The 55,392-nt window shown below is 71.3% G+C and carries 56 protein-coding genes and 1 pseudogene (2 of these 57 only partly in view); 30 read left to right on the top strand and 27 right to left on the bottom strand.

Annotated features, from left to right (window positions below; genetic code table 11):
- Together ASC77_RS10570 and ASC77_RS10575 are read left to right on the top strand one after the other, a co-directional pair.
- Nucleotides 1-60: the 3' end of a TerC family protein gene (locus ASC77_RS10570; RefSeq protein ID WP_056151956.1), read on the top strand. Its footprint begins 936 nt before the window's first position; only the last 60 of its 996 coding nucleotides appear in the window; its start codon lies off the left edge, out of view; the stop codon is at nt 58-60.
- 29 nt (nt 61-89) lie between these two features.
- Nucleotides 90-1,136, top strand: a complete 1,047-nt coding sequence (locus ASC77_RS10575) for an LLM class flavin-dependent oxidoreductase (RefSeq protein ID WP_056151959.1) — start codon at nt 90-92, stop codon at nt 1,134-1,136.
- 6 nt (nt 1,137-1,142) lie between these two features.
- Here ASC77_RS10575 and ASC77_RS10580 read toward each other — a convergent pair whose 3' ends face one another.
- Nucleotides 1,143-1,889 carry a hypothetical protein gene (locus ASC77_RS10580; protein WP_056151962.1) on the bottom strand — a complete coding sequence of 249 codons (747 nt, stop codon included), beginning with the start codon at nt 1,887-1,889 and terminating at the stop codon, nt 1,143-1,145.
- On the bottom strand, nt 1,886-2,401 hold the full coding sequence (locus tag ASC77_RS10585; RefSeq protein WP_056151967.1) for an RNA polymerase sigma factor: 516 nt from the start codon (nt 2,399-2,401) through the stop codon (nt 1,886-1,888). Before ASC77_RS10585 ends, ASC77_RS10580 begins: the two co-directional genes overlap by 4 nt.
- A 309-nt stretch (nt 2,402-2,710) precedes the next feature.
- On the opposite strand from ASC77_RS10585, the gene infA reads away from it, so the two are divergent.
- The 7 genes and pseudogenes from infA to rplQ form a co-directional block, all read left to right on the top strand.
- A complete protein-coding gene (infA, locus tag ASC77_RS10590; protein WP_026145687.1) occupies nt 2,711-2,932 on the top strand; it encodes a translation initiation factor IF-1 in 222 nt (73 codons plus the stop codon).
- 27 nt (nt 2,933-2,959) lie between these two features.
- Nucleotides 2,960-3,073, top strand: coding sequence for a 50S ribosomal protein L36 (gene rpmJ, locus ASC77_RS10595; RefSeq protein WP_028644817.1), 114 nt, complete (start codon nt 2,960-2,962; stop codon nt 3,071-3,073).
- Between the two features lie 154 nt (nt 3,074-3,227).
- A complete protein-coding gene (gene rpsM / locus ASC77_RS10600; protein WP_056151969.1) occupies nt 3,228-3,602 on the top strand; it encodes a 30S ribosomal protein S13 in 375 nt (124 codons plus the stop codon).
- Nucleotides 3,603-3,667: 65 nt separating this feature from the next.
- Nucleotides 3,668-4,075 (top strand): 30S ribosomal protein S11, encoded by a 408-nt coding sequence (rpsK, locus tag ASC77_RS10605; protein WP_028644819.1) that lies wholly within the window; start codon nt 3,668-3,670, stop codon nt 4,073-4,075.
- Between the two features lie 30 nt (nt 4,076-4,105).
- Nucleotides 4,106-4,714: a 30S ribosomal protein S4 gene (gene rpsD / locus ASC77_RS10610; RefSeq protein ID WP_056151972.1), complete on the top strand. Its 609-nt coding sequence runs from the start codon at nt 4,106-4,108 to the stop codon at nt 4,712-4,714.
- Nucleotides 4,715-4,823: 109 nt separating this feature from the next.
- Nucleotides 4,824-5,840, top strand: a complete 1,017-nt coding sequence (locus tag ASC77_RS10615) for a DNA-directed RNA polymerase subunit alpha (RefSeq protein ID WP_056151974.1) — start codon at nt 4,824-4,826, stop codon at nt 5,838-5,840.
- A gap of 74 nt (nt 5,841-5,914) precedes the next feature.
- Nucleotides 5,915-6,406 (top strand): annotated as a pseudogene (gene rplQ, locus ASC77_RS27420) (50S ribosomal protein L17); the annotation flags it as partial.
- A 351-nt stretch (nt 6,407-6,757) separates the two neighbouring features.
- On the opposite strand, the gene ASC77_RS10625 reads toward rplQ, so the two are convergent.
- Nucleotides 6,758-7,111: a GntR family transcriptional regulator gene (locus tag ASC77_RS10625; protein WP_056151980.1), complete on the bottom strand. Its 354-nt coding sequence runs from the start codon at nt 7,109-7,111 to the stop codon at nt 6,758-6,760.
- 22 nt (nt 7,112-7,133) lie between these two features.
- Between ASC77_RS10625 and ASC77_RS10630 the strand changes: the two genes are divergently transcribed.
- Nucleotides 7,134-8,012: a PfkB family carbohydrate kinase gene (locus ASC77_RS10630; protein WP_082574627.1), complete on the top strand. Its 879-nt coding sequence runs from the start codon at nt 7,134-7,136 to the stop codon at nt 8,010-8,012.
- Here ASC77_RS10630 and ASC77_RS10635 read toward each other — a convergent pair.
- Complete coding sequence (locus tag ASC77_RS10635) at nt 8,009-9,688, bottom strand: FAD-dependent oxidoreductase (RefSeq protein ID WP_235547577.1); 1,680 nt, start codon at nt 9,686-9,688, stop codon at nt 8,009-8,011. The two genes, ASC77_RS10630 and ASC77_RS10635, sit on opposite strands and share 4 nt — an antisense overlap.
- Before the next feature lie 39 nt (nt 9,689-9,727).
- Between ASC77_RS10635 and truA the strand changes: the two genes are divergently transcribed.
- The 3 genes from truA to ASC77_RS10650 are packed head-to-tail and all read left to right on the top strand — an operon-like array spanning nt 9,728 to nt 11,858.
- A complete protein-coding gene (truA, locus tag ASC77_RS10640) occupies nt 9,728-10,528 on the top strand; it encodes a tRNA pseudouridine(38-40) synthase TruA (protein WP_235547579.1) in 801 nt (266 codons plus the stop codon).
- Entirely contained in the window at nt 10,521-11,123 is a 603-nt protein-coding gene (locus ASC77_RS10645; RefSeq protein ID WP_056151989.1) for a class I SAM-dependent methyltransferase, read from the top strand. The genes truA and ASC77_RS10645 overlap by 8 nt, the downstream gene beginning before the upstream one ends.
- Before the next feature lie 15 nt (nt 11,124-11,138).
- Entirely contained in the window at nt 11,139-11,858 is a 720-nt protein-coding gene (locus ASC77_RS10650) for a hypothetical protein (RefSeq protein ID WP_056151992.1), read from the top strand.
- Here ASC77_RS10650 and ASC77_RS10655 read toward each other — a convergent pair.
- The 6 genes from ASC77_RS10655 to ASC77_RS10680 are packed head-to-tail and all read right to left on the bottom strand — an operon-like array spanning nt 11,855 to nt 17,352.
- Nucleotides 11,855-12,535, bottom strand: a complete 681-nt coding sequence (locus ASC77_RS10655; protein ID WP_156391026.1) for a maleylpyruvate isomerase family mycothiol-dependent enzyme — start codon at nt 12,533-12,535, stop codon at nt 11,855-11,857. The genes ASC77_RS10650 and ASC77_RS10655 overlap by 4 nt on opposite strands.
- A gap of 38 nt (nt 12,536-12,573) precedes the next feature.
- Nucleotides 12,574-13,929, bottom strand: a complete 1,356-nt coding sequence (locus ASC77_RS10660) for an ABC transporter substrate-binding protein (protein ID WP_056151998.1) — start codon at nt 13,927-13,929, stop codon at nt 12,574-12,576.
- Complete coding sequence (locus ASC77_RS10665; protein WP_200944950.1) at nt 13,826-14,962, bottom strand: branched-chain amino acid ABC transporter permease; 1,137 nt, start codon at nt 14,960-14,962, stop codon at nt 13,826-13,828. Before ASC77_RS10665 ends, ASC77_RS10660 begins: the two co-directional genes overlap by 104 nt.
- Before the next feature lie 2 nt (nt 14,963-14,964).
- A complete protein-coding gene (locus ASC77_RS10670; RefSeq protein WP_056152000.1) occupies nt 14,965-15,843 on the bottom strand; it encodes a branched-chain amino acid ABC transporter permease in 879 nt (292 codons plus the stop codon).
- Nucleotides 15,844-15,875: 32 nt separating this feature from the next.
- Nucleotides 15,876-16,580 (bottom strand): ABC transporter ATP-binding protein, encoded by a 705-nt coding sequence (locus ASC77_RS10675; RefSeq protein WP_056152004.1) that lies wholly within the window; start codon nt 16,578-16,580, stop codon nt 15,876-15,878.
- Nucleotides 16,573-17,352 carry an ABC transporter ATP-binding protein gene (locus ASC77_RS10680; protein ID WP_056152007.1) on the bottom strand — a complete coding sequence of 260 codons (780 nt, stop codon included), beginning with the start codon at nt 17,350-17,352 and terminating at the stop codon, nt 16,573-16,575. The genes ASC77_RS10675 and ASC77_RS10680 overlap by 8 nt, the downstream gene beginning before the upstream one ends.
- Nucleotides 17,353-17,512: 160 nt before the next feature.
- On the opposite strand from ASC77_RS10680, the gene ASC77_RS10685 reads away from it, so the two are divergent.
- Complete coding sequence (locus tag ASC77_RS10685) at nt 17,513-18,718, top strand: PucR family transcriptional regulator (RefSeq protein ID WP_056152008.1); 1,206 nt, start codon at nt 17,513-17,515, stop codon at nt 18,716-18,718.
- Between the two features lie 98 nt (nt 18,719-18,816).
- On the opposite strand, the gene ASC77_RS10690 is transcribed toward ASC77_RS10685, so the two are convergent.
- Genes ASC77_RS10690 through ASC77_RS10725 form a run of 8 tightly spaced genes read right to left on the bottom strand, consistent with a single transcriptional unit; the run spans nt 18,817 to nt 26,982 of the window.
- Nucleotides 18,817-19,755 carry an alpha/beta hydrolase gene (locus ASC77_RS10690; protein ID WP_056152011.1) on the bottom strand — a complete coding sequence of 313 codons (939 nt, stop codon included), beginning with the start codon at nt 19,753-19,755 and terminating at the stop codon, nt 18,817-18,819.
- Nucleotides 19,756-19,775: 20 nt separating this feature from the next.
- Complete coding sequence (locus ASC77_RS10695; protein ID WP_056152013.1) at nt 19,776-20,927, bottom strand: acyl-CoA dehydrogenase family protein; 1,152 nt, start codon at nt 20,925-20,927, stop codon at nt 19,776-19,778.
- A 10-nt stretch (nt 20,928-20,937) separates the two neighbouring features.
- The gene (locus ASC77_RS10700) at nt 20,938-21,978 is read right to left on the bottom strand and encodes an acyl-CoA dehydrogenase family protein (RefSeq protein WP_056152016.1); all 1,041 of its coding nucleotides are present in this window, start codon (nt 21,976-21,978) and stop codon (nt 20,938-20,940) included.
- Nucleotides 21,975-23,153 carry an acyl-CoA dehydrogenase family protein gene (locus ASC77_RS10705; protein WP_056152019.1) on the bottom strand — a complete coding sequence of 393 codons (1,179 nt, stop codon included), beginning with the start codon at nt 23,151-23,153 and terminating at the stop codon, nt 21,975-21,977. The genes ASC77_RS10700 and ASC77_RS10705 overlap by 4 nt, the downstream gene beginning before the upstream one ends.
- Nucleotides 23,146-24,387, bottom strand: coding sequence for an acyl-CoA dehydrogenase family protein (locus tag ASC77_RS10710; RefSeq protein WP_056152022.1), 1,242 nt, complete (start codon nt 24,385-24,387; stop codon nt 23,146-23,148). The genes ASC77_RS10705 and ASC77_RS10710 overlap by 8 nt, the downstream gene beginning before the upstream one ends.
- Before the next feature lie 5 nt (nt 24,388-24,392).
- Nucleotides 24,393-25,433: a phosphotransferase family protein gene (locus ASC77_RS10715; RefSeq protein WP_056152024.1), complete on the bottom strand. Its 1,041-nt coding sequence runs from the start codon at nt 25,431-25,433 to the stop codon at nt 24,393-24,395.
- Entirely contained in the window at nt 25,430-26,230 is an 801-nt protein-coding gene (locus ASC77_RS10720) for an SDR family NAD(P)-dependent oxidoreductase (RefSeq protein ID WP_056152027.1), read from the bottom strand. The genes ASC77_RS10715 and ASC77_RS10720 overlap by 4 nt, the downstream gene beginning before the upstream one ends.
- A complete protein-coding gene (locus tag ASC77_RS10725; protein WP_056152030.1) occupies nt 26,230-26,982 on the bottom strand; it encodes an SDR family oxidoreductase in 753 nt (250 codons plus the stop codon). The genes ASC77_RS10720 and ASC77_RS10725 overlap by 1 nt, the downstream gene beginning before the upstream one ends.
- A gap of 41 nt (nt 26,983-27,023) precedes the next feature.
- On the opposite strand from ASC77_RS10725, the gene ASC77_RS10730 reads away from it, so the two are divergent.
- The 4 genes from ASC77_RS10730 to ASC77_RS10745 all read left to right on the top strand — a co-directional run bounded on the left by ASC77_RS10730 (nt 27,024) and on the right by ASC77_RS10745 (nt 29,919).
- The gene (locus tag ASC77_RS10730) at nt 27,024-27,623 is read left to right on the top strand and encodes a TetR/AcrR family transcriptional regulator (RefSeq protein ID WP_056152033.1); all 600 of its coding nucleotides are present in this window, start codon (nt 27,024-27,026) and stop codon (nt 27,621-27,623) included.
- Between the two features lie 80 nt (nt 27,624-27,703).
- Nucleotides 27,704-28,744, top strand: coding sequence for an L-glyceraldehyde 3-phosphate reductase (gene mgrA, locus ASC77_RS10735; RefSeq protein ID WP_056152035.1), 1,041 nt, complete (start codon nt 27,704-27,706; stop codon nt 28,742-28,744).
- 52 nt (nt 28,745-28,796) lie between these two features.
- A complete protein-coding gene (locus ASC77_RS10740; protein ID WP_056152038.1) occupies nt 28,797-29,462 on the top strand; it encodes a GntR family transcriptional regulator in 666 nt (221 codons plus the stop codon).
- Between the two features lie 10 nt (nt 29,463-29,472).
- Nucleotides 29,473-29,919, top strand: a complete 447-nt coding sequence (locus tag ASC77_RS10745; protein ID WP_056152043.1) for a hypothetical protein — start codon at nt 29,473-29,475, stop codon at nt 29,917-29,919.
- Between the two features lie 3 nt (nt 29,920-29,922).
- On the opposite strand, the gene ASC77_RS10750 is transcribed toward ASC77_RS10745, so the two are convergent.
- The 4 genes from ASC77_RS10750 to ASC77_RS10765 form a co-directional block, all read right to left on the bottom strand.
- Nucleotides 29,923-31,761: an FG-GAP-like repeat-containing protein gene (locus tag ASC77_RS10750; RefSeq protein ID WP_056152046.1), complete on the bottom strand. Its 1,839-nt coding sequence runs from the start codon at nt 31,759-31,761 to the stop codon at nt 29,923-29,925.
- Between the two features lie 79 nt (nt 31,762-31,840).
- On the bottom strand, nt 31,841-32,827 hold the full coding sequence (locus tag ASC77_RS10755) for a phosphatase PAP2 family protein (protein ID WP_056152049.1): 987 nt from the start codon (nt 32,825-32,827) through the stop codon (nt 31,841-31,843).
- Between the two features lie 10 nt (nt 32,828-32,837).
- Nucleotides 32,838-34,250, bottom strand: coding sequence for a hypothetical protein (locus ASC77_RS10760; RefSeq protein ID WP_082574628.1), 1,413 nt, complete (start codon nt 34,248-34,250; stop codon nt 32,838-32,840).
- Nucleotides 34,251-34,323: 73 nt separating this feature from the next.
- The gene (locus tag ASC77_RS10765) at nt 34,324-35,514 is read right to left on the bottom strand and encodes an alpha/beta hydrolase family protein (protein ID WP_056152052.1); all 1,191 of its coding nucleotides are present in this window, start codon (nt 35,512-35,514) and stop codon (nt 34,324-34,326) included.
- Between the two features lie 82 nt (nt 35,515-35,596).
- Between ASC77_RS10765 and ASC77_RS10770 the strand changes: the two genes are divergently transcribed.
- A complete protein-coding gene (locus ASC77_RS10770; protein WP_056152055.1) occupies nt 35,597-37,291 on the top strand; it encodes an ABC-F family ATP-binding cassette domain-containing protein in 1,695 nt (564 codons plus the stop codon).
- Entirely contained in the window at nt 37,288-38,307 is a 1,020-nt protein-coding gene (locus ASC77_RS10775) for a GNAT family N-acetyltransferase (protein WP_056152059.1), read from the top strand. The genes ASC77_RS10770 and ASC77_RS10775 overlap by 4 nt, the downstream gene beginning before the upstream one ends.
- 110 nt (nt 38,308-38,417) lie before the next feature.
- On the opposite strand, the gene ASC77_RS10780 is transcribed toward ASC77_RS10775, so the two are convergent.
- Together ASC77_RS10780 and ASC77_RS10785 are read right to left on the bottom strand one after the other, a co-directional pair.
- Complete coding sequence (locus ASC77_RS10780) at nt 38,418-39,701, bottom strand: S1C family serine protease (protein WP_056152063.1); 1,284 nt, start codon at nt 39,699-39,701, stop codon at nt 38,418-38,420.
- A gap of 28 nt (nt 39,702-39,729) precedes the next feature.
- Nucleotides 39,730-40,290, bottom strand: coding sequence for a MarR family winged helix-turn-helix transcriptional regulator (locus ASC77_RS10785; RefSeq protein WP_056152066.1), 561 nt, complete (start codon nt 40,288-40,290; stop codon nt 39,730-39,732).
- Between the two features lie 58 nt (nt 40,291-40,348).
- Between ASC77_RS10785 and ASC77_RS10790 the strand changes: the two genes are divergently transcribed.
- Both ASC77_RS10790 and ASC77_RS10795 read left to right on the top strand, forming a co-directional pair.
- Nucleotides 40,349-41,587: an MFS transporter gene (locus ASC77_RS10790; RefSeq protein WP_056152069.1), complete on the top strand. Its 1,239-nt coding sequence runs from the start codon at nt 40,349-40,351 to the stop codon at nt 41,585-41,587.
- A 171-nt stretch (nt 41,588-41,758) separates the two neighbouring features.
- Nucleotides 41,759-44,233, top strand: a complete 2,475-nt coding sequence (locus ASC77_RS10795; RefSeq protein ID WP_056152072.1) for a choice-of-anchor A family protein — start codon at nt 41,759-41,761, stop codon at nt 44,231-44,233.
- Nucleotides 44,234-44,236: 3 nt separating this feature from the next.
- Here the strand turns inward: ASC77_RS10795 and ASC77_RS10800 are convergent, their stop codons facing one another.
- Both ASC77_RS10800 and ASC77_RS10805 read right to left on the bottom strand, forming a co-directional pair.
- Nucleotides 44,237-44,848: an HAD family hydrolase gene (locus ASC77_RS10800; RefSeq protein WP_235547581.1), complete on the bottom strand. Its 612-nt coding sequence runs from the start codon at nt 44,846-44,848 to the stop codon at nt 44,237-44,239.
- A complete protein-coding gene (locus ASC77_RS10805; RefSeq protein ID WP_056152074.1) occupies nt 44,845-46,134 on the bottom strand; it encodes a citrate synthase in 1,290 nt (429 codons plus the stop codon). The genes ASC77_RS10800 and ASC77_RS10805 overlap by 4 nt, the downstream gene beginning before the upstream one ends.
- Nucleotides 46,135-46,402: 268 nt before the next feature.
- On the opposite strand from ASC77_RS10805, the gene rplM reads away from it, so the two are divergent.
- The 4 genes from rplM to ASC77_RS10825 are packed head-to-tail and all read left to right on the top strand — an operon-like array spanning nt 46,403 to nt 49,385.
- The gene (gene rplM, locus ASC77_RS10810) at nt 46,403-46,846 is read left to right on the top strand and encodes a 50S ribosomal protein L13 (RefSeq protein WP_056152077.1); all 444 of its coding nucleotides are present in this window, start codon (nt 46,403-46,405) and stop codon (nt 46,844-46,846) included.
- Between the two features lie 51 nt (nt 46,847-46,897).
- Entirely contained in the window at nt 46,898-47,398 is a 501-nt protein-coding gene (rpsI, locus tag ASC77_RS10815; protein WP_056152080.1) for a 30S ribosomal protein S9, read from the top strand.
- Nucleotides 47,399-47,414: 16 nt separating this feature from the next.
- Nucleotides 47,415-48,761 carry a phosphoglucosamine mutase gene (gene glmM, locus ASC77_RS10820; RefSeq protein WP_056152083.1) on the top strand — a complete coding sequence of 449 codons (1,347 nt, stop codon included), beginning with the start codon at nt 47,415-47,417 and terminating at the stop codon, nt 48,759-48,761.
- Nucleotides 48,762-48,770: 9 nt separating this feature from the next.
- Nucleotides 48,771-49,385 (top strand): hypothetical protein, encoded by a 615-nt coding sequence (locus tag ASC77_RS10825; RefSeq protein WP_056152086.1) that lies wholly within the window; start codon nt 48,771-48,773, stop codon nt 49,383-49,385.
- A 93-nt stretch (nt 49,386-49,478) separates the two neighbouring features.
- On the opposite strand, the gene coaA is transcribed toward ASC77_RS10825, so the two are convergent.
- Nucleotides 49,479-50,459: a type I pantothenate kinase gene (gene coaA / locus ASC77_RS10830; RefSeq protein ID WP_056152089.1), complete on the bottom strand. Its 981-nt coding sequence runs from the start codon at nt 50,457-50,459 to the stop codon at nt 49,479-49,481.
- 66 nt (nt 50,460-50,525) lie between these two features.
- On the opposite strand from coaA, the gene glmS reads away from it, so the two are divergent.
- The 4 genes from glmS to ASC77_RS10850 all read left to right on the top strand — a co-directional run.
- On the top strand, nt 50,526-52,370 hold the full coding sequence (glmS, locus tag ASC77_RS10835; protein ID WP_056152091.1) for a glutamine--fructose-6-phosphate transaminase (isomerizing): 1,845 nt from the start codon (nt 50,526-50,528) through the stop codon (nt 52,368-52,370).
- Between the two features lie 7 nt (nt 52,371-52,377).
- Nucleotides 52,378-52,728 (top strand): holo-ACP synthase, encoded by a 351-nt coding sequence (locus ASC77_RS10840; protein ID WP_056152094.1) that lies wholly within the window; start codon nt 52,378-52,380, stop codon nt 52,726-52,728.
- Nucleotides 52,729-52,979: 251 nt separating this feature from the next.
- Nucleotides 52,980-54,797 (top strand): amidase family protein, encoded by a 1,818-nt coding sequence (locus ASC77_RS10845; RefSeq protein ID WP_056152096.1) that lies wholly within the window; start codon nt 52,980-52,982, stop codon nt 54,795-54,797.
- Between the two features lie 50 nt (nt 54,798-54,847).
- Nucleotides 54,848-55,392, top strand: partial view of a cohesin domain-containing protein gene (locus ASC77_RS10850; RefSeq protein WP_162249816.1) — the beginning only. Its footprint extends 562 nt past the window's final position; only the first 545 of its 1,107 coding nucleotides appear in the window; the start codon lies at nt 54,848-54,850; its stop codon lies off the right edge, out of view.

Raw genomic sequence — 55,392 nt, forward strand, 5'->3', positions numbered from 1 at the left:
GTGGCCAGCCTGATCAAGGACAAGAAGGACAACGAGCAGCAGGCGGCCGCCGCGGAATAGGTACCCGGGCGGAGGGGGTTGTCCTAGGGATGAGCGAACGACGTACGACCCTCTCCGTCCTGGACCTGGTGCCGGTCCGCAACGACCAGGCGACCGCCGACGCGCTGGCCTCGACACTGTCGCTGGCCCGCGTCGCCGACGACCTCGGCTACCAGCGCTACTGGCTGGCGGAGCACCACAACATGCCCGCCGTCGCGGCGACGAACCCACCGGTGCTGATCGGTCTCGTGGCCGGGGCCACCTCGCGGATCCGGGTCGGGTCGGGCGGCGTGATGCTCCCCAACCACGCGCCGCTGGTCGTCGCCGAGCAGTTCGCGCTCCTGGAGGCCGCGTTCCCGGGCCGGATCGACCTCGGCATCGGCCGGGCACCGGGCAGCGACCCCGTCACCAGCTACGCGCTGCGGCACGGGGCCGGCGGCGTCAGCGACGAGGCGGTCACCCACTTCCCCGAGTACGTCGACAACGTGCTCGCGATGATGGAGCCCGACGGCGTCGGGCTGTCCGTCCAGGGCCGCAGCTACCTCCTCAGGGCGACGCCGTCGGCGCGCTCGGTGCCGATGATCTGGCTGCTGGGATCCTCGGACTACTCGGCGCGGCTCGCGGCCGAGAAGGGGATGCCGTACGTCTTCGCGCACCACTTCTCCGGCCAGGGCACCGCCGAGGCGCTCGAGCTCTACCGGAGCACCTTCCGACCCTCGCCCGAGCTCTCCGAGCCGCGGACCTTCCTGACCGTCAACGCGTCCGTCGCACCCTCCGAGGAGGAGGCCCACCGGCTGGCCCTGCCCCAGCTCCAGGCGATGCTGAGCCTGCGCACCGGGGGAGAGCTGAAGCCGCAGCGGCTGGTCGAGGAGGCCGAGAAGGTCGAGCTCCCGCCGGCACACCTGGATCTGATGGACGCGATGGCCCAGCGGTGGGTCATCGGTGCCCCGGACAGTGCCCGCGCGCGGATCGACGAGCTCGCCGCCACGTACGGCGTCGACGAGGTGATGGTGCACCCGGTGGCGGGTGCCTACACCGGCACGGAGCCCGGCCGGAGCCCGGCGCGCGAGGAGACGCTGCGCCTGCTGGCCGGCTGAGCCGGATCAGGAAGGCGGCGCCAGCTCGCTGCGGAGCACGTGCCCCTCGGCGTCGAGGAACTCGAGCGTGACGTCGTCGCTGTCGCGGAACCCACGGAAGCCCTCGTCGTGGTAGGCCCACGGGTGGTCGTTGGTCCCCGGAAGTACGGCCGAGTAGAAGTGCGTGGCCGGGTCCACGGGAACGGTCAGCTCCACCGGTTCCCCGGTCCCGGCGAACTCCCCGGTGATCCGGACCTCGGCGGCGTCGTCGGCGTCCCCGACGATGATCGGGTAGAAGGTGGTCCTGGACTCGTTCTCCGCCCAAGCGATCATCTGCTGGTCGAACTCGTCGCCGTCGCTGCACATGCCGGCTCCGGTCCCGGTGATCTGCGAGCCGTCCCAGCGGTCGGTGTAGACCAGGCACTGCATGGCATCGGAGCCGCCGTGCCAGGCCGCGAACCGGCTCCCGTCCGGGAGCTGGAGATCGACGACCTGGGTCGGGTGCGGGCGGTCCGCCGGCGCCACCCCGGCGTCGTCCCCGAACTGGTCGGTGACCTGCGTGACCAGGTCGGGGACCCCGCCGGTCGCGTAGGCGACTCCGCAGACCCCGACCGTTGCCAACGCGACCGTCGCGGCAACTGCGCGCAACGACCGGCGGGTGGGCCGGCGGCGGGCCGACGCCCGGGCCAGCACATCGGCGCGGAGCTGCTCGGTGTGCGGTCGCCACTCCTCGGCATCGGGGGCGGTCTCACGCAGGAGCTCGTCGATGTTCATGCTCGGTTCCTCTCGGGCAAGCGGATCTCGGTCAGGTTGGCTGTGAGGCGAGCCCGGGCACGCATCAATCGGGCCCGGAAGGCTCGGGTGCTGCAGCCCGCGACCGCCGCGGCGGCGGCGTGGTCGAGCCCGTCCCAGGCCGTGAGCAGGAGCGCCTCGCGCTCGCGCTCCGACAGTGACTCCAGGGCGTCGAGCAGCGCGCGCCGTCGTACGGCGACCTCCTCGGCAGCAGGCTCGTTGTGGTGCGTGGACTCCGCGGCCAGCCGGGCGAGGTCGAGGTGCTTGCGGTCGGCCCGACGACGTCCGGCCACCACGTTGCGCGCGGTGACGATCAGCCAGCCGATGGCCGGCTCCGGTACGACGTCGATCCGGCGCCACGCCACGGCGAACGTCTCGGCGACGACGTCGTCGGCGTCCGCCGATCCGCAATGTCGCAGCGCGTACGCGTAGACTCGCGGTGCGCACTCGTCGTACATCGCCGCCAGCCGGTCCTGTGCCTCGATCTCCCTCACGTCAGGTAATGCCTCCGGGGAGCCTCGGTGCCACATCGTCGGGCAGATTCGTGTTTCGCGACCGTTTCCGACTAAACTGGCGTGTCGGCCCAACGTGGGTCTGCTTCGTGGTGCCTCGCGGCTGCCCGGGAGCCTGAGAACTCGCTCGAGAGAGCGGTTCGGTGGCGTGCCCGGGATTGAGGTTCCGGGAGCGGCTGCACGAGGTCCACCACCGCTTCCGAGCGGTGGAGGTTCGCGGGCCACCCGGTTCCGGCCCAGTCCGGCTCCGGTGCACCACGGTAGACAACCGATCGACAGATTGTGGAGGACATGCCGAAGAAAGAAGGCGTGATCGAGCTCGAGGGCACCATTACGGAAGCCCTGCCGAATGCCATGTTCCGCGTTGAGCTGAGCAATGGCCACAAGGTTCTCGCCCACATCAGCGGCAAGATGCGCCAGCACTACATCCGGATCCTCCCCGAGGACCGCGTGGTGGTGGAGCTCTCGCCGTACGACCTCACCCGAGGTCGGATCGTCTACCGCTACAAGTAGCCAGCCAACTCGAAAGGACCTCCCTCCGTGAAGGTCAAGCCCAGCGTCAAGGCGATCTGCGACAAGTGCAAGGTGATCCGTCGCCACGGCCGCGTCATGGTGATCTGCGAGAACCCGCGTCACAAGCAGCGCCAGGGCTGATTCCCAGCCCGCACAACTGAACAACCTCAAACGTGATCGCTTAGCCGTCGTACGACGGCGAATCACCTCCGGAGCAGAAGGCCGGAGCCCGTCCGACGAGGGCCGGGACGCGACACGACAGACACCTCTGTGGAACTGATAAGGAAACCGCCACATGGCACGCCTCGTTGGTGTTGATCTCCCGCGTGACAAGCGCATCGAGATCGCTCTCACCTACATCTACGGCATCGGCCGTACTCGCTCCCAGCAGCTGCTGGCGCTCACCGGGGTCGACCCGAACATGCGCGTCCACCAGATGGGTGACGAAGAGCTGGTCAAGCTCCGCGACGCGATCGAAGGCAACTTCAAGATCGAGGGTGACCTCCGTCGCGAGGTCCAGGCTGACATCCGTCGCAAGATCGAGATCGGCAGCTACCAGGGTCGCCGCCACCGTCAGGGCCTTCCGGTCCGCGGTCAGCGCACCAAGACCAACGCTCGTACCCGCAAGGGTCCGAAGCGCACGGTTGCCGGCAAGAAGAAGGCCAAGTGACCCCTCGCGCCTGCGCGAGTCACTGACCTCTCACACACAGACCAGCTACTTCAGGAGATAACTGCATGCCTCCCAAGAGCCGCACCGCGGCCGGCGCCAAGAAGGTGCGCCGCAAGGAGAAGAAGAACGTCGCCGTGGGCGAAGCCCACATCAAGAGCACGTTCAACAACACGATCGTCACGATCACCGACCCCACCGGGGCGGTCATCTCGTGGGCCTCGGCCGGCACCGTCGGCTTCAAGGGTTCCCGCAAGTCCACCCCGTTCGCTGCGCAGATGGCTGCTGAGGCCGCCGGTCGCCGGGCGATGGAGCACGGCATGAAGAAGATCGACGTCTTCGTCAAGGGTCCGGGTTCGGGCCGCGAGACGGCGATCCGGTCCCTGGGTGCGATCGGCCTCGAGGTCGGCACCATCCAGGACGTCACGCCCACGCCCCACAACGGCTGCCGCCCGCCCAAGCGTCGCCGCGTCTGATCTGCGACTGAGAACAGGAGACTTGTAGAAATGGCCCGTTACACCGGACCCATGACCCGGAAGTCCCGCCGTCTCGGCGTGGACCTCGTCGGTGGCGACTCGTCCTTCGAGCGCCGCCCCTACCCCCCCGGCCAGCACGGCCGCGCGCGCATCAAGGAGAGCGAGTACCGCTCGCAGCTCCAGGAGAAGCAGAAGGCTCGCTTCACCTACGGCGTGATGGAGCGTCAGTTCCACAACTACTACGTCGAGGCCTCGCGCCGCGCCGGCAAGACCGGCGACAACCTGCTCCAGCTGCTCGAGTGCCGTCTCGACAACGTCGTGTACCGCGCCGGCTTCGCCCGGACGCGTCGTCACGCGCGCCAGCTGGTCACGCACGGCCACTTCCTGGTGAACGGCAAGAAGGTCGACATCCCGTCCTTCCAGGTCACCGCCCACGACGTCATCGACGTGCGTGAGAAGTCGCTGGAGATGACCCCGTTCATCGTGGCTCGTGAGACCCACGGCGAGCGCGTCGTCCCCGCCTGGCTCGAGGCCATCCCGTCGCGGATGCGCGTTCTCGTGCACCAGGTCCCGGTCCGGGCGCAGATCGACCTCCCGGTCCAGGAGCAGCTCATCGTCGAGTACTACTCGAAGAAGTGACACCCGGCCTCCTGTCCCGCTTCGCGGTGGGGCAGGGGCCAACCATCCTTCCGTCACCAGCACATTCGGACCTGTCAAATAGCGGGTAGGTCCGGAAAGGAAAGAACCAGTGCTCATCGCACAGCGCCCCACCCTGTCGGAAGAGTCCGTCGACGAGTTCCGCTCGCGGTTCGTGATCGAACCGCTGGAGCCCGGCTTCGGCTACACGCTCGGCAACTCGCTGCGTCGTACGCTCCTCAGCTCCATCCCGGGTGCGTCCGTCACCAGCATCAAGGTCGACACCGTCCTTCACGAGTTCTCGACCATCGAGGGCGTCAAGGAAGACGTCACCGAGATCATCCTCAACCTGAAGGGCCTGGTCGTCTCCTCGGAGCACGACGAGCCCGTCACCATGTACCTGCGCAAGTCGGGTGCTGGCGACGTCACCGCCGCTGACATCGCGCCGCCGGCCGGTGTCGAGGTGCACAACCCCGACCTCAAGATCGCCACGCTGTCCGACAAGGGCAAGCTGGAGATGGAGCTGGTCGTGGAGCGTGGCCGTGGCTACGTGTCCGCCGTCCAGAACAAGGGCGCGGACAACGAGATCGGCCGGATGCCGGTCGACTCGATCTACAGCCCGGTCATGAAGGTGACCTACAAGGTCGAGGCGACCCGTGTCGAGCAGCGCACCGACTTCGACAAGCTCGTCATCGACGTCGAGACCAAGCCGTCGATCCGTCCCCGCGACGCGATCGCCTCGGCCGGCAAGACCCTGGTCGAGCTGTTCGGTCTGGCCCGTGAGCTGAACGTCGAGGCCGAGGGCATCGACATCGGCCCGTCGCCCGTCGACGAGCAGCTGGCTGCCGACCTCGCCCTCCCGGTCGAGGACCTGCAGCTGACCGTCCGCTCCTACAACTGCCTCAAGCGCGAGGGCATCCACACCGTGGGTGAGCTCATCAGCCGCTCGGAGCAGGACCTGCTCGACATCCGCAACTTCGGCGCGAAGTCGATCGACGAGGTCAAGGCCAAGCTGGTCGAGATGGGCCTGTCCCTCAAGGACAGCGCGCCCGGCTTCGACCCGCACGCCGCCCTCGCGGCGTACGGCGACGACGACGACGACGCCTTCGTCGAGGACGAGCAGTACTAAATCCCAAACCGACCGCCATCGCGGCGGTCGTCTACCCCGGTACCTGACACGGCCGGAGAGAAACGAGAGAAGCAATGCCCAAGCCCACCAAGGGTGCCCGCCTCGGCGGTAGCGCCGCTCACCAGCGCCTGATCCTGTCCAACCTCTCGACGCAGCTGTTCGAGCACGGCCGGATCACGACGACCGAGTCGCGGGCCCGTGCCCTGCGCCCGGTCGCCGAGAAGCTGATCACCAAGGCGAAGAAGGGCGACCTGCACAACCGTCGCGAGGTCCTCAAGACCATCCGCGACAAGTCGGTCGTCCACGTGCTCTTCACGGAGATCGCGCCCACCTTCGCCGAGCGTCCGGGTGGCTACACCCGGATCACCAAGATCGGTCCGCGCAAGGGCGACAACGCCCCCATGGCGGTCATCGAGCTGGTGACCGAGGCCTACAAGCCGAAGCCGGCTGCCCAGGCCAAGAAGGCTGCTCCGGCCGCCGCGCCGGTCGAGGAGGCTCCTGTCGAGGAGACCACCGAGGCCGCTGCCGAGGAGGAGACCGTCGTCGAGGTCGAGGGCGTCGAGGCTGACGTCTTCGAGGAGACCGAGGGTGGCGCGTCCGGCAAGTACGCCGGCTCCAGCGTGCCTCTCGAGGACGCCAGCGTTGCCCCCGAGGGATTCCCGATCAAGGGCAACGAGGACTCGAAGAAGTACCACACGCCGGACGGCCAGTGGTTCGAGCAGACCGTTGCCGAGGTCTGGTTCGACACCGAGGAGTCCGCGGTCGCCGCGGGCTTCACCAAGGCCGGCGAGTAACACCAGGCACACCGTCGAAGGCCCGTCACCTGTTCAGGTGGCGGGCCTTCGTCGTTCCTCGCGTGGGTTGTCGTTGCGCGCACTTGCGTGGCAACGGCGTGCGGGCGGGGGCGCTGCGGCGGGCTACCAGCCGCGCTCGACCAGGTGGACGGCCTCGGCGAGCGTGAGGCCGAGGCGACGCGCGTCGGCGACGTACGCCGCGGCCGCGGCCGCGGCGTCGGTGGAGCTGCCGGCGGCGGTGGCGGACACGAACGTGCCGCGCCGGCCCTCGGTGACGATGACGCCGTCGGCCTCCAGGGCGCGGTAGGCCTTCGCGACCGTGTTGACCGCGAGCCCGAGCTCGGCCGCGAGCGCCCGGACGGTCGGCAGCCGGGTGCCGGCAGGGAGGTCGCCACCGGCCGCCCTCGTCGCGATCTGCACGCGCAGCTGCTCGAAGGGCGGGTCGGTCGACGTGGGGTCCAGCGGGTGCACCTGCATGTCCGCATGGTAGAGACGGGGCATGGATCGTGACGTGCTCGTCGTGGGCGAGGCTCTGGTGGACGTCGTGCACGCCGCGGACGGGTCGTCGCGGGAGTACGCCGGCGGCAGTGCCGCCAACGTGGCCGTGGCGCTGGCCCGGTTGGGCCGCCCCGTGCGGTTCGTGACGGCGTGGGCCGACGACGCTCGAGGTGGCGTGCTGGCCGGACACCTCGCCGGCGCCGGCGTCTCCCTCGCGAGCGACCCCCAGGTGCTCGAGCGGACCGCGACCGCCGCTGCGACGATCGGGGCGGACGGTTCCGCGTCGTACGTCTTCGACCTGGACTGGCGCCTCGGGGCGGTGGAGGTGGGCGACCCGGTCGCCGTGCACGTCTGCTCGATCGGGGCGGTGCTGGAGCCGGGCGCCGGACAGGTGCTGGAGCTGGTGACCGGGCTGCGCGGGACGGCGACGATCAGCTACGACATCAACGCCCGTCCCGCGATCACCGGCACCGGGCCCGACCTGATCGCCCGGGTCGAGCGGATGGTGGCGGTCGCCGACCTGGTCAAGGCCTCCGACGAGGACCTGACCAACCTCTATCCGGACCTCGAGCTCGCCGAGGCGGCTGCCCACCTGCTCACGCTCGGACCTGCAGCGGTCGTCGTGACCCGGGGCGGCGACGGCGCCACCTGGGTGAGCACCCGCGGGACGGTCGAGGTCGCCTCGCTGCCGGTGCAGGTCGCCGACACGATCGGCGCCGGCGACACCTTCGGCGCGGCCGTCCTGGACGCGCTGTGGGACCGTCGGGTCGCCGACCTGTCGGCGGACGAGGTCGAGAGCATCCTCGCCCACGCGGCCCGCGCCGCGGCCGTGACGGTCTCGCGGCCGGGTGCAGACCCGCCGTACCGCTCGGAGCTCTAAACGGTCTGCTCGTCCTGGGCGGGCGCCAGCCACGCGTGGACGAGCGGCACGACGGACGCGCCCTCGCCGCTCGCGGAGGCGACCCGCTTCATCGAGCCCGAGCGGATGTCACCGGCGGCGAAGACGCCGGGCACCGTGGTCGCGAGTGGCGGCGGGGGCAGGCCGTCGACCCAGGCGTGCTGGGGCACGTCGCGACCGGTGAGCACGAAGCCCCGCTCGTCGCGGGCCACCTCGCCGGGCAGCCAGTCGCACTGCGGCTCGGCGCCCAGCAGCAGGAAGAGGCCGTACGCCGGGACCCGGTCGCGCTCGCCGGTGCGGACGTCCTCGAGGCAGAGCCACTCGAGCCGGCCGTCGCCGCCGCCGTCGACGACCTGGCAGCAGGTGCGGACCGAGATGCGGGAGTTGTACTCGATCTCGCCGATCAGGTACGCCGACATCGTCTCGGCCAGGTCGGGACGACGGACGAGGATCGTGACCGACCGGGCGAAGCGGGCCAGGTGGACCGCGGCCTGGCCGGCGGAGTTGCCGCCCCCGACCACGAAGACGTCCTGGTCCTCCATCTCGCGCGCAGCCGTCATCGCGGCGCCGTAGTAGACGCCCATCCCGACGAGCTCTTCGATCGGGTCGACCCGGAGCTTGCGGTAGGCGACGCCGCTGGTGATCACGACCGAGCGGGCCCGGACCTCTCCGCTCTCGGTGCAGAGCACGTGCGGGTCGCCCTCGCGGCCCAGCCGCAGCTCGTCGACGACCTGGCCGGTGAAGAAGCGGGTGCCGAAGCGCAGCGCCTGGTTGCGGGCGCGCTGGGCCAGCCGCATGCCGGAGATGCCGCGCGGGAAGCCGAGGTAGTTGCGGATCATCGAGCTGGTGCCGGCCTGGCCGCCGATCGCCTCGGCCTCCAGCAGCACCGTGTTGAGCCCCTCCGACGACGCGTAGACCGCGGCGGCGAGACCGGCCGGGCCACCGCCGACCACCGCGACGTCGACGACGTGGTCGAGGTCGATCTCGGTGGGCGCGCCGTACATCGTGATCGCGACGTCGCGGACGGACGTGGCGACGATCGTGCCGCGGCTCGGTGCGTAGACGAGCGGGTAGCCGACCTCGCCGTCGTAGAGGGCGAGCACGTGCCGCCCGGCGTCGCTGTCGGGCGGGTAGACCCCGCTGGGCATGCCCATCCGGTCGAGGAAGTCACGGATCGCGAGGGTCAGCCCGTCGCGGGTGGGGGAGATGATCTTGATCGACACGATCTCCGGGTCGGGCACCGTGGAGCCCCAGTCGGAGAGCAGGTCGGTGACGGCGTTGTGGAACTCCTCGTCGCGGACGCCGCGCGGCATCAGCAGGTAGGCGTCGAACTTGCCCTTGGCCATCCCAGGACGCAGCGCCGCCGCGTCGGTGATGAAGCGGTCCCAGTGGGCGGCGACGAGGCGGCGCGCGGTCGGCACCTTCTCCCGCAGCTTGTGGAAGGCCATGTGCACGTCGGCGTCGGGCAGGACCGACTCGGTCACGAACATCGCGACCGTGCCACCGCCGTCGAGGATGTCGCGGGTCGTCGTCAGCGCCTCGCGGAGCGAGGCGGCGCTGCGGACGTCGTACTCGTGGGTGTAGCGGGCGAAACCCGCCCGCATGTCGTCGGGGTGCTCCTCGGAGATCAGCACGATGGCCGGCATCGGAGTGCTCACATGAGAAGCCTAGAGAGCAGCGCAATAGGATTGCCCATCGTGCGCATCCGTCTCGACCTCGCCTACGACGGCACGGACTTCCACGGCTGGGCGACCCAGCCGCGGCTGCGCACCGTGCAGGGCGAGCTGGAGGCGGCCCTCGCGACGATCCTGCGGGTCGACCCGGTGGCCGTCGTCTGCGCCGGACGCACCGACGCGGGGGTCCACGCACGCGGCCAGGTCGTGCACCTCGACGTCGACGAGGCGCCCGACCTCGAGCGGCTGGTACGCCGGCTCAACGGCGTCCTGGCGCCCGACGTACGGGTGCAGCGGGCGGTCGAGGCGCCGGCCGGATTCGACGCCCGCTTCGGGGCGCTGCGCCGGCGCTACGCGTACCGGATCGCCGACACCCCGGCCGCGGTCGACCCGCTGAGCCGCCGCGCGGTGCTCGCGTGGCCGCGTCCGCTCGACCTGGACGCCATGAACGCCGCCGCGGCGCTGCTCGTCGGCCGCCAGGACTTCGCGTCCTTCTGCAAGCAGCGCGAGGGTGCCACCACGATCCGCACGCTGGAGGAGCTGTCCTGGGTGCGCGACGAGGCGGGGGTCGCGGTCGGCACGGTCGTGGCCGACGCGTTCTGCCACAGCATGGTGCGCGCGCTGGTGGGCTGCCTGATCGCCGTCGGCGAGGGCCGCCAGCCCGTCGCCTGGGCCGGCGAGATCCTCCGCGCCGAGAGCCGCAACCCGGCCGTCGCGGTCGTCCACGCGCACGGCCTCACGCTCGAGGAGGTCGTCTACCCGGCCGATGACGAGCTCGGTGCGCGCGCCGAGCAGACCCGGGCGAAGCGGGTGGCCGATGCCTGAGGAGCACTACTTCAGCGCCGACCCGTCGGTGCCGTTCACGCGGGAGTCCTTCACCTGTGAGGTGTGGGGGCACGAGCTGACGCTGGTCAGTGGGGCGGGCGTCTTCAGCCGCGGACACCTCGACCACGCGACGGCGATCCTCTTCCGCGAGGTCGAGCCGCCGGCGCAGGGTCGCTTCCTCGACCTCGGCTGCGGGTACGGCGTGATCGGGCTGGCGATCGCCGCCGCCGTCCCCCTCGCGACGGTCACGGCCGTCGACGTCAACGACCGCGCGATCGCGCTGGCCAACGAGAACGCCCGCACGCTGGGGGTCCACGGCCGCTTCGTCGCGTGCCGCCCCGAGCAGGTGCCGGGCGCTGACGTGTACGACGAGATCTGGTCGAACCCGCCCATCCGGATCGGCAAGGACGCCCTGCACGAGCTCCTTCTCACCTGGCTGCCCCGGCTCGCGCCGGGTGGACGGGCGGTCATGGTCGTCGGGAAGAACCTGGGTGCCGACTCGCTGCAGCGCTGGCTGGGGGAGCAGGGCTTCCCGACCGAGCGGCTCGCCAGCGCCAAGGGATTCCGAGTCCTGGATACGCGCCGGGCCGACTGAGGCTACGTTTCCGCCATGAGTGTGGAGGCGATCGCGGCGCCGACCCGGACGCCCCCGGCGCCCCTGCGGGGCCTCGCGTTCTGCGGCATCGCGTGGGCGCTGCTCCTCTCCTGCGTCGCGCTGCTCGCGACCGGGCTGCTCGTCGGCGAGCGGGTCTCGACGTACGACGCGCTGCAGCGGGCGGTCGCCCGCGGGGACGTGCACTCGGTCGTGGTCACCGGTGGCATGTCGGAGGCCTTCCGCGGGCGCCAGAGCGTCACCGTGCACTGGCAGGAGGGCGCCGTCCACCACCAGGCGCCGCTCGTCGAGCAGCACCCGCTGCGGTGGACGGTGACGCGCCAGGGCCTGCCCGTCGTCTTCAGCGTCGAGCGAGACCTCGCGTGGCTCGATCGGGGCGTCTCGATCGAGCGACGACCGCACGAGTACCCGGACTACAACGAGGTCTACGGCTGGCGCCTGCCGAGCTGGACCTCGGTCGCCACGCTGGTCGTCGGTCTCGGCGGCGTGCTGCTCCTCATCGCCGGTCCCCAGCCGCGTCGGGCGACCCGCTGGGCGTGGTTCTGGATGATGGCGGCGGCACCGCCGCTGGGTTTCGTCGCCTTCTTGGCACTGGGCAGCTCGCTGTCGCCGCGACCCCGGCCTGACCTGGGACGTCGCCTGACCGGTGGCCGAGCCTTCCTGCTGTCGGTCCTCGTCGGCGGCGCGCTCAGCGCGCTCGCGACGGCGATCCTCTAGGGCACGATCGGCAGCGAGAGGAGCGCAGCGGACGCGGGGTCGGGGCACTCCTGCCGGTGCCAGAGCATCAGCAGCAGGTCGGCTGCGGGCGCCTGGAGCTCGACGACGGGCTCGGCCGCGCCGATGACCACGGGCATGGCCTGCGGGAGGTCGGTGGGGACGAGGCGCAGGGTGGCGGGGATCGGCTCCGTGCGACCGAGACGCACCTGGCGGGGGTAGAACTCGGTCGCGACCTCGTGCACGCCGTCCCAGGCCAGGTCGGGCGTGACCTCCCACTCGTCCACCCAGCCGCCGGCCTCGAGGAGGTCGCGGGTGTGCATCCGGGTCTCGTGGGTCTGCCGGCGCAGCCACCAGCCGGCCGTGGCCTCGGTGCCGAACGTCCACGCCGGACCGGCCGGTCCGGCCGCGGCGAGCGCGTCGCGGAGCGAACCCGCGTGCCCGGCATACCACCCGACGAGCTCGGCGGGGTCCGCCGGTGCCGGCTCCGGCTGGCCGTCGGCGTTGCCGAAGACCACGGCGTGCCACGCCCACTGGTGCACGCCGCCCAGGTGGTCGACGAGGTCGGCCACGGTCCAGCCGGGGCAGGAGGGCACGGGGTCCGTCGCCTCGGAGTCCTCGAGGACGTCCGCGAAGGTCGACATCGCCGCTGCCAGCAGGTGCTCCCAATCGTCCGTCACGACGGGAATTGTTCCAGCCGTGACGGACGACCCGGGAGTCAGCCCACGGGGTCGACGTCCGGGATGCCGCTCTCCGGCGGCGCGTCGTCGGCCTGGCCGGAGTCGTCCTCGGCGATCTCGGCGTCGCCGACGTCGGTCGTGAGGACCTTGGTGAGCGGCTCGCCCTTGCCGTTCTGGAGCTTCACCAGCTCCATCCCGGAGATGCCGAGGTGGCTGTCCTCGCTGTAGCGGTACGGGGCGAGGTTGGGACCCTCGAGCGAGGAGCCCACCTGCTCCAGGGCATCGACGAGGCCCTCGCGGGTCAGGTCCTCACCGGCGGCCTGCAGGGCCTGGACGAACGTGTAGGCCCAGGACATCCCGTAGATCCGGTAGTTGGTGAGCTCGCCCTGACCGCCGTTCTGGTCCCAGACCTTCTGCCACAGCTGCACCCACGGGTTGTCGGGGGCGTCCATGCCGGGGATGTACTCCGACGACATCACGCCGTTCAGGGCGGAGGCGTCGCCGGGGACGGCGCCCTCGGAGAACTTCTCGAGCAGCGAGCCGACCAGCGCCGGGTCCGAGCCGACGTTGGAGACGTACCACTGCGGCTTGAAGCCGAGCGTGAGCGACGTCAGCTGGGCGAGCGCGGTGTACGACGGGGTCGTGAACGCCAGCACGATGTCGGGCTTCTTCGCCTGGAGCGCGGCGATCTGCGGGCCGACATCGGTGTTGCCGGAGGTGTAGCGCTGCACGTCGACGACCTGGTCGTCGACGAACTGGCGCACGCCCTTCTCGGCGTCCTCGCCGAAGTCGTCGTCCTGCAGGAAGAGACCGACCTTGGCGTCGGGCATGTTGTCGGCGACGTACTGCCCGATGACCTTGCCCTCGATCTCGTAGTCGGGCTGCCAGCCGAAGGTCATCGGCCGGGACTCGGGGTCGTCGCCCCAGCCGAGGGAGCCGGACGAGACGAAGAGATCGGGCACCTCCTCGTCGTTGAGGAAGTCGACGACGGCGCTGTGGGTGGGGGTCCCGAGCGAGCCGACGGTCGCGAACACCTGGTCCTTGAGCACCAGCTCGTTGGTGAGGCTGCTGGTCTTGGTCGGGTCGTAGCCGTCGTCCTTGACGGTGAAGTCGATCGTGCGGCCGTTGACGCCGCCGGCGGCGTTGACGAAGTCGAAGTACGCCTTCGCCCCCGTCGGTATCTCGCTGTAGCCGGGGGCGGCGACGCCGGTCAGCGGGAAGGTGCCGCCGATCGCGATGGAGTCGTCCGTGACGCCGACGGTGGTCCCACCCCCGCCGTCGCCGTCGTCGTCACTGCGGCCGCCGGCGCCGCAGGCGGCGACCAGGACCAACGAGGTGAGGACGCCGGTCGTGCCGACCAACCTCCTGCGCCGCTGCCTGCGCTGAGTGTTCATGTGGGTTCTCCCTTCGAGGTGGTCCTGCGCGGCCGGTGCCACGCGGGGCGGAGACTGCCGACAGGCCGGCGGGGGCGAGGAGGATGACGGCGACCAGCACCAGGCCGTAGATCAGCGGTGCGAGCTCGGCCGCCCGGATGTCGTCGAGCCCGGCGGAGACGCCGGCGTCGGTGACCACCTGCGGCAGGAACGTCAGCAGCGCGGCGCCGAGCAGGGCGCCGGTCAGGCTGCCGAGGCCACCCAGGACCACGGCGGTCAGTAGGGTGAGGCTCAACGTCAGCGAGTAGCCGCTGGGGGCGGCGAGGCGCACGGACAGCGCCATCACGAACCCGGCGGCCCCGGCCGCGGCGGCGCTCACCACGAACGCGGACACGCGGGCCCGGCCGAGCGAGATGCCGGCGACCTCGGCCGCGACCTCGTCGTCGCGGACGGCACGCCACCGCCGGCCGACCCGACCGCGCGAGAGATGGGCGAGCCCGAGGTAGGCGACGACGAGAGTGCCCCACCCCAGGAACGCGACGTACTTGCTCGGAGTGAGGTCCTGGCCGGTGACGAAGTACGCCGCGTCGAGCACCCAGCCCGGTGCGTCCGGTACCCGCACCCGGAGCCCCTGCTCGCCGCCGAGCGTGTCGCCGAAGTAGAGAGCGATGCCGGGCACGGCGACGGCCAGCGCCAGCGTCGCGCCGGCGAGATAGGGGCCGTGCAGCCGCGCGGCCGCCACGCCGATGGCGGCGCCCACGACGAGGGTGACGACGGTCGCGACGACCAGGACGCCGAGGAGCGGCAGCATCGGCTCGTCATCCTGGAGCAGGAGGGCGGTGGTGTAGGCGCCGACGGCCATCAGGGCACCGTGGCCCAGGGAGATCTGGCCGTTGAGGCCCGTCAGCACCGTCAGGCCGCCGGCGGCGATGCCGAGGTAGGCCATCTGGGTGAGCTGCACCGAGCGGAAGTCGTCGACGGCAGTCAGCACCAGGACGATCACGACCACGCCGAGGGCGGCGAGGACGACGGGCTGCACCAGGATGCGCCGCACGGTCACACCCGCCGTTCGCGGGCCTGGGAGAACAGGCCTTGCGGTCGCAGCAGCAGGACCGCCATCAGGATCGCCAGTGCCGCGAGGGCGACCAGCTGGGACCCGACGTACCCGGAGACCAGGCTCAGCGAGAGGCCGAGCAGCAGGCCGCCGACGACGGCTCCAGCGGGGCTGTCGAGGCCGCCGAGCACGGCAGCCACGAAGCCGTAGACGACGACGGCGTCCATGTAGCCGGGGTGCACGAGGCTGCCGCCCGCGATCAGCAGGCCGGCCAGCGAGCCGACCAGGGACGCGAGGGCCCAGCCGAGCGTCAGCATCCGTCCGACGCGTACGCCGAGCAGCCGGGCGACCTCCTGGTTGAACGCGGCCGCGCGCATCCGCAGGCCGAGGTCGGTGAAGCGGAAGAGCAGCACCAGCAGGCCCATCACGGCCAGCACCGCGAGGATCGTGAAGATGTCGAAGCCGGTGAGGGCGATCGTCGTGTCGCCGACCTCGAGCCCGCGGATGCCGAACGCGGCCGGGAACGAGCGGTAGCGGTTGCCGAAGACCACCGAGGCCAGGGCGTGCAGCACGATGAAGAGACCGAGCGTCAGGATCACGGCGTTGATCTCCGCCTTGCCCTCGACCGGCCGGATCAGCACGCGTTCGACGACGGCCCCCAGGACGAGCCCGGCCACCAGGGCGGCCGCGAAGGCGAGCCAGTACGAGTGGCCAGCCTCGATGATCTGGAGCGCGATGAAGGTCGTCACCATCGCCATCGGCGCCTGGGCGAAGTTGACGATCCTGGTGGATCGCCAGATCAGCACCAGCGCCAGGGCGAAGGCCGCGTAGACCATCCCGATCGTCAGGCCTCCCAGGACCGTGTTGACGAACTGCTGCACGTCGTTCGACTCCTCTGTCGGGGACCGGCGGGTCAGAAGCCCAGGTAGGCGTGGCGGAGCTGGTCGTCCTCGGCCAGCACGTCGGCGCGCTCGTCGACGACGACCCGGCCGAGGCTGAGCACGACGCCGCGATGGGCGATGGACAGTGCGCTGCGGGCGTTCTGCTCGACCAGGAGCACCGTGAGGCCCTGGTCGACGACGAGGGACTGCACGAGCTCGAAGAGCTGCGCCACGATCCGCGGAGCGAGGCCCAGGGACGGCTCGTCGAGCAGCAGCACGGTGGGCTCGGCCATCAGGGCACGTCCCAGCACGAGCATCTGCCGCTCGCCGCCGGAGAGCACGTGGGCGAGCGCCGAGCGGCGGTCGGCGAGCGCCGGGAACAGGGCGTAGACCCGCTCGAGGTCCTCCGAGCGGACCCGGCCGCCTCGACCCAGGCCGCCGAGGCGGAGGTTCTCGTCCACGGTCAGCTCGGTGATCACGCCGCGGCCCTCGGGCACGTGCGCGATGCCGAGGCCGGGCATCAGCTCCGGCGCGGTGCGGGTGAGCTCGCGGCCGTCGTACGTCGCGCTGCCGCCCTGGGCGCGCACCAGCCCCGTGATGGTGCGCAGCAGCGTGGTCTTGCCGGCGCCGTTGGCGCCGAGCACGGCGGTGACCTCGCCGGTCGCGGCCGTGAAGGTGACGTCGCTCAGGGCGCGCACCGCGCCGTACGACGTGGAGAGGTCGCGGACCTCAAGCATCGGTGACCGCCTCGCCGAGGTAGGCGGACTGCACAGCGGGATCGTCACGCACCTCCGCCGGGGTGCCGGTCGCGATCACCCGGCCGAAGTCGAGGACGACCAGGTCGTCGCAGACCGACATGACCAGGTCCATGTGGTGCTCGACCAGCATCACGGCCATCCGGTCGGTGAGCCCGCGCAGCAGGGACCCGAGGTCGGACATCTCGGCGTCCGAGAGCCCGCTCGCCGGCTCGTCGAGGAGCAGCAGCTCGGGCTCGGCCACGAGTGCCCGGGCCAGCGCGACCTTCTTGCGCACGGCGTACGGCAGGCTCGCGGGGTAGCGGTCGGCGTACGACGCGACGCCCAGCTCATCGAGCACGGCCCGCGCCCGGTCGCGGAGCCGGGCCTCGTCGCGGGTCGCCCGGGGCAGGGAGAGCAGGTCGGACCAGAAGCCGGAACGCGCGTCCCGGTCGGCCCCGACCAGCACGTTGTCCAGCACCGTCATCCGGTCGAAGAGGCCGAGCCCCTGCAGGGTGCGCGAGATGCCCAGCCCGGCCAGGTCGTGGGGCCGGAGCCGAGGCAGCTCCTGCCCGCGCCAGGAGAGCGAGCCGGAGTCGGGGCGCACGAACCCGCACGCGACGTTGAAGAGGGTGGTCTTGCCGGCGCCGTTGGGGCCGATGACGCCGAGCACCTCGTGCGGTCGGGCCTCGAGCGAGACTCCCGACAGTGCGGTGAGCCCACCGAAGGTGACGGTGATGTCCTGCATCGCGAGGCCGGGACGTGCTCCGCTCATCGGCGTACCTCCCTCACCACCACCCGGATGTGACGGGCACCACCTTGGTCGGAGCGCACAGGTTGCGCATTGGGCGTCGGGCACAGCGCCTGTCGGGCGGAGCGCCCCGGAGTGGCCCGGGTGGTGGCGCGTTTTGTGCTCCGAGTGCGAAGGTGCCTGCATGCGTCCGTTCTCCGGGGAGGTGACGCCTGCCCTCGATGCCCAGGTGGCCGAGGCCTGGATGTCCGTCCTCGGGCAGTCCGACGCGATCGCCGACGACATCTGTCTCTCGTTGCTGGACAAGGACCCGGAGGTCTACGAGCGGACCGGCCCGGAGTTCCAGGCCGACGTCCGCTCGAGCACCCGCGACCACATCCGGCGCGGGATCGAGGCGATGGCGGGCGTCGAGAACGCCACCCACGGCACCACGGAGCTGTGGCGGCAGACCGGGCGTCGCCGCGCGGGGCAGGGCATCCCGATGGAGATGGTGCTCAACGCCTACACGCTGGGCACCCGGGTGCTGTGGGAGGCGCTTCTCACCCAGGGCGCGCGCGACAACGTCGACGAGCAGGTGCTCCTGGTGGCCGGCCAGCAGGTCTGGTCGGCGCTCGACGTCCAGAACGCCGTGTTCATCGAGGCCTACCGCCGCGAGAGCGTGCGGCTGCACCGCCGTGACCTCCAGCGCCAGCAGAGCATCCTCGACGCGCTGGTCGAGGGACGTGGTGCCGACCCGGGCTTCGCGGCCGACGCGCGCGAGGTGCTCGGCATCGGCCCCGAGATGACGGTCGCCTGCGTCGTCGCGCCGTACGACGGGTCGCTCGAGGAACCGCTGATCGCGCCGACCGACCCCCTCGAGCGGCTCGGCATCGTGTCCCACTGGCACGTGCGCGGCGGTCTCTACTTCGGCCTGCTCGCCGGCGACCTGGCTCGCGACGCCGAGCTCGCGGACCTGCTGTCCCCGCTCGCGACCGGCCGGGTCGCGGTGGCCTCGGCACCCGACGGCGTGGCCGGGTTCGCGACCGCCTTCCAGCTCGCCGCACGTGCGACCGACACCGCACCGCCAGGAGAGCCGTCCGTCGTGGCGGTCAGCCGGCGCCTGCCCGAGGTGCTGCTCGCCGGGAGCCCCGAGGTGGCCGCGCTGCTCGTGCGCGAGACGGTCGCCCCGATCCTGGCCCAGCCGCCGCACGTCGCCGACACGCTCCGCCAGACCCTGGCGGCGCTGCTCGAGCACGACGGCTCGGCCAAGCACGCCGCGGAGGCGCTCTACTGCCATCGCAACACCGTGATCTACCGCGCCAAGCAGATCGAGGAGCTCACCGGCCGCTCGCTCTCGGACCCGCGCGACAAGCTGCTGCTCAGCCTGGGGCTGCTCGCTGCGGGGCGGTGACGACGGTGGTCGGGCCGGCGTGTTCGTAGGTCCAGCCCGATCTGTCACCAGCTCGTGCAAGAGAAACCAGGTGATCGGTGGCCGCGGCCGCCGATCACTCAGCCGTGCAGCACGGTCCTGAAGAGCGCGCACGTCTCGTCGAGCGCGGCCTGGGCAGCGGGGGAGTGCCGGCCCATGTCGGCGAATCCGTGGACCATGCCCTCGAAGGTGCGCACCTCGACGGGGACGCCCGCCGCTGACAGCGCTGCGGCGTACGCGAGGCCGTCGTCGCGGAGCGGGTCGTACTCGGCGACGACGAGCACGGCGGGCGCGAGGCCGGCGAGGTCGCCGTGCAGGGGCGCGAGGCGTGGGTCGGTGACGTCGACCTCGGGGAGGTGGCCGACGTACTGCTGGTCGAACCAGGCCATCGTGTCGAGGTCGAGGAAGTAGCCGGTGCCGTTCTCCTCGTGGGAGGGGTAGCTGCCGCGGCGGTCGGTGACGGGGTAGATGAGCAGCTGGCCGGCGAGCTCGACGCCCTCGTCGCGCATCACGTGGGCGACGACGGCGGAGAGGTTGCCGCCCGCGCTGTCCCCGGCGACGGCCAGGCGTCCGTCTCCGCCGAGCGACTCCAGCCTCGACGACGCCCAGCGAGTCGCGGCGATTGCGTCCTCGACGCCCGCCGGCCACGGGTCCTCCGGCGCGAGCCGGTAGTCGACGGAGACGACGACGGCGTTGCAGGCGTTGGCCAGCGTCCGCGCGGTCACGTCGTGCGTGTCCAGGTCGCCGATCACGAAGCCGCCGCCGTGCAGCATCACGATCGTCGGGAGCGGCCCCGGCACCAGCGGTCGGTAGACCCGGGCGGGCCGGGCGCCGTCACCGCCGGGCACGGTGATGTCCTCGACCGCGTCGACCTCGGGTACGGCGGAGGGGTCGCGCGTGTCGACGGTCAGCGCCCGGAAGCCGGCGCGGGCCGCCTCCGGCGTGCCCTCCGACATCGGGGGCAGCCCGGCGGACGCGAGGAAGTCGAGCAGGACCTGGATGTTCGGGTCGACGGGCACGTTGCTCCTTGGTCGATCGGTCAGACGAAGGCGTTGACGCCGGTCTCGGCGCGGCCGATGAGCAGCTTCTGGATCTGGCTGGTGCCTTCGTAGAGGGTCATCACCCGGGCGTCGCGGAGGTACTTCGCGGCGGGGTACTCGTCGACGTAGCCGGCGCCGCCGTAGACCTGGATCGCGTTGTTGGCGGCGCGTACGGCGGCCTCCGACGCGAACAGCTTGGCCTTCGACGCGGCCGTCCCGAACGGCTCTCCCCGGTCGATCAGGTCGGCGCAGCGCCAGACCAGCAGCCGCGCGGCGTCGGCGTCGACCGACATGTCGGAGATCAGCTCCTGCACGAGCTGGAAGCCGGCGAGCGGCTTGCCGAACTGCTTGCGGGTGGTGGCGTACTCGACCGCGCTCTCCAGGCAGCCCTGCACGATGCCGACGCAGCCGGACGCCACCGACACGCGACCCTTGTCGAGGGTCGTCATCGCGATCTTGAAGCCGCGGCCCTCCTCGCCGAGCAGGGCCGAGGCCGGCACCCGGACGTCGGAGAGGAAGAGCTCGGCCGTGGCCTGGCCTCGCAGGCCGAGCTTGCCCTTGATCTCGCGGGCCTCGAAGCCCGGGGTGTCGGTGGGGACCAGGAAGGCCGAGACGCCACGCGGTCCGTCGTCGCTGGTGCGCGCGAAGACCAGCGCCACGTCGGCCCAGGTGCCGTTGGTGATGAACAGCTTCTGGCCGTTCAGCACGTAGTCGCCGCCGTCCTTGCGGGCGCGCGACGTCAGGTTGCCGGCGTCGGAGCCGGTGTCGGGCTCGGTGAGACCGAAGCACCCGAGCTTGGTGCCGTTGGCGATCCCGGGCAACCACTCCTGCTTCTGCTCCTCGGTGCCGAAGCCCAGCACCGACTTGCCGAACAGCCCGTTGGAGACCGACACGATGCCGCGCAGCGCGGAGTCGGCGCGGCCGAGCTCCTCCATGCCCAGCACGTAGGTGAGGTAGTCGCCGCCGAGGCCGCCGTACTCCTCCGGGATGGTGAGTCCGAAGAAGCCGATCTCGGCCATCTTCGGGATGATGTCGAGGTCGACGGACTCGTCGCGGTCCCACTGCGTGCGGTGCGGGATCGCCTCGCGGTCGAGGAAGTCGCGGGCCAGGTCGCGGAAGGCCTGCTGCTCGTCGTTCAGGGTCAGGTCCATGGTCTCCCTCTCAGGCGGGGGCGGGCAGGTCGACGAGCACGGCCAGCGCGGCCCGGTGGGACTCGGCCGAGCCGAGCAGCAGCGCGTCGGCCTTGGCCCGCTTGAGGTGCAGGTGGGTGGGGTGCTCCCACGTCATGCCGAGGCCGCCGTGGAGCTGCACCGCCTCCTCGGCGGCGTGCACCGCGACCTCGCTGCAGTACGCCGCCGCGACGTGCACGGCCACGGGCGCGTCGGGGTCGCCGGTCGCGAGCGTCGCCGCGGCGTAGCGGGCTGCGGCGTCGGCCTGCTCGACCTCGGCGTACAGGTCGGCGAGCCGGTGCTTGAGCGCCTGGAAGCCGCCGACGATGCGTCCGAACTGGCGGCGCTCCTTGAGGTAGGCGATCGTCGTCTCCAACGACCAGCGGGCCACGCCGACCTGCTCCGCGGCGAGGAGCCCGGCGCCCATCAGCAGCGCCGCCTCGACAGCGGCGGCAGCGTCGTCCGACACCAGGGTGCGCTCGGCCCCGTCGAGGTCCACGTCGGCGAGCGGCCGGGTCATGTCGAGCGACGAGACCGGCGTGACCTTCGCGCCCCGGACGGCGTACAGCGCGTCGCCCTCGGGCACCAGGAGCACGTCCGCGGGCAGGCCCACGGCCGGACCGACCAGCAACGCGGCGGTCTGCTCGCCCGACGCCAGTGCCGGCAGGATCTCGGTGTCGCCCAGAGAATCACCCAGCGCGACCAGAACCGTGGTGGCAACGACCGCGGACGTGAGGAACGGCGACGGCGCGGCGGCCCGGCCGAGCTCCTCCAGCACGGCGGCCGCCTCGCGGGCCGTGGCGCCGGCGCCGCCGAGGGACTCGGGCACGAGCAGGCCCGGCAGGCCGAGCTCGGTGAAGGCCGACCAGAGTGGCGCGGTGACGTCGTCGGTGCCGTCGTACAGCTGGTTGAGGCGGTCGGACGGGGCGTGCTTGTCCAGCGCCTTGCGCACCGAGGCGCGCAGGTCGGTCTCGACGTCGTCGGCCAGCAGGCTGACGTCGGCTGGCCCCGAGGTCGAGCGGAGGGTGGTCATCGGGGGAGGTCCTTCCAGGGCACGTCCTTGTCGACGCGGTGCTCGGTGGGCAGGCCGAGGATGCGCTCGGCGACCACGTTGCGCAGCACCTCCGACGTTCCTCCCTCGATCGAGTTGCCCTTGGCGCGCAGGTAGCGGTAGCCCGCGTCCTTGCCGAAGAAGTCGACCCGGGTGGGCCGGCGCATCTCCCAGCTCTCGTAGCGGAGCCCGTCGTCGGCGAGCAGGTCGACCTCGAGGGCCGAGAGCTGCTGGTTGATCCGGGCGAACGACAGCTTCATCGCCGATCCCTCGGGGCCGGGTACTCCGGCCGCCATCTTCTGGCGCAGCCGGGTCGCGGTGATGCGGGCGACCTCGGTGTCGATCCAGCCGCGCAGTAGGCGCTCGTGGGTCTCCGGGGTGCGCAGCTCGGGCCGCTCGCGCCAGGTCTTGGCGACGTTCATGACCATGCCGAACTCGCGCGGGAAGGCGCCGCCGCCGATCGCGACCCGCTCGTTGGAGAGCGTGGCGTTCGCGACCTTCCAGCCCTCCCCGACCTCGCCGAGCCGGTCGGAGTCGGGGATCCGGGCGTCGGTCAGGAAGACCTCGTTGAACTCGGCCTCGCCGGTGATCTGGCGCAGCGGCCGCACCTCGACGCCCGGGTCGTGCATGTCGAGGATGAAGTACGAGAGGCCGGCGTGCTTGGGCTGGTCGGGGTCGGTGCGCACGATCATGATCGCCCGGTCGGCGATGTGGGCGGACGACGTCCACACCTTCTGGCCGTTGACGATCCACGTGTCGCCGTCGAGGACGGCGCGCGAGGACAGGCCGGCGAGGTCGGAGCCCGCGCCCGGCTCCGAGAAGAGCTGGCACCAGACCTCCTCGCCGCACCACAGCGGCCGGAGGTAGCGCTGCTTCTGCTCGTCCGTCCCGAAGGCGAGGATCGTGGGCGCGGCCATGCCGAGACCGATGCCGATCTTGCGAGGGTCGTTGTCGGGTGCGCCCGCGGCGTACAGCGCCTTCTCGACGATCGGCTGCATCCCGCGCGGCAGCCCGAGGCCGCCGAGACCCTCGGGGAAGTGCACCCACGCCAGGCCGGCGTCGAAGCGCGCGTGCAGGAAGTCGAGCCGGTCGGTCGACCCGGGTGGGTGGTCCGCGAGGAGCTGCTCGACCCGCTCCCTCAGCTGTGCGTCATCCATGCGTCGCGGTCTCCGTCGTGTGTCGCGCGATCTCGGTCTTGGCGAGGGAGTTCTTGTGCACCTCGTCCGGCCCGTCGGCGAACCGCAGGGTGCGGATGCCGGCGTACGCCGAGGCGAGCGGGAAGTCCTGCGACAGGCCGCCGGCGCCGTGCGTCTGGATGGCCTTGTCGAGGATCCACTGGACGGTCTGCGGGGTGGCGATCTTGATCGCCTGGATCTCGGTGTGGGCGCCGCGGTTGCCGACCGTGTCCATCAGCCAGGCGGTCTTGAGCACCAGCAGCCGCAGCTGCTCGATGCGCACCCGGGACTCCGCGATCCAGTCGCGGACCACGCCCTGGTTGGCGAGCGGGCGGCCGAACGCGACCCGCGAGGCCGCGCGCTGGCACATCAGCTCGATCGCGGCCTCGGCCACGCCGATCGCGCGCATGCAGTGGTGGATGCGGCCAGGACCCAGGCGGGCCTGGGCGATCGCGAAGCCGGCGCCCTCCTCGCCGATCAGGTTGGTGACCGGGACGCGCACGTCGGTGAACCGCAGCTCGGCGTGACCGCCGTGCTCGTGGTCGTCGTAGCCGAAGACCTCCATCCCGCGGACCACCTCGAGGCCGGGGGTGTCCCGCGGCACCAGGATCTGGCTCTGCTGACGGTGCCGGGAGGCCGAGGGGTCCGTCTTGCCCATCACGATCATGATCTCGGCGCGCGGGTTCATCGCGCCGGTGATCCACCACTTGCGGCCGTTGAGGACGTACTCGTCGCCGTCGCGCTCGATCCGCGTCTCGATGTTGGTCGCGTCGGAGGAGGCGACGTCCGGCTCGGTCATGGCGAACGACGAGCGGATCTCGGCGGCGAGCAGCGGCGTGAGCCAGCGCTCCTTCTGCTCCGGGGTGCCGAAGAGGGAGAGCACCTCCATGTTGCCGGTGTCGGGCGCCGAGCAGTTGAGGACGGCGGGGGCGAGGTGCCCGGCGCGTCCGGTCAGCTCGGCGAGCGGGGCGTACTGGAGGTTCGTCAGCCCGGGGCTGTCGGCGTGCTCCTTCGGGAGGAAGAGGTTCCAGAGCCCGAGCTCGCGGGCCTCGGCCTGGAGCTCCTTGAGCACGGGCGTCTCCGACCACGCCCAGCGGTCGTCGCCGGCGGCGAGCTGGTCGTGGAAGATCGGCTCGGAGGGCACGATCCGCTCGGCCATGAAGGTCGAGAGCTTGTCGTGCAGCTCGGTGGTCGTGTCGTCGAGACCGAAGTCCATGTGTCTCAATCCCTTTCGAGTGCGGCGAGGCCGGCCTGGATCAGGGGGTCGAAGCCCGCGCCGATCTGGTCGAAGCCCTCGCCGACGGTCTGGCCCTGCAGGAAGCGGAAGTTGATGCCCTCGAGGATCACCGCGAGCTTGAAGTAGGCGAGCCCGAGGTGGAAGCCCATGTCGCCGAGGTCGCGGCCGACGGTGGCTGCGTAGCGGGTCAGCAGCTCGTCGGTGCCCGGGTAGCCCGGTGCAGTGCTCACGTCGGAGACGAGGCCGGCCGACGGCAACGAGGCGAGCCGGTCGTAGACGAGCATCAACGCCACGTCGGTGCGGGTGTCGCCGAGCGTGGCCATCTCCCAGTCGACGACCGCCTTGATCTCGTCGTCGGCGCCGGTGAGCACGTTGTCGAGCCGGTAGTCGCCGTGCACGATGCCGACGTACTGCTGGGCGTCGGCGTCGTCGCCGGCCGGCACCCGCGCGGTGAGGCGACGGTGCAGCTCCTCGGCGTCCGGGTGCTCGCGGGTCTTCGAGCCCTCGAGCTGCTTGCCCCAGCGGCGCACCTGCCGCTCGAGGAAGCCGTCCGGCCGGCCGAACTCCGCCAGTCCGACCTCGGCGGGGTCGACGCGGTGCAGGGTGGCCAGCACGTCGATGAGGCGACCGCCGATGGCCGCGGTGCGCTCGGGGCCGAGGGCGGCGAGCTGCTTCGCGCGCCGGTACGCCGTGCCGTCGACCCGCTCCATCACGTAGAACGGAGCGCCGAGCACGTCGGGGTCGTCGCAGTGGGCGTACGTCGTGGGCACCGGGACCTCGGTCGGGACGAGCGCGCTCATGGCCGTGTACTCGCGGCCCATGTCGTGGGCCGTCGCCTGCACGTGACCGAGCGGTGGCCGGCGCACGATCCACCACGACGTGCCGTCGGTGACCTCGTAGGTCAGGTTGGAGCGACCGCCTGCGATCACCTGCGCACTCAGGTCTCCGGCGATCTCGCCGGGGCGCTGGTCGTCGTACCAGCGGCGGAAGACGGCGAGGTCCAGGCCCGGGGTGTCCTCGGTCATTCGAGCGCTCCTGCCTGGTCGACCTTCTGCTGGAGCCGTCGCATGCCGGCCAGCCAGCGGTCGGTGTCGGAGGCCCGGGCGGCGTAGTAGCCCGCGACCTCGGGGTGGGGGAGGACCAGGAACCGACCCTCGGCGATCGCGGCGACCGCCGCCTCGGCGACCGCCTCGGGCGGGAGCGCGCTGTCGCGGGAGAGCAGTGCCTGCAGGGGTCCTGCGTCCTCGAGCATCTTGGTCTGCACGCCCTGCGGGCAGATGGCGTGCACGTCGACGCCGCGTGCGCCGTACGTCACCGAGAGCCACTCGGCGAAGCCGACGGCGGCGTGCTTGGTCACGGAGTACGGCGCGCTGCCGATCATCGTGAGCAGCCCGGCCGCCGAGGCGGTGACGACGAACCGCCCGCCGAGGCCGTCCTCGAGCCACCGCGGGACCAGCTCGCGGGCGGCGCGCACGTGGGCCATCACGTTGACGTCCATGACGCGGTCCCAGACGTCGTCGGGGGTCTGCAGGCTGTCGGGGCCCCCGGCGCCGTCGATGCCCGCGTTGGCGAAGAAGACGTCGATGCGGCCCAGGGCCTCGGTCGCGGTGTCGATGACCGCACGGACGCCGTCTGCGGACGAGACGTCGCCCGGCACGGCCGTGCCGCCGACCTCGGCGGCGACCGCCTCGGCGTTGCCCGCGTCGAGGTCGTTGACGACGACGCGGGCGCCCTCGGCGGCCATCCGGACGGCGAGCGCGCGGCCGATGCCGCGGCCGGCGCCGGTGACGACGACGCCCTTGCCCTCGAGCTGGTCGGCCATCAGTGGCCGCCGGCCAGCGTGACGCCGCCGTCGAGGGTGATGGTCTGCCCGGTCACCCAGGACGCGTCGTCGGAGAGCAGGTAGGCGACCGCGCCGGCGACGTCCTCGACGACGCCGAGGCGCTTGAGCGGGTAGAGCGCGGCGACCTCGTCCTCGCGGCCCTCGAAGAGCGGCCCGGCGAAGGCGGTCTTCACGATCGCCGGGGCCACGGCGTTGACGCGGACCGTCGGCCCGAGCTCGACGGCCAGCGACTCGGTCAGACTGATGAGCATCGCCTTCGACGCGCCGTACATCGCGATGCCGGGGGCGGGCTTCACGCCGGAGACCGACGAGATGTTGACGACCGACCCGCCGTGCTCGCCCATCCAGGCGCGGTGGGCCTCCTGCACCCAGGCGAGCGCGCCGAGCGCGTTGACCTCCACGATCTTGCGGGCGGTGCCGAGGTCGAGGTCGACCAGGCTGGTGAGCACCGGGTTGATGCCGGCGTTGTTGACGAGCAGGTCGAGGCTGCCGAACGCCTCGATCGTGCGGCGTACGGCGTCGGCGCGGTGGTCCGGGTCGTCGGCCTTGCCGGCGACGGCGATCGCGCGGTCCGGGCCGCCGAGCGTGGCCACCGCCTCCTCGAGCGCCTCGGGCTTGCGCGCCGTCAGGCACACCCGCGCTCCCTCGTCGACCAGGCGCTGGGCGATGCCCAGCCCGATCCCGCGGCTGGCTCCGGTCACGATCGCGACCTTGCCGTCGAGTCCCTGCACACGTCCTCCTCGGTTGCCGATGAACTAAGCGCTTGCTTACCATGCCTGTCGTGAGCGAGTCCAGCCCGTCGCCCGATGCCCGGACCCGGCTGGCGCGCGCCGCGGTGGAGGCGTTCTCCACCCGCGGCTTCCACGGCACGACCACCCGCGACATCTCGACGGCGGCGGGGATGAGCCCGGCGGCGCTCTACGTGCACCACCGGTCGAAGGAGGAGCTGCTCTTCGAGCTCGCGCACGTCGGCCACCTGCGGGTCCTCGAGATGGTGCGGGCCTCGGTCGCGACCTCCGACGACCCGGTCGAGCAGCTCGGTACTCTGGTCGAGGACTTCGTCCGCGACCACGCCCTGGTCCACACGGGCGCGCGCGTCATCAACTACGAGCTGGCGGCGCTCAGCGCGGAGCACCTGGCCGAGGTCGTGGCCATCCGGCACGACATCGACGAGGTGGTCCGCGACGTCATCGACCGCGGGGTCGGCGCCGGGGTCTTCGTCACCCCCGACCCCCACATGACCGCGCTTGCCGTGCTGTCCCTCGGCATCGACGTGGCCCGGTGGTTCCGCGACGAGGGCCGGTGGTCGCCCGACGAGGTCGCCGTCCACTACCGGCTCCTGGCGCTGCGGATGGTCGGAGCGGTCGGGTAGTCCCTGACGTTTCGGTCCTCTGGTCACGCTTCCAGGGACCGAATCGTCAGGGACTACCCCGACGCTGGCAGGATCGACCCATGAGCTACGAGGCTGCCGAGAACCGTTACGACCCGTCGACCGGGATGCGCTACCGCCACACCGGCCGCAGCGGGCTCCAGCTGCCCGTGATCTCGCTGGGGCTGTGGCAGAACTTCGGCACCGACCGGCCCGAGGAGACCCAGCGCGCGATCCTGCGGCGGGCCTTCGACCGCGGCGTCACCCACTTCGACCTGGCCAACAACTACGGCCCGCCGTACGGCCGCGCGGAGGAGAACTTCGGGCGCTACCTCCGTGACGACTTCGCGGCCTACCGCGACGAGCTGGTCATCTCCACCAAGGCCGGCTACGACATGTGGCCGGGCCCGTACGGCCAGGGCGGCGGGTCGCGCAAGTACGTGCTCGCCTCGCTCGACCAGTCGCTCGGCCGGATGGGCCTCGACTACGTCGACATCTTCTACAGCCACCGCTTCGACCCGGACACGCCCGTCGAGGAGACGATGATGGCGCTGGACCAGGCGGTCCGCCAGGGCAAGGCGCTGTACGCCGGCATCTCGTCCTACTCGGCGGCGAAGACCAACGAGGCCGCGTCGATCGCGCGCGACCTCGGCACGCCGCTGCTGATCCACCAGCCGTCGTACTCGATGCTCAACCGCTGGATCGAGGAGGACCTGCTCGACGAGCTCGAGCAGCAGGGGATGGGCTGCATCGTCTTCACGCCGCTCGCCCAGGGCCTGCTCACCGATCGCTACCTCGACGGCATCCCCGCCGACTCGCGCGCCGCGCGCGAGGGCTCGTCGATCGGCGGCGACCACCTCGACGAGTCGACGCTGCGGCACGTGCGCCGTCTGAACGAGATCGCGGCCGGCCGCGGGCAGAAGCTCGCGCAGCTCGCGCTGCAGTGGGCTATCCGCGACCCGCGGGTGACCTCGGCGGTCATCGGGGCCTCCAGCGTCGAGCAGCTCGACGCCAACCTCGACGCCCTGACCTTCCCGGAGCTGACCGACGACGAGCTGCGGGCGATCGACGAGGACGCGGTCGAGGCCGGGATCAACCTCTGGGCGAAGTCCACCGAGGACTAGGGCACGGCTCCTTATCCGGCGCACCCTGACGCCTGACCTCTACCCTCGACCCATGAGCACGGTCGCCCACGAGCACGGAGCACTCCGCGAGAACCTCGTGGCCGCGCTGCGCGACGACATCGTGTCCGGCCGGCTGGCACCGGGGACGCCGCTGCGGACCGAGGTCGTCATGCAGCGGTTCGGCGTCTCGAACTCGCCGCTCCGCGAGGCCTTCGCGCAGCTGGCGTCCGAGGGGCTCGTGGTCGTGCAGCGCAACCGCGGCGCCACGGTCGCGCCGCTCGACCGCGCCCACGCCGCCGACGTCTTCCGGGTCAGCGGGATGCTGATGGAGCACGTCGTCCGCTGGGGCCTGCCCCGCTTCGTGCCGGCCGACGTGTCGGCCCTGCGCCGCATCGCCCTGGACGTCGACCTCGCCTACCGCAGCGGCGACCTCGTCACGGCGTTCGCGGACTCCGACCGGTTCGGCGAGATCCTGCTCGACCGCTGCGGCAGCCAGGAGCTCGCCCGCGCCGTACGCACCCTGCTGCCGCAGCTCCAGCGGCTGGTCCGGCTGATCGACCCGCTCGAGTTCCTCGCGCTCCAGCAGTCGCTCCAGTCCGCGGTCGTGGCGTCGGCCGAGGACCAGGACGCCGAGAGCGCCGTCGTCGCGGTCGGCTCGATCTGGCGGCAGGTCGAGCGGGCGGTCGACGCCCTGGGCGACGACGTGATCGCCTTCTGAGGGGACCGTCGTGACCGCCGTGGCGCCGCACCCCTCGGTCGTCGCGCTGCGCCGCCGGCAGCGAGCCGGCTCGATCAACCGGCGCGTCGGCTGGGTGCTGCTCCCCGTGATGGTGGCCGCGACCGCCGTGCACTACCTGTCCGGCGGCGGCTCGACCCTCGCAGGCGTCCTCGTGGCCCTGGTCGTCGGACTCAACACCACGCACCTGGGGCTCTCGGTCTACGTCTTCGGCCTCGTGCGTCCGCGCCGCACGCTCAAGGTCTTCCACATCTACTTCGGGTACGCGCTCGGCGTCGTCATCTGGGCGTCGCAGACCAACCTCGACAACGAGCCGCTGCACACCTACCTCACGGTCCTGATGTTCGCCGGGATCGCGGTGCACCTGCTGCTCGCCACGCGCTACGCGGCCCGTCGGCGGGTCGCGCAGCACGCGGCGAGCCCGTATTTCAGGGGCTGAGCGTCACCGGATGACGACCCGCGCCGTGTCCGTGGCCGCGGTGTCGCGCAGCGTCGGGCTCACCCGCAGCCCGGCGTACCGCACGATGATCCGCCCGGCGACGCGCGGCCGGTAGGTCACCTTCCCCTGCTGCACGCCGGGACCGGTCCGGCGGAGGGTGATGGTCCCGAGCCGGACCTGCTTGCCCTGGGTCGGGTCGAAGGCGACGGTCGCCGTACGACGCGCGCCGCCGTCGGCGGCGCGGAGCCGGACCGACCAGGCGACCTTCTTGCCCGCCGGTACGCCGCGCCGCGCCGGCCCGACGCTCAGCGCGCTCCGCACCGTGGTCACCGGCGTCGTCGTGGGCGACGTCGAGGGCGTCGGCATCGGCGTTGGGGTAGGTGTCGTCTCGGTGTCGCGGGTCCAGATCGCCAGCGTGTCCTGGTCGAAGGAGCTGAAGACGAGCTCGTTGCCCTCCCGGCCGTTCAGGTCGACGACCACGGCGCCGCCGGCCTGGCCGAAGTACTCGCCGGCGTCGGTGAGACGGTGCAGCTCCGTCCCACCGTCGCCGAGACTCTCGATCCACCACAACCGGCGGTCGCCGTCGCCGGAGACCGCCAGGTCGATGTCGCCGTCGCCGTCGATGTCGCCGTACCCGAGCACGCCGGGAGCGCCCTGGCCGGGCCCGTAGCGCGAGGTGATCGCGTTGCTGAACTCCGGATAGTTGTCGCGGTTGCTGCCGTAGTCGGAGGGGCAGGGCTCCGGCGGCGTCTCCGGCGCGGACAGGGTGGTGCGGCTCCAGGCGTTGCGGGGGTCGGCACCGGGCGTGAACTCGATGACCTGCTCCGGCCACGCGAACGACGCGTTGAGGAGCGCGAACGTGCAGCGGTTGACGTGGTTGGTGCCGATCCACGAGGTCGTGCCGGGCCCGCGGAAGCCGGGCACCGGTCGGATCTGGAAGCCCATGCCGACGTCGGTGAGCTTGGCGATGGTGTGGGGCGCGAAGTCCGCCGAGCCGAGGGTGCCGTCGGTGTCGGTGTTCTCCAGCCAGAGGAACGACGCCGAGGTCGACATGTCGTTCAGGACGTGGAAGTACTGCGACGAGATGATGTCGAGGTCCCCGTCCCCGTCGACGTCGTCGACGACGGGCTGGCTGCCGCCGAGGTTGTGGGCGAGCTCGACCGGTGCGGCGAACGAGCCGCCGCCCAGTCCCTTGAAGAACTGGGTGCGCACGGTGTCGTCGACCTGGTTCCCGGCCTGCGCCGCCTCCTCGCTGACGCTGACCAGGTCCCGGGTGCCGTCGCCGTCGAGGTCGACGAGCTGGACGCCGTGGTAGGAGCCGGCCTGGCCGTCGATGACGACGTGCTTCGTGAACGCCGTGTCGGGGCCCTTGTTCTCCCACCAGGTGATCGCTCCCGTGGTGTTGAGCCAGGTGGGGGCCGACGAGTCGGTCCCGAAGAAGTAGCCGGACGGCACGATGATGTCGTTGTCGCCGTCCCCGTCGACGTCGTCGATCGTGGTGGCGTTGGGGAAGACGATGCCCGCGCCGGCGCCGAAGACCGGGACCTTCGTCCAGCTGGAGAGCGTCGCGCCCGGGCGGTAGAGCTGGAGGGTGCCGCCGCCGACGGGCCGCCCGAGGTCGTCGAGCTCGCCGTACCCGCTCGTGACGATGTCCTGCTCGGCGCCGAAGACCTGGCCGACCGAGCTGAAGCTCGCCCCGACGATCCCGGTGTCGATGTCGACCCGGCGGAACGTCGGGGCCGCGCCGTCGGACGCGTCGGCGGGGAGCACGGTGAGTGCGGCAGGGATCGCGGCGATGCCGGCGGCGATCGCCGCCAGCAGGACGGGACGGAGCGGGGTCACGGGCGGTCCTTCCGTTGGGGGAGGAACCACCGTGCCAGCATTTCGCACAATCCAGAAGGACTTTGCGAAACTTCGTCTATCAGAGAGGAACGTCGGGGCTCGGCGCGCGGGCCCGGTCCCGGCTGTTCTCCCAGACCTGGCAGCCGACCAGCACGATCACCGCGAGCACCGCACCGGCGAGCACGTCGATCACGTAGTGCTCCGCGTAGTAGACGAGCGTCGTGCACATCAGCAGCGGGTAGAGCGCGAGCAGCCAGCGCCACGGCGTACGCAGACGCTGGATGCCGTAGATCGCGATCAGGAAGGTGATGCCGGCGTGCAGCGAGGGCATCGCAGCCACCGGGTTGCCGACCCCCTGGAGCACGACGTCCATGCGGCCGAGGCCGATGTCGTGCCAGCCGCGCCCGGTGATCCGGACGACGTCGGCGTGCAGCCAGCCCTCCTCGGAGGCCATCCACGGCGGCGCCATCGGGTAGGCGATGTAGACGACGAGCGCGCCGAAGTTGATGATCACGTAGCGCCGCATCCACTTGATCCACTCGGCCCGGTTGCGCACCCAGAGCACGGCGGCGATGGTCAGCCCGGTGACGAAGTGCGTCGCGTAGACCGTCGTGAACAGCACGTCGTACCAGCGCGGCTCGCTGGTGCGCAGGCACGGGTCGCCGCACAGGGCGTGCTGGAGCCGCTCGGTCGGCGTCTCGCCGAAGCCGATCCACTCGTCGAACCGGATCGGCATGTAGACGTGGACCGGCAGCCCGAGCTCGTCGGTCAGCCCGCGCGTGAAGAAGTAGATGACGAGGCCGGCGACCGGGATCCACCAGTCCTTGAGGAAGTTCAGGTGGTAGCGCGGCTCGGCCTCGATGTTCCACGCGACGGTGCCGAGCCACAGCCAGAGGAAGACGCCGATGGTGTCGTTCGGGATGCCGAGCGTCTCGGACCACAGCAGCAGGAGCGCGGCGTACACGAGCATGGACGCGACCCGGACCTTGCGCCGGGTGCGGGGGTACGGCGTCGGCCGGGAGATGTCGGCGAGCTGGTGCTCGTCCTCCTCGGCTCCCCGCGTCATGCGGGAGATTCTAGGGATCGTCCGGGTGGACCGCGGACAGGCCTCCGATGCTGCCCTGCAGCAGCGTGCCGTCGGGCAGGATCGTGCCGACCATCTGGAGGGTGTCGCTGAGCGGGCCCGCGCCCAGCAGGGTCTCGCTCAGCACGGCGCCGGTGCGGGGCGAGATCCGAGCCAATCGGTAGACCTGGCTCGTCGAGCGGGTGACGGTGTAGAGGACGTGCTCGCCGGTCGACAGCCGCGGTACGGCGGCGGAGCGGGTCGGTCGGCTCCAGACGAGGCGGCAGCCGCGCGGGCCGACCCGGAACCGCTGCATGCCGCCCACGAAGTCCGCCGTCGCGGGGTCGGCCGCGCCGGCGCCGTCGGGCGTGGCGGGATAGGGATAGCCGTAGGTGCTCGCGACGTAGACCTGGTTGCGCCAGCCGACCGTCGAGTTCTCCGTGCCGCTGTTGTCGGCGCCGAAGATCGGTGCCGAGCACACCGTTCGGCCGGTGTCGGTGCGATAGACGACGAGGTGCTCGCGCGGCCGGGCGTTGTCGGTGATCGCGACGTACTCGTGCCCGGTCCGCGGGCCGAAGAACGTCGGCGTCGCGCCGCTGCCGTGGCTGAGCTGGCCGGGCTTGCGCGCCGGTCCGCGGTCGTACGCGCGCCGCCAGGCGACCTGCACGCCGCCGCGCGGCCCGGTCGTCAGCAGGTACGTCGCGCGGTCGGTGACGACGGAGGTCCCCTCGGGTGCCGTCGAGATGCTGTTGGCCACGATCTCGGCTTGGTGGCCGAGCGTGGTCATCCGGACGTCCTTGGTGCGCGGGTCGGCGTACCCGGCGCGGCCGTGCGCGGTCGCGAACCAGATCCGGCCGTCGTAGCCCGGCGCCACGGTCGTGATCGTCGCCCTGACCGGGATCCGGCGCTGCACGAAGAGGCGCCAGCTGCCTCCGGGGCCCTGCTGGTCGTGCGCGATCAGCAGGATCGCGCCGGAGCCGTCGACGGTCACGAGGCGGTCGCGGTGGTCGACGTACGCGTAGACGCCGCCCAGCAGACTGCCCTTCTCGAGCGTCAGGCTCGCGAGCGGCACTGACGTCTCCGGGTCCAGCAGGTGGAGGGTCGGGGCGCGGTCGAGGTAGCCGGTGCAGAGCGCCTGCGGCAGGGCGTCGGCGCCGGCCAGGACCGTCGGGCACACGCCGCCGAGGGCGATGGTCACGGGCGTCGCGGGGTCGGCACCGGGCCCGGCGTACGGCGTCGTGTCGGACGAGCCGGCGTCGCCGTGCATCGTCGCCGTGCCGACCGGCCCGGCGTACCGGTTCACCGGTGGCACGCCTCGGGGCTCGGCCGCCACGCCGCGCACGGCGGTCCCCGCCAGCACGGCGATCAGGGTCAGCGAGGTCGAGAGTGCGAGAAGTGCGGTCCGGCTTCGGGCGGTGCGGTTCACGACAAAGACAATGAACTTAATTCACTTCGATCAAACCCTGCTGTGGCCGGACTCACGGTCCGGGTGGCTGGGGTCAGCTCGTGCGGTTGCCCGACACGACGCCCGGGTACGCGGCGACCAGCCCGCGCAGTCCCTTGCGAGACCGGTCGAAGCCGAACTCGTGGCGCAGGTGGGCGACCACGGTCTGCCGGACCGCGGGCCAGGCCTCGGTCGGCGGGAGCGCCGGCGGCTTGCAGCCGTCGGTCGCCAGGGCCTCGAAGGAGGGCGGGACGGGGAGGTGCAGCAGGTCGGCGATGGCGAGCAACCCGCCCTGGCCGGCTCCGATCTCGCACAGGTCGCTGAACGCGTGGTGGCCGCCGCCGACCAGCACGAGCCGCTTCGGGTCGCGCAGCCGGTCGTACGCCGCCACCATGCGGTCCTTCGTGACGATGCCGTCGGACGTGCCCGCCATCAGCAGGCCGGGCTGGTGCGGGACCTTGCTCCGCGCGCCGCCGGCCGAGCCGTCGGACAGTGCCCCCACGCTCGCTCCGGCCAGCCCGACGAACGTGGTGACGCGCTTGTCGACCGCGGCCAGGGCCTCGACGGCGCTGCCTCCTGCGGAGTGCCCGACGGCGCCGACCAGGGCGGTGTCGACGTGGCCGCTGAAGCGGCCACGCGCGGCCCGGTCCAGCGCGCCCATCAGCGTGATCGTGCGGCGCAGGTCCTTGACGTCCGGGTCGCCGTCGTTGCTGGCGCTGAAGCTCATCGCGGCCGCGAGGTCGCGGTTGGGGTGGTCCGGCGCCGCGACGACGAAGCCCCACGACGCCAGCCACGACGTCAGGAACGACGACTGGGTCGGGAAGCCGGCGTACCCGTGGCTGAAGACGACGAGCGGGAACCGGCCACCGGCGACGGGGAGGCCGCGCACGCCGCCGCTCGGGTAGGTCACGGACGCGCCGTCCGGGACGAGGTCCTGGTACGACGGCGGCAGCGCATCGACGACGTCGTACCTGCTCGGACGCTTGCCCCTCGCGTCGGCCTTCCGGGACGGGTACCAGACCTCCACCGCCGAGCCGGTCGGCGGCAGCTTCAGCGTGGTCTCGCCGACCGCGAACGGACCACGCGTGGCGAAGCTCTTCGGACCGAGCTTGGTGACCTTCGGGACCCGGTCGCCGGTGTCGGCGCTCGCCGGCCCGACGAGGGCCAGCGACAGGGCGAGCGTGGATCCCAGCGCCGCGAGGATCGCGAGCGGTCGGGCGGTACGGCGCAGTGTGGTGTCGGTCACGGCCGCACCGTAGCGGCCTGAGCAGGGGGCCCGCGGCAAAACCGGTGTCCGACCGGGCCCGGAGCAGGGAGAATGATCCGACGTGGGACATGTGGACGTAGCAGGGGTGCGGTACGAGCTGCCCGACGGCAGGGTGCTCCTGGACGACGTGTCGTTCCGGGTGGGCGAGGGCGCGAAAGTCGCCCTGGTCGGCGCCAACGGCGCGGGCAAGACCACCCTGCTCCGGATCATCACGGGGGACCTGGCCCCGCACGCCGGAGCGATCACCCGCTCGGGCGGCCTCGGGGTGATGCGGCAGAACGTCGGGGCCGCGCTCGGCGACGACCCGACCGTCGGTGACCTGCTGCTCAGCGTCTCCCCGCCGCGGATCCGCGCGGCCGCGACCGAGGTCGACCGCTACGAGCTGGCGCTGATGGAGACCGACGACGAGCAGACGCAGATGGCCTACGCCCACGCGCTGTCGGAGTTCGCCGACGCGGGCGGCTACGACATCGAGGTCACCTGGGACGTCTGCACGATGGCGGCCCTGGCGCTGCCGTACGACCGCGCCAAGTACCGCACGCTCAGCACCCTCTCGGGCGGCGAGCAGAAGCGCCTGGTCCTCGAGCTGCTGCTGCGCGGGCCGGACGAGGTGCTGCTCCTCGACGAGCCCGACAACTACCTCGACGTGCCGGGAAAGATCTGGCTGGAGCAGCGGATCCGCGAGTCCGACAAGACCATCCTGATGATCAGCCACGACCGCGAGCTGCTCAACAACACCGCGACGCGCGTCGTCACCGTCGAGCTCGGCGCCGGCGGCAACACGGTCTGGACGCATCCCGGCGGGTTCGCGTCGTACCACGAGGCGCGCCGCGACCGGTTCCTGCGCTTCGAGGAGATGCGCAAGCGCTGGGACGAGGAGCACGCGAAGCTCAAGCAGCTCGTGCTGCACTACAAGATCAAGTCGGAGTACAACGACGGGATGGCCTCGCAGTACCGCGCCGCCCAGACCCGGCTGCGCAAGTTCGAGGAGGCCGGCCCGCCGACCGAGCAGCCTCGCGAGCAGCAGGTCACCATGCGCCTCACCGGGGGCCGCACCGGCAAGCGTGCCGTCGTCTGCGAGGACCTCGAGCTCACCGGACTGATGAAGCCGTTCGACCTCGAGGTCTGGTACGGCGAGCGGGTCGCCGTGCTCGGGTCCAACGGCTCCGGCAAGTCCCACTTCCTGAGGCTGCTCGCGATCGGCGGCAGCGACCCCGACGTCGAGCACCGCCCGGTCGGCGACGTCGAGATCAAGCCCGTCCTGCATGCCGGCAAGGCCAAGCTCGGCGCCCGGGTGCGGCCGGGGTGGTTCGTGCAGACCCACGAGCACCCCGAGCTCATCGGGCGCACGCTCCTGGAGATCCTGCACCGCGGAGACGGCTCGCCGCACGGTCGCTCCGGGATGGGTCGTGAGCAGGCCGCCCGCGTGCTCGACCGCTACGAGCTGGCACACGCTGGGGAGCAGCGGTTCGAGTCGCTCTCGGGCGGTCAGCAGGCGCGCTTCCAGATCCTGCTGCTCGAGCTGTCCGGCGCCACGCTGCTGCTGCTCGACGAGCCGACCGACAATCTCGACGTCCAGTCCGCCGAGGCGCTCGAGGACGGCCTCGCGGCCTTCGAGGGCACCGTCCTCGCGGTCACCCACGACCGGTGGTTCGCCCGGGGCTTCGACCGGTTCCTGGTCTACGGCGCGGACGGCGAGGTCTACGAGTCCGACGGCCCGGTCTGGGACGAGGGCCGCGTGCAGCGGTCGAGATGAGCAACCTCGAGATCGATCCGCTCGACCCGCACGACGGGGCGGCGTTCGACGCGTTCTACGACGTCTACCTCGCCGCCGAGCGGGCGCTCGGGGACATCGGGTCGCCGTGGATGCGCGAGGAGGTCCGCGCCTCGCTCCAGGACCGCGGGACGCGGCGCTGGCTCGGCGCCTACGTCGGCCGGATCGACGGTGACGTGGTGGCGGTCGGCCAGCTCTCGACGCCGCTGCTCGACAACCGCGAGAGCGCCATGCTGGCGGTGCACGTCGACCCCCGGCTCTGGCGCCGCGGCCTGGGCACGCAGGTGTCTCAACGGCTCGAGTCCGAGGCGCGCGAGCGCGGTCGGACGCTGCTCAACACCGAGGCGACCTGGCCGTACGCCGCGGGGCCGGCCGGCGCCGGGTCGCCCGGGCCCGAGTTCGCGCTGGCTCGCGGCTACGCACTCGCGATCGGGGACGTGAAGCGACGGCTGGAGCTTCCCGTGGGCGACGGCGTGCTCGACGACCTGACGGCCGAGGTCGTCGACCATCATCGCGGCTACGTCCTGCGCTCCTGGGTCGGACCGGTGCCCGACGACCTGCTCGTCGGCTGGGCGCGGCTCTACGCGAGCCTCGTCACCGAGGCGCCGACCGGCGACCTCGAGATCGAGCAGGAGTCGGCGGACCCCGCCGTCGTACGGGAGTCGGAGGCGCTGCTCGCGAAGCAGGGCCGCACGAAGTACAACACCGTGGCGCTCGACGAACGGGGTGAGGTCGTCGCCTACACCGACATCGCGACGACGGTGCACGAGCCCGGCGTCGCCTACCAGTGGGGGACCCTGGTGCGCGGCGACGCCCGTGGCCACCGGCTGGGCCTGGCCGTGAAGGTCGCGAACCTCCGGCTGCTGCAGGGGGAGCGCCCGGACGTCCGGGTGCTGATCACCTACAACGCCGAGGTCAACCGGCACATGGTCGGCGTCAACGATCGTCTCGGCTTCGTCCCGGTCGCCCGGCTCGGGGAGTTCCAGAAGCGTCTCTGAGCCCCGCACCGAAAAAGGAGGGCCCCACCGGCTGACAGGGAGACGGGCCCGGTTGCCGGTGGGACCCTCGACCCCTCCCGTGTCTCGGGCGCGGGAAGGGCGTCAGGTGGTCAAGATTTGGACGTGCTGGCGTCCGAGTCGAGCGTGAGCTGCGTGGTCTTGGTCTGGCCGTCGTGGGTGTAGGTCACCGTGACGTCGTCGCCGGGCCGGTAGGAGCGGATCGTCGCGACCAACGAGTCGGCACCGGTGATCAGCTGCGTGTTGACCTTGGTGATCACGTCACCCTTCGCGATGCCGGCGTCCGCGGCGGTCGAGCCGGCGCTGACCTCCTTGACCTCGGCACCCTGCACGACCTCCGCGCCGTCCTGGCTGGCGACGTCGGCGACGGAGATGCCGAGCCGGGCGTGCGTCGGGGTCTCGCCCTTGCTCATCTGGTCGACGATCGGGAGCACCTCGTCGATCGGGATCGCGAAGCCGAGGCCGATGGAGCCCGCCTCTCCCTCGCTCGAGCTGGCGGTGCGGATCGACGAGTTGATGCCGACGACGTTCCCGTTCATGTCGACGAGCGCGCCGCCGCTGTTGCCGGGGTTGATCGCCGCGTCGGTCTGGATGGCGGGGTACGTCGTGCTGTTGCCGTCGCCGTCCGAGCCCACGTCGACGGGCCGGTTGAGCGCGCTGACGATGCCGCTCGTGACGGTGGAGTCGAGGCCGAACGGCGAGCCGATCGCCACGACACCCTCGCCGACCTTGAGGTCGGCCGACTTGCCGATGGTCGCCGGGGTCAGGCCCGAGACGTCCTCGGCCTTGATCACCGCGGTGTCGGTCAACGGGTCGGTGCCGACGACGGAGGCCTTGGCCGAGGTGCCGTCGTTGAAGAAGACGGTCATCGAGCCTCCGTCGCCCGCGATCGCGGCGACGTGGTTGTTGGTGAGGATCTCGCCGTCGGAGCTGAGGATGATGCCGGAGCCGGAGCCCGCACCCTGGCTGCCGCTGACGTCGATCTTCACGACCGACGGGAGCACCTTCGCCGCGACCTGCTCGACCGAGCCGTCGGCGGCGGGGGAGCTGGGGGTGTCGACGACCTGGGACGTCTGCGCGGAGCCTGCGTCGTTGCTGCCGGAGTCGCTGTCGTCGAAGGCGTTCCAGGCGGCGGCGCCGCCGACGCCGGCGGCGGCACCCACGACGAGGGCGGTGGCGACGACGGCAGCGGCCAGGCCGGTGCGCCGGGGTCGGCGCTGCGTCGGCAGGGTCTCGGTCTGCGGAGCGCCCAGCGGGGCGGGGCCGTAGGACTGGGCCGGGGGGCCCTCGGGGCGGGGACCCCGCGGAGCGGGGTACGAGAAGTACGGGTTGTGCGGGTCCTGCGGTCCTTGCGGGGGCGTCGGCTGGTCGGTCATGCCCCTACTGTGTTGCCGGAGCCTGTGATCAACCTGAGACGGCGCTGGACGACCCAGAAGAAACGTCGTTCTCCGGAGCCTCCGTCACGAGCGTCATCTTCTTGAGCAGCGCCGCCAGCGTCGCACGCTCGTCGGGCTCGAGCGCGTGCACGACCTCGTCCTCGGCCCGGCCGCGCAGGTCCATGGCGCGGCGCCAGATCGCCGCGCCCTTCTTGGTGATCTCGATGCCCACCCGGCGCCGGTCGTCGGCGTCGGGGTGGCGCTGGATCCAGCCCGCCTTCTCGAGGGAGTCCAGGCGACCGGTCATGCCGGCGTTGCTGATGCCGAGGTCCTCCGCTAGTGCCGAGGGGCTGGCCAGCCCCGGGGTGTCGCGGATCATCAGGTGGTGGAGGGTGTCGTACTCGAAGTCCTGGAGGCCGACCTCGGCCAGTGCTGCCTGGGTGGTGAGCCGGAAGTGGCGCTTGAGACGCCCGATCCGCACCACGATCGCCTCGACGTCGTCCTCGAACGCGACGTCGATCCAGTGGTCGCGCCAGCGCGCCACGTGGCGGTCGGCCCAGTCCTGCTCCGGCCAGTCCTGCTCGGTCACGATCGGATCCTACCGGTTCGCTAGCGAATAGTTCGCTGACGAAGTAATATCTGGGGCCATGGACGACCGCCTCTCCGCGTTGCGCTACCGGGACTTCCGGTTCCTCGTCGCCGGTACGGCGTCCAGCTCGCTCGGCAACGCCGTCACGCCGATCGCGCTGGCGTTCGCCGTCCTCGACCTCGGCGGCTCGGCGACGGACCTCGGCCTGGTCGTGGGGGCGTTCGCGCTGGCCGACGTCGTCACCGTGCTCTTCGGCGGGGTGCTCGGCGACCGGCTGCCGCGCAAGCTGATGATGGAGGGCTCCGCGGCCGGGAGCGCGCTGACCCAGGCCTTCCTCGCGACGGCGCTGGTCGCCGGCTTCGCGACGATCCCGATGCTCGGCATCGTCGGCGCGCTCAACGGCTGCCTGTCCGCGCTCAGCCAGCCGTCGTCGCGGGCGATGACCCGCGAGACGGTGCCGGCCGAGCACCTGCCCTCCGCGGTGGCGATCCGACCACTCCTGCAGACCGGCGCCGCGACCGTCGGCTACGCCGTCGGCGGCTTCCTGGTGGCGCTCGCGGGCTCGGGCTGGGCGATCGGCGTCGACGCGCTGACGTTCGCCATCGCGGCGTACTGCTACTCACGGCTGCGGGTCGAGCAGCAGCGTCCGGAGGGCGTGCGCGCCTCCATGCTCGCCGACCTCGGCGACGGCGCTCGCGAGGTGCTGGCGCATCCCTGGCTGTGGCTGCTGATCGGTCAGGCCATGCTCTACCACCTCTTCTACGGCGGCGCGCAGACCGTGCTCGGGCCGATCGTCGTCGGCGACGAGTTCGGCCGCTCGTCCTGGGGCCTGGCGATGGGCACGCTGATGGCCGGTTTCGTCGTCGGCGGCCTGCTCTGCCTGCGCTGGCGCCCGCGCCGCAGCCTGCTCATCGGCACGGTCCTGCTCAGCCTGACGGCGCTCTTCCCGATCGCGATGGCTCTGTCCGACCACCTCTGGCCGGTCCTCGTCGGGGCGTTCCTGCACGGCTTCGGGCTGCAGGTCTTCGACGTCTTCTGGGACCTCTCGATCCAGCAGAACGTCGCACCTGACAAGCTCGCCCGGGTCTACTCCTTCGACGCCGTCGGGTCGTTCGTCGCGCGCCCGCTCGGGCTCGCGCTGACCGGCCCGATCGCCGTCCTCGTCGGCTACCAGGAGTGGCTCCTCGTGGTCGGCTGCGTGATGGGGGCCTCGGCGCTGCTGGCGCTCACCTCCGCGGACGTCCGCAACCTGACCCGGCGTACGCCGGCTCAGACGGCCGAGCCCATCGGCGCCTGAGCGTCCGGACTGAAGCCCCGAAACTCAGGTTTCACGCAAGGTTGGTGCTGGCGGCCGCATTCGGATGGCGGCGCGGATTGCCTGCTGCCAGAGTGCTCCCAACGACCTAGCTGGGGGGTTACCGTCGTGGGGGGAACTGCTGCACGTCCGCGCGCCGTCGGTGCGCTGAGAGTGCCTGTCGTCATCGCCGTCGTCGCTGCTGCGGCGCTGGTCGCCGTCCTCGCGCCGGTCAACGGCAGCGCCGACGCCGCCGTCTGCTCGAGCGGGGTCTCGACGTCCAACGCGTTCGGGGCGGCCACCGGGTGGACCGAGTTCGTCGAGGGCAACGGCAGCCGCGGGTCCGAGTCGGAGGGCGCCGTCGCGTACGGCGGCAGCCTGCCGACCGGCATGACGCTCGGCACCCGGCTGACCGGCTTCGCAGCGAGCTCGCCGAGCCTGGTCATCGCGGGGTCGCACGGCTCGGGCTACAACCTGCAGTACGGCAGCGCGTACGTCGCGCCGAAGTCGGGCGTGAACTTCAACGGCGGCTCGGGCACCGGCTACCTCGCGTCGAACCCGATCGACTTCGCGACCGCGTTCACCGCCCTGCGCGCGACCTCCGCCGCCTGGGGCGCCGCCGCCTCGACGGGCACCGTCACGACCGGGACGACCGGGGGCAACGCGGCGATCGTGCTCACCGGCACCAGCGCGTCGCTGAACGTCTTCAACCTCTCCGCCGGTGACGCCGCGGCCCTCGCCGGCGGCAAGCACCTCGGCCTCAGCGTGCCGAGCGGCGCGACCACGATCATCAACGTGCCCGGCACCTCGCCGACGATCGCCGGCCAGGCCTGGCTCGGCAGCGGGTCGAGCTGGAACCAGGCGTCCGACGGCAACATCAAGGGCGCGTACGCCGGCCTCGTCTGGAACTTCCCCGCGGCCACCGCGGTCACCGTCAGCTACGGCTCGGCCTTCCCGGGGACGATCCTGGCCCCGAACGCCGCCGTCACCATCGCCTCGGCCGGGCACACCATCGGCCAGGTCCTCGCCGCGTCGTTCAGCTCCAACTACGAGACGCACCTGAACACGTTCCCGAGCACGGCCTGCGTCCCGTCGCCGCCCTCGAGCCCCGGCACGTCGGACGTCACGGTCACGAAGTCGGCCTCGGTCGCGAGCCCGCACGGTGGCGACACCCTGACCTACACGCTGACGGCGAAGAACGTCGGAGACGCGACCGCCACGGGCGTCGTGGTCCGCGACGAGCTGCCCAGCGGCGTCACCTATGTCTCGTCGAGCTCGCCGTGCACCCAGGCATCCGGCGTCGTCAGCTGCAGCGTCGGCTCCCTCGCTGCCGGCGCCTCGACCTCGGTCACCATCGCCGTGACGGCCAACCCGATCGCCGGCGCCGGCCCCGTCTCGCACCCGCAGGCCAACCACTGGCTCACGCCGTACAAGGCCGAGACGCAGGTCGACCTCGAGCCCGGTCAGCAGCGCACCATCACCCTCGCCTGCAGCGGCGACGACATCCTCAGCGACGGCCAGTTCCGGGTCGACCACGTCGACCAGGGCACCGGCGCGATCACCGACGTCAAGGTCCTCAGCGCGCAGACCACGGCACTGGGCACCTGGAAGGGCGTCATCCGCAACGACGCCACCGGACGCGCGCAGGCCAAGGCCTTCATCGTCTGCCTGCCCGAGCGGACCGAGGCGGCTGATCGCCAGACCGGCTACGCCGACAGCCACCGGCACACGCTGTCCGCGGACTCCGCGCTCGTCACCACCACGCAGTCGTACGGCGTCGGCCGGTCCACCGCGACCCTGACCTGCCCGACCGGCACGGTCGCGATCGCTCCGGGCTTCGACCTCTCGTCGGCCGGAGCGACGCTGGCCGGCTCCGAGACGACCCAGGCCAACCCGCGCGCGTGGACCTTCGTCCTCGACGTCACCGCGCCGGTGACCGCGACCCTCTCGGCGCGCTGCCTGCGGACCACGACCAGCGCCGTCCTCGGCCACACGCACGAGCTGCTCCTCACCCACGTCGTCCAGACGGTCACCGTCCCCGGCAGCACGGCCGCCGCGGGCAACGAGTTCCAGGTCATCTGCCCCGACGACGGCAAGGGCGTCGTCGCGACCTTCGAGCTGCCGCCGGGCGTGACGTCCTTCGGCAACGACCCGCGGCTCAAGGCGCGCGCCTTCCGGCTCTACAACCAGACGGGCGCCGCGAAGACCGCCACGCTCGACCTGGTCTGCCTCAAGGACCGCACCAGCACCGAGCAGATGGGCACCGCCGACCCGGTCGCCGTGGTCAACACCGCGACGGTCACCTCGACCTCGGCCGACGCCAACTCGGGCAACAACTCCGCCAGTGCCACGATCACGGTGCAGCCGGGCTCGACGACCGCCGGCTTCGCCAGCGCGGCGCGGGTGGCAGGGTCGAAGCTGTCGCTGCGACTGGTCTCCTCGATGCCGGGCGTCGCCGTCGTGAGGGCCACCGTGCGCGGCAAGGTGATGGCCGTCGGCAAGGTCAAGCTGAAGGCGGCCCGCGTGGTCACGGCGAAGGTCAGGCTCACGAAGGCCGGCAAGCGGCTCGCCCGTCACGGCACCGTGCGGGTCAAGCTCGACCCGAGCCGGGGCAGGACGATCGTCAAGACCCTGAAGGTCACCCGGTAGTTGTCAGACGGGGAGGCCGCGACGGCGCAGCTCGCTGCGCAGCGCGGCTGCGTCGGTGAAGACGATGCCGTCCATCCCGAGCTCGACCGCGGCGTCGACGTTCAGCTGCTTGTCGTCGACGAACGCCAGCCGGTCCAGCGGCAGCCCACTCCGCTCCGCGGCGATCTGGTAGGCCCGAGGGTCGGGCTTGGCCGCCTTGACCTCGCCCGACACGACGACGTCGTCGAGCAGGCGCAGCACCTCGAAGCGCGGCGCGGCGTACGGGTAGTAGAGCTCGTCGGACCAGTTGGTCAGGCCGATCAGCGGGAGGCCCGCCTCGCGCAGCTCGCGCACGATCTCGGTGGTGCCCGGCACCTCGCTGAGGGACGCCGGGAAGTGCTCGAGGTAGGCGTCGGCGTGCGCCGCCCAGTGCGGGTGCGTACGACGCACCTCGGCCACCCCGTCGGCCCAGCGCCGGCCGCTGTCCTGGAGGTGGTTCCACGCCATGAAGTCGAAGTCGTCGGCCTCCAGGAAGCGTTGCGCCTCAACGGCACCGACCCCCGCCGCGATGGCGAGGGCCGGTTCCCACTCAATCAGTACGTTCCCGAGGTCAAGGACGACCCCGGCTGGAGTCACGCCCAGCGCTCGGACGCCGGCACGAAGTCGAGCCCGCGGTCGCCCATGTAGAGCTGCTTCGGGCGAGCGATCTTCTGCTCCTTGTCCTGGACCAGCTCGGACCACTGGGCCAGCCAGCCCGGCGTCCGGCCGATCGCGAAGAGGACGGTGAACATCTCCGGCGGGAACTGGAAGGCCTCGTAGATCAGGCCCGAGTAGAAGTCCACGTTGGGGTAGAGCTTGCGCTTGATGAAGTACTCGTCCTCGAGCGCGATCTTCTCGAGCTCCTTGGCGATCTCGAGGAGCGGGTTGACCCCGGTGACCTCGAAGACGTCGTCGCAGGCCTTCTTGATGATCGTCGCGCGCGGGTCGAAGTTCTTGTAGACCCGGTGCCCGAAGCCCATCAGCTTCTCGTTGCCGTTCTTCACGCCCTCGATGAAGGCGGGGATGTTCTCCTTGGTGCCGATGCGCCGCAGCATCCGCAGCACCGCCTCGTTGGCGCCGCCGTGCAGCGGGCCGTAGAGGGCGCCGACGCCGGCCGCGACGGCCGAGTAGGGGTCGACCTGCGAGGAGCCGACGGAGCGGACCGCGTTGGTCGAGCAGTTCTGCTCGTGGTCGGCGTGCAGGATGAAGAGCACGTCGAGCGCCTTGACCAGGCGCGGGTCGGCCTCGAACTTCGACTCGCTCATCTTGAAGAGCATGGAGAGGAAGTTGGCGGTGTAGCTGAGGTCGTTGTCCGGGTAGACGTACGGCTTGCCCTGCGCGTGCCGGAACGCCCAGGCGCCCAGCGTCGGCATCTTCGCGATCATCCGGACGATCTGGATGTGCCGGTTCTCGGCGTCGCTGATGTTGCGCGCGTCGGGGTAGAACGTCGAGAGGGCCCCCACCGACGCCATCAGCATCCCCATCGGGTGCGCGTCGTAGCGGAAGCCCTGCATGAACGACTTCACGTTCTCGTGGACGAACGTGTGGTAGGTGATCTCGTGCACCCACTCCTCGTACTGCGCCTTCGTGGGCAGCTCGCCGTGGATGAGGAGGTAGGCGACCTCGAGGAAGTTCGACTTCTCGGCCAGCTGCTCGATCGGGTAGCCCCGGTACTCCAGGATCCCCTTCTCCCCGTCGATGTAGGTGACGGAGCTGCGGCAGGAGGCGGTGTTGACGAAGCCGGGGTCGTAGACCGCGAGACCCGGAGCGTCGTCGCCGGCCTTGATCTGGCCCAGATCCGCGGCCTTGATGGCGCCGTCGGCGATCGGGACCTCGTACTCCTGTCCGGTGCGGTTGTCGCGGACGGTGAGAGAATCAGTCACCCTCTCAACTTAGTCGGCGGCGTGGCGGCATGCGAACCCGGTGTCCGTTCATGGACGCTGTGACGTTTCCGTCATTGCCAATTCGACACGGTCCCGGGAGCGCCCGTACTCTTGTCAGTCGCGCCTCCTGCCGCGCCCGGACCCCACACGGAGTCCGGACGCAGAACCGGACGAGTCTGAGCCGGGCAGTGTTCGTCAGGGGGCGCCGCAGCACCACACCCGTGCGGCACAGGGCCGTGCGGGACCTACGAACGAAGGAAGTTCCTCCGTGCGCACGTACGCCCCGAAGGCCGGCGACATCACGCGTGAGTGGCTCGTCATCGACGCCACCGACGTGGTCCTCGGCCGCCTCGCTGCTCAGACCGCCAATCTCCTGCGCGGCAAGCACAAGGCGATCTTCGCTCCCAACGCTGACACCGGTGACTTCGTCATCATCATCAACGCTGAGAAGGTCGCGCTCTCCGGTGACAAGGCTGTCACCAAGATGGCCTACCGCCACTCCGGCTACCCGGGTGGTCTGTCTGCCACTCCGATCGGTGAGGTCCTCGAGAAGGACGCCCGCAAGGCCATCGAGAAGGCCGTGTGGGGCATGCTGCCGAAGAACAAGCTCGGCCGCCAGGTCCTCAAGAAGCTGAAGGTCTACTCGGGTCCCAACCACCCGCACCAGGCCCAGCAGGCCACTCCGTACGAGATCAAGCAGATCTCCCAGTAATCGTCCCTATCTCGAGCAGAGCCTGTCGAGAAAGTCTGAGTGAGGAACATCGTGGCTGACACCACCACCGAGGTCGAAGAGACCTACGAGGCCGACGAGCAGGGCATCGCCTACAGCTCCGAGAGCGCCCCGTCCGCTGACACCCCCGCCCGTCCGGCGACCATCGCCCCCGCTGCGGCCACCGGCCGTCGCAAGGAGGCCGTCGCCCGCGTCCGCATCGTCCCCGGCACCGGCCAGTGGACGGTCAACGGCCGGACGCTGGACAACTACTTCCCCAACAAGCTGCACCAGCAGGTCGTGAACGAGCCGTTCGCGAACCTCCAGCTCGAGGGTCGTTTCGACGTCATCGCCCGCATCCACGGCGGTGGCATCACCGGCCAGGCCGGCGCGCTGCGTCTCGGCGTGGCCCGCTGCCTGAACGCGATCGACGTCGAGGCCAACCGCCCGTCGCTCAAGAAGGCCGGGCTGCTCACGCGTGACGCCCGCGTCATCGAGCGCAAGAAGGCCGGTCTCAAGAAGGCCCGCAAGGCGCCGCAGTACAGCAAGCGCTGATCGCAGCGACGGTTACATGCCGCGCATCTTCGGCACGGACGGGGTCCGGGGTCTGGCCAACGGTCATCTGACCGCTGAGCTGGCCCTGGACCTTTCCGTTGCCGCTGCCCGTGTCCTCGCCGACAGGGGCGAGTTCGAGGGCCACCGCCCGCTCGCCGTCGTCGGCCGGGACACCCGCATCTCGGGACAGTTCCTCGAGCACGCCGTCGTCGCCGGGCTCGCCTCGGCCGGCGTCGACGTGCTCCGGCTGCGCGTGCTGCCGACCCCGGCGGTCGCCTACATGACGCAGGCGCTCGGCGCCGACCTCGGCGTCGTCATCAGCGCCTCGCACAACCCGATGCCCGACAACGGCATCAAGTTCCTCGCGAGCGGCGGACTCAAGCTCGACGACGCCGTGGAGCGGGACATCGAGCAGCACCTCGACGAGCCGTGGGAGCGCCCGATCGCCGGCGACGTCGGCCGGGTGACGCCGTACGCGACCCCCGTGCAGGAGTACGTCGACCACCTGATCGGCACCCTGTCGCGGCCGCTCGACGGGATCAAGGTCGTGCTGGACTGCGCCCACGGCGCGGCGTACGAGGCAGGGCCGATGGCCCTGCGGGCCGCCGGCGCCGACGTGATCGCGATCAACGCCGAGCCCGACGGCCTCAACATCAACGACGGCTGCGGCTCGACGCACCTCGGGCCGCTGCGCGCCGCGGTGCTCGAGCACGGTGCGGCCGCGGGCTTCGCGCTCGACGGCGACGCCGACCGCTGCCTGGCCGTCGACCACCAGGGCGAGGTCGTCGACGGCGACCAGATAATGGCGATCCTCGCGATCGGGATGGCAGAGTCGGGCCACCTGCCCAAGAACACCGTCGTCGCGACGGTGATGAGCAACCTCGGCTTCGTGCAGGCGATGCGCGCCGCCGGCGTCGGTGTGCGCCAGACGAAGGTCGGCGACCGCTACGTGCTCGAGGCGATGCGCGTGTCCGGCTACGGCCTCGGCGGCGAGCAGTCCGGCCACGTGATCATGAGCGAGTACGCCACGACCGGCGACGGCACGCTGACCGCGCTGCACGTGCTCGAGCGGATGGCCGTGACCGGTCAGTCCCTCGCGTCGCTGGCGTCGGTGATGACCCGCCTCCCGCAGGTGCTGGTCAACGTCCCCGACGTCGACAAGGCCCGCGCGGACGACGACCCGGTCGTCGCGGCCGCGGTGGCAGAGGAGGAGGCCGAGCTCGGCGAGTCCGGCCGGGTGCTGCTCCGTCCCTCGGGCACCGAGGACCTCGTGCGGGTGATGGTCGAGGCGCGCACGGCCGACGAGGCCCGGTCGGTGGCCGAGCGCCTCGCCGACGTCGTCAAGCGACAGCTCAGCCTCTAGACCGTCGGCATGACTCGGGTCCGGCTCGCCGTCGTGCTCGGGACGCTCGCGGTCCTCGCGGTCGTGGCCACGGCGACGGTCGCGGTCGTCACGGCGACCGGCGACGACCGGGAGGGCGGCGAGCACAGCGCCGCGGTGCCGCTGGACGTCACCGACCCCGGGACCGGCGCCACGTTCTCGGTGCCCGCGCAGGACTGGGAGGTCCGCGGGCCGCGCAGCCGGATCTTCTACGAGGACGACGACGGCCGCAGGACGGCGGTCGTCACCGGGCCGGCCGTCTACCGCGACGGGTACTGCGCGGCGCAGCCGGGCGACTCCAACCGGGGCTTCGCGGGGTTCACGGGGCAGTCGTTCGACACCTGGGTGGCCGCCGTGCGGGGCGGGCGGGCGGCGATGTCCACCGGTACGACGCGTCAGCGGCTCGAGCTGGCTGACGGGTCGACGGCGTCCCTGTCCTGGGTCAGCCTGCTGGTGAGCGGCGACGGGGCGTGCTCGGCCGGGGCGGTCGAGGTCGCGATGCTCAGGTCGGGCGACGTGCGCGTGGTGCTGGTGGCGGACGCCGAGGAGGAGGGCACGCTCGCGCACGAGGAGATCGTCCGGATCCTGAGCGGCCTTCGGCCGTGATCTCGACACGCTCTCACGACCTCTTTCATCGGTCGTGCCGCTGCTCGATCTGGCGCCTGGGTCCCAGCCCTCGCAAGGTCGGGTCGGGGGCGCTCAGAGCTTGCGTAGCCGGACGTAGCGGACCGAGTGGTCCCGGTCCTTGCGCAGCACGAGCGTCGCGCGGGATCGCGTCGGCAGGATGTTCTCGGCCAGGTTGGGGCCGTTGATGGTGTCCCAGATCCGGGTCGCCTCGGCGACGGCCTCGTCGGCCGAGAGCGCGCCGTACTTGGAGAAGTAGGACTCCGGGTCGCGGAAGGCCGTCTCGCGCAGGCGCAGGAAGCGCTCGACGTACCAGTCGCGGATCTTGTCGCGGCCGGCGTCGACGTACACGGAGAAGTCGAAGAAGTCGCTCAGCGTCAGGCCGCTGCGGCCGTCCTCGCGCACCCGCGCGGGCTGGAGCACGTTGAGGCCCTCGATGATGACGATGTCGGGGCGCTTGACCACGACCTTCTCGCCGGGCAGCACGTCGTAGGTGAGGTGCGAGTAGACGGGTGCCTCGACCTCGTCCTTGCCGGACTTGATGTCGACGACGAACCGCATCAGGGCGCGGCGGTCGTAGGACTCCGGGAAGCCCTTGCGCTGGAGCAGGCCACGGCGCTCGAGCTCGGCGTTGGGGTAGAGGAAGCCGTCGGTCGTCACCAGCGCGACGTTGGGGTGCTCGGGCCAGTGCGCCAGCATCTGCTGGAGCACGCGCGCGGTGGTCGACTTGCCGACCGCGACGGAGCCCGCGAGGCCGATCACGAACGGCGTGCGCGTCGGCTGCACCTGGTGGAGGAACTCCTCCTGCTGGCGGTACAGCCCGCCCGCCGCCTCGACGTACAGCGACAGCAGCCGGGACAGCGGCAGGTAGATCTGCTGGACCTCCTCGAGGTCGAGCTGGTCGCCCAGGCCGCGCAGGCGGCGGATCTCCTCGCCGGTGAGCGGGTTCTCCACCTCGGCCGCGAGCGCCGCCCACGCGGAGCGGTCGAGCTCGATGTACGGCGACGACTCCCGGGTGGGCTCGTCGGAGACACCCGGCCCGCCGTGGGAAGACATGCGGGAGATTGTTGCAGCCGCCGTGCGCGGTCAAACCTCCGGTGCCCGGTCGATACAGTGGCCCCCATGTGCGGCATCGTCGGGTACGTCGGGGAGAAGCAGGCCCAGGATGTCGTGATCGAAGGTCTGCGACGGCTCGAGTACCGCGGCTACGACTCCGCCGGGATCGCGCTGGTCGCCGACGGGGTCATCGCGTCCGACAAGCGGGCGGGCAAGCTCGCCAACCTCGAGAAGGCGATCGTCGACCGGCCGCTGCCGGCCGCCACGATCGGCATCGGGCACACCCGGTGGGCCACCCACGGGGCGCCGACCGACGTCAACGCGCACCCGCACACCGGCGACGTGCGCCGGGTCGCGCTGGTGCACAACGGGATCATCGAGAACTTCGCCGAGCTGCGGGCCGAGCTCGAGCGCAGCAACCACGTGCTCCTCTCGGAGACCGACACCGAGGTCGCCGCGCAGCTGCTCGAGCTGCTGGTGGTCTCCGGGCTCGACCTGACGACCGCGATGCTGCAGCTCGTGGCGCGGCTCGAGGGCGCGTTCACCCTGGTCGCCGCGGACTCGCAGGACCCGTCGCGGGTCGTCGCAGCGCGGCGCAACTCTCCGCTGGTCGTCGGCGTCGGCGAGGGGGAGAACTTCCTCGGGTCGGACGTCTCGGCGTTCATCGAGCACACCCGCGAGGCGCTGGAGCTCGGGCAGGACCAGGTCGTCACGATCACCCGCGACGGGGTCTCGATCGTCAACTTCGACGGCACGCCGGCCGAGGGCCGCCGCTACCACGTCGACTGGGACCTGTCGGCCGCCGAGAAGGACGGCCACGACTGGTTCATGCGCAAGGAGATCCACGAGCAGCCGCGCGCGGTCGCGGACTCGCTGCTCGGGCGGCGTACGCCGGAGGGACACCTGCACCTCGACGAGATGCGGCTCTCCGACCAGGAGCTGCGCGACGTCGACAAGGTCATCATCATCGCGTGCGGGACCTCCTTCTACGCCGGCATGGTCGCCAAGTACGCCATCGAGCACTGGACCCGGGTGCCGGTCGAGGTCGAGCTCGCCTCGGAGTTCCGCTACCGCGACCCGATCCTCGACTACTCGACGCTCGTCGTCGCGATCAGCCAGTCCGGCGAGACCGCCGACACCCTGCAGGCCATCCGGCACGCGCGCACCCAGCGCTCGAAGGTGCTCGCGATCTGCAACACCAACGGCTCGACGATCCCGCGCGAGTCCGACGCGGTCATCTACACCCATGCCGGGCCCGAGATCGGGGTCGCGTCGACCAAGGGCTTCCTGACCCAGCTGGTCGCCTGCTACCTGCTCGCCCTCTACCTCGCCCAGGTCAAGGGCACGCGGTACGGCGACGAGATCGACCAGGTGATGCAGCAGCTCGAGGCGATCCCGCAGCAGGTGCAGCGGGTGCTCGACGACGCGCCCGCCATCTACGAGATGGCCGCCGACCACGTCGACACCCGGTCGGTGCTGTTCCTGGGCCGGCACGCGGGCTACCCGGTCGCCCTCGAGGGCGCGCTCAAGCTCAAGGAGCTCGCCTACATCCACGCCGAGGGCTTCGCGGCCGGCGAGCTCAAGCACGGTCCGATCGCGCTGATCGAGGAGGGGCTGCCGGTGCTCTGCGTCGTGCCGCCCGCCGGTCGGGACCAGCTGCGCGACAAGATGGTCAGCGGCATCCAGGAGGTACGGGCCCGCGGGGCGCGCACGATCTGCCTGGTCGAGGACGGCGACGACGCGATCACGCCGTACGCCGACGTCATCATCCGGCTGCCGCGGGTCCCGGTGCTGCTGCAGCCGCTGGTCGCCGTCGTACCCCTGCAGCTCTTCGCGTGCGAGCTCGCGACCCAGATGGGCCACGACGTCGACCAGCCGCGCAACCTCGCCAAGTCCGTCACCGTGGAGTGAGGGTCCGATGATCATCGGCGTCGGCATCGACGTGGTCGACATCGAGCGCTTCGGGGAGTCGCTGACCCGCACCCCCGGTCTCCGCGACCGGCTCTTCACGCCAGGAGAGGCCGGCCGGCCGCTGGCCTCGCTCGCTGCGCGGTTCGCCGCCAAGGAGGCGCTCGCCAAGGCCCTCGGCGCCCCCGTCGGTCTGCACTGGCACGACGCCGAGATCGTGTCCGAGTCGTCGGGACGTCCCCTCTTCGAGCTCCGCGGCTCCGTCCGTGCTCGCGCCGACGAGCTCGGTGTCGCCTCCGTGCACGTCTCGCTCTCCCACGACGCCGGCATCTCGTCGGCGGTGGTGGTCCTGGAGGGATAGTCCCCGGCAGGCCGACAGCTGTGACGAAGTGTCGTGTCGACAACGTCAGGGACTATCCCGCCGGCCGCCGTCCACAGCAGCTCCCCAGGCCTGGGACCCACACCGGACACATGCCGTCCTGAATCGTTACAACCACGTCATCGGAACCGGTGTCGGACGGACGGTAAGCGAAACACTGCCGACTTAGCGTCCCCGTGCCCGGGTAGGTCCGGGCGCTGATGTGGGGAGGACAAGTGAAGAGACTGCAAGGGATGCGACTGTCCCTGATGGTCGTGACGGGCGTGTGCGCGACGTCGTTGGCCGTGGCGGCCGTCGGCGCGCCGGCTCGGTCCGACGAGCCGGCGCTGAGCGACCACGGCGCCTACCTGGCGCCGTACTACACGGCTGGGAACCTGACCGGCAACGACCAGATCGACAAGGCCGACCTGGACACGATCGTCGCGGCCATCGGCACCACGAGCAGCGACGACGGCTGGTCCGCAGTCTCCGCTGCCGACTACGACCACGACGGCGCGATCACGATGACCGACGTCGCCCAGCTGTCGCAGCGGATGCTGTACGACGACGGCCCGTTCCACCTCGTCGAGGCCTCGGCGCTCGAGATGCAGAAGGCCATGAACGCTGGCGTGATCACGTCGGTCAAGCTGACGCAGGAGTACCTCGACCGGATCGCGGCGTACGACAAGCTCACCGACACGGACCACGTCCGGGCGCTGAACTCGATCATCACGAGCGGCGGCCAGAAGGCCCTCGACGCGGCCGCCGAGAGCGACGCCTACCGTGCGGCGCACGGCGGGCCGCGCAGCATGATGGACGGGATCCCAGTGCTGCTCAAGGACAACTACGACACGAAGGACATGCCGACCTCCGCTGGCAACGGCAGCTGGAAGGACAACCAGACCGGCGCAGACGCGTTCATGGTCAACGAGCTGCGCAGCTCGGGTGCCGTGATCCTCGGCAAGGCGTCGCTCGACGAGTTCGCCCTCGGCTTCAGCTCCGAGTTCAGCACGCTCAGTGCGAAGGGCTCCTCGCTCCTCGTCGCCAGCCCGTACAACCTCTCGAAGACCGCGGGTGGCTCCAGCGGCGGCACGGGTGCCTCGATCTCGGCCAACCTCGGCGCGATCGGGTTCGGCACCGACACGGGCGGCTCGATCCGGAACCCGTCCAGCTACAACCAGCTTGTCGGCATCCGCCCGACGGTGGGTCTCACCAGCCGTGACGGCATCGTGCCGCTCGCACTCACGCAGGACACCGGTGGCCCGATCGCCCGGAGCGTCTCGGACGCCGCCGTCGCGCTCGACGAGGTCACCGGGGTGGACGCCAACGACCCGATCACCAGCGAGCAGACCGGCAAGGTCCCGACGTCGTACACCTCGTACCTCGACCCGACAAGCCTGCAGGGCAAGCGGATCGGCTATGTGACGTCGATGGTCGGCTCCAACGCCACCACGGTCCGGCTCTTCAGCCAGGCTGTCGTCGACCTGACCGCCCAGGGCGCGACGGTCGTGCCGATCACGACCACGGCCCTGAACTCCACCCTCAGCGAGGGCAGCGGCAGCACCAACGAGTTCAAGCACGACCTGGACGTCTACATCACCAACCACCTCGACCCGGCGATCGGCGTGCGCAGCCTGCAGGCGCTCATCGACGACGGCTGGATGGTCCCGGGACGCGCGGCGTCGACGTACGTCGGTCGCAACAATGTCACGACCGACACCTACAACACGTGGATCGCCACCCACACCACGGCGATCGCCAACGGCGAGACCGCGGTCAACACACTGATGGACGACAACGACCTGGACGCCTTGGTCTACCCGACGGGCAACCCGTACGGCACGCAGGGCACCAACCTGCGGCTCAGCCCCAACACGGGCATGCCGGCAGTCACGGTGCCGATGGGCCAGGCGATCGCGGCCGACAACACCACCACGGGCGCCGGGGTCAACCTGGAGTTCCTCGGCAAGAGCTACACCGAAGGCCCGCTGATCGGGCTGGCCTACTCCTACGAGCAGGCGACCAAGCACCGCACCACGCCCGCCCTCTACCCGGCACTGGGTGACGAGTGATGGCGCGCGGGACGAGCAACGACGAGAGGCACGGGACGACGATGGAGACGGTGACGCACCGCAGGTGGGGCGCTCGGCCAGCCACGGCAGCGGCCGTGGGAGCCCTGGTGGCCCTGGGCATCGGCGCGGCGGTCGCGATCCCCGGGGCCATGGCGAACGCCAACGAGCGCACCCTGACGGCGCCGACGGCGCTCGACGGGTTCAGCATCGAGACCTCGGCACCGGGCGCGGTCGTCGGTGACGAGGTCACGGTGACGGTCAAGGCGACCGCCGCCGCCGACCTCTACGCCTACGACCTGACCTTGGCGTACGACTCGCACCTGCTGAAGTACGTCGACGACAGCGCGACCACGGACGTGTCGGGAGCGACGTACGCCACCGACCACGGCGGGACACTCAGCATCATCCACACCAAGCTGGGCTCCTCGCCGGCCGCTGACGGGGTCGTGACCCTGGCCTCGGTGACCTTCACCGGGCTCGCCAGCGGCGACTCGATGGTCGAGGCGACCGACCTGGTCGCCGTCACCAGCGCGGACAGCGCCAGCACGGAGTCGACGACGACCACCGACCTGGCGTCCGCACCGCTGAGCATCGG

Source organism: Nocardioides sp. Root1257 (assembly GCF_001425175.1).
Lineage (GTDB): Bacteria > Actinomycetota > Actinomycetes > Propionibacteriales > Nocardioidaceae > Nocardioides.

What these genes read in the sequence shown, in the direction of transcription:
- ASC77_RS10575 (WP_056151959.1), top strand. Translation starts at nt 90, where the DNA reads ATGAGCGAACGACGTACGACCCTCTCCGTCCTGGACCTGGTGCCGGTC.
- ASC77_RS10580 (WP_056151962.1), bottom strand. Translation starts at nt 1,889, where the DNA reads ATGAACATCGACGAGCTCCTGCGTGAGACCGCCCCCGATGCCGAGGAG.
- infA (WP_026145687.1), top strand. Translation starts at nt 2,711, where the DNA reads ATGCCGAAGAAAGAAGGCGTGATCGAGCTCGAGGGCACCATTACGGAA.
- rpsM (WP_056151969.1), top strand. Translation starts at nt 3,228, where the DNA reads ATGGCACGCCTCGTTGGTGTTGATCTCCCGCGTGACAAGCGCATCGAG.
- rpsK (WP_028644819.1), top strand. Translation starts at nt 3,668, where the DNA reads ATGCCTCCCAAGAGCCGCACCGCGGCCGGCGCCAAGAAGGTGCGCCGC.
- rpsD (WP_056151972.1), top strand. Translation starts at nt 4,106, where the DNA reads ATGGCCCGTTACACCGGACCCATGACCCGGAAGTCCCGCCGTCTCGGC.
- ASC77_RS10625 (WP_056151980.1), bottom strand. Translation starts at nt 7,111, where the DNA reads ATGCAGGTGCACCCGCTGGACCCCACGTCGACCGACCCGCCCTTCGAG.
- ASC77_RS10630 (WP_082574627.1), top strand. Translation starts at nt 7,134, where the DNA reads ATGGATCGTGACGTGCTCGTCGTGGGCGAGGCTCTGGTGGACGTCGTG.
- ASC77_RS10645 (WP_056151989.1), top strand. Translation starts at nt 10,521, where the DNA reads ATGCCTGAGGAGCACTACTTCAGCGCCGACCCGTCGGTGCCGTTCACG.
- ASC77_RS10650 (WP_056151992.1), top strand. Translation starts at nt 11,139, where the DNA reads ATGAGTGTGGAGGCGATCGCGGCGCCGACCCGGACGCCCCCGGCGCCC.
- ASC77_RS10660 (WP_056151998.1), bottom strand. Translation starts at nt 13,929, where the DNA reads ATGAACACTCAGCGCAGGCAGCGGCGCAGGAGGTTGGTCGGCACGACC.
- ASC77_RS10675 (WP_056152004.1), bottom strand. Translation starts at nt 16,580, where the DNA reads ATGCTTGAGGTCCGCGACCTCTCCACGTCGTACGGCGCGGTGCGCGCC.
- ASC77_RS10680 (WP_056152007.1), bottom strand. Translation starts at nt 17,352, where the DNA reads ATGAGCGGAGCACGTCCCGGCCTCGCGATGCAGGACATCACCGTCACC.
- ASC77_RS10685 (WP_056152008.1), top strand. Translation starts at nt 17,513, where the DNA reads ATGCGTCCGTTCTCCGGGGAGGTGACGCCTGCCCTCGATGCCCAGGTG.
- ASC77_RS10695 (WP_056152013.1), bottom strand. Translation starts at nt 20,927, where the DNA reads ATGGACCTGACCCTGAACGACGAGCAGCAGGCCTTCCGCGACCTGGCC.
- ASC77_RS10700 (WP_056152016.1), bottom strand. Translation starts at nt 21,978, where the DNA reads ATGACCACCCTCCGCTCGACCTCGGGGCCAGCCGACGTCAGCCTGCTG.
- ASC77_RS10705 (WP_056152019.1), bottom strand. Translation starts at nt 23,153, where the DNA reads ATGGATGACGCACAGCTGAGGGAGCGGGTCGAGCAGCTCCTCGCGGAC.
- ASC77_RS10710 (WP_056152022.1), bottom strand. Translation starts at nt 24,387, where the DNA reads ATGGACTTCGGTCTCGACGACACGACCACCGAGCTGCACGACAAGCTC.
- ASC77_RS10715 (WP_056152024.1), bottom strand. Translation starts at nt 25,433, where the DNA reads ATGACCGAGGACACCCCGGGCCTGGACCTCGCCGTCTTCCGCCGCTGG.
- ASC77_RS10720 (WP_056152027.1), bottom strand. Translation starts at nt 26,230, where the DNA reads ATGGCCGACCAGCTCGAGGGCAAGGGCGTCGTCGTCACCGGCGCCGGC.
- ASC77_RS10730 (WP_056152033.1), top strand. Translation starts at nt 27,024, where the DNA reads ATGCCTGTCGTGAGCGAGTCCAGCCCGTCGCCCGATGCCCGGACCCGG.
- mgrA (WP_056152035.1), top strand. Translation starts at nt 27,704, where the DNA reads ATGAGCTACGAGGCTGCCGAGAACCGTTACGACCCGTCGACCGGGATG.
- ASC77_RS10740 (WP_056152038.1), top strand. Translation starts at nt 28,797, where the DNA reads ATGAGCACGGTCGCCCACGAGCACGGAGCACTCCGCGAGAACCTCGTG.
- ASC77_RS10755 (WP_056152049.1), bottom strand. Translation starts at nt 32,827, where the DNA reads ATGACGCGGGGAGCCGAGGAGGACGAGCACCAGCTCGCCGACATCTCC.
- ASC77_RS10775 (WP_056152059.1), top strand. Translation starts at nt 37,288, where the DNA reads ATGAGCAACCTCGAGATCGATCCGCTCGACCCGCACGACGGGGCGGCG.
- ASC77_RS10780 (WP_056152063.1), bottom strand. Translation starts at nt 39,701, where the DNA reads ATGACCGACCAGCCGACGCCCCCGCAAGGACCGCAGGACCCGCACAAC.
- ASC77_RS10790 (WP_056152069.1), top strand. Translation starts at nt 40,349, where the DNA reads ATGGACGACCGCCTCTCCGCGTTGCGCTACCGGGACTTCCGGTTCCTC.
- glmM (WP_056152083.1), top strand. Translation starts at nt 47,415, where the DNA reads ATGCCGCGCATCTTCGGCACGGACGGGGTCCGGGGTCTGGCCAACGGT.
- ASC77_RS10825 (WP_056152086.1), top strand. Translation starts at nt 48,771, where the DNA reads ATGACTCGGGTCCGGCTCGCCGTCGTGCTCGGGACGCTCGCGGTCCTC.
- coaA (WP_056152089.1), bottom strand. Translation starts at nt 50,459, where the DNA reads ATGTCTTCCCACGGCGGGCCGGGTGTCTCCGACGAGCCCACCCGGGAG.
- glmS (WP_056152091.1), top strand. Translation starts at nt 50,526, where the DNA reads ATGTGCGGCATCGTCGGGTACGTCGGGGAGAAGCAGGCCCAGGATGTC.
- ASC77_RS10840 (WP_056152094.1), top strand. Translation starts at nt 52,378, where the DNA reads ATGATCATCGGCGTCGGCATCGACGTGGTCGACATCGAGCGCTTCGGG.
- ASC77_RS10845 (WP_056152096.1), top strand. Translation starts at nt 52,980, where the DNA reads ATGCGACTGTCCCTGATGGTCGTGACGGGCGTGTGCGCGACGTCGTTG.